The organism is Embleya sp. NPDC050493 (assembly GCF_044458105.1).
GTDB lineage: Bacteria > Actinomycetota > Actinomycetes > Streptomycetales > Streptomycetaceae > Embleya.
Map to the genome: position 1 here is coordinate 238,867 of NZ_JBITHP010000005.1, position 57,177 is coordinate 296,043.

At 71.4% G+C, this 57,177-nt stretch carries 52 protein-coding genes, 3 tRNA genes and 1 pseudogene (1 of these 56 only partly in view); 39 read left to right on the forward strand and 17 right to left on the reverse strand.

The genetic code is table 11. From position 1 onward, the window contains the following. Positions 1–83: 83 nt before the first annotated feature. The 9 genes from ACIBM5_RS13105 to cimA all read left to right on the forward strand — a co-directional run bounded on the left by ACIBM5_RS13105 (position 84) and on the right by cimA (position 11,394). On the forward strand, positions 84–599 hold the full coding sequence (locus ACIBM5_RS13105) for a SigE family RNA polymerase sigma factor (protein ID WP_391581342.1): 516 nt from the start codon (positions 84–86) through the stop codon (positions 597–599). Between the two features lie 175 nt (positions 600–774). Then, the gene (locus tag ACIBM5_RS13110) at positions 775–2,454 is read left to right on the forward strand and encodes a PP2C family protein-serine/threonine phosphatase (protein ID WP_396006928.1); all 1,680 of its coding nucleotides are present in this window, start codon (positions 775–777) and stop codon (positions 2,452–2,454) included. A gap of 55 nt (positions 2,455–2,509) precedes the next feature. Continuing rightward, positions 2,510–3,340, forward strand: a complete 831-nt coding sequence (locus ACIBM5_RS13115) for a hypothetical protein (RefSeq protein WP_020553308.1) — start codon at positions 2,510–2,512, stop codon at positions 3,338–3,340. Between the two features lie 31 nt (positions 3,341–3,371). After that, on the forward strand, positions 3,372–4,193 hold the full coding sequence (locus ACIBM5_RS13120; RefSeq protein WP_396006929.1) for a hypothetical protein: 822 nt from the start codon (positions 3,372–3,374) through the stop codon (positions 4,191–4,193). Between the two features lie 85 nt (positions 4,194–4,278). Beyond that, the gene (locus ACIBM5_RS13125) at positions 4,279–4,671 is read left to right on the forward strand and encodes a hypothetical protein (RefSeq protein WP_396006930.1); all 393 of its coding nucleotides are present in this window, start codon (positions 4,279–4,281) and stop codon (positions 4,669–4,671) included. A gap of 249 nt (positions 4,672–4,920) precedes the next feature. Then, positions 4,921–6,510, forward strand: a complete 1,590-nt coding sequence (gene serA, locus ACIBM5_RS13130) for a phosphoglycerate dehydrogenase (RefSeq protein WP_391581346.1) — start codon at positions 4,921–4,923, stop codon at positions 6,508–6,510. A 499-nt stretch (positions 6,511–7,009) separates the two neighbouring features. After that, entirely contained in the window at positions 7,010–8,053 is a 1,044-nt protein-coding gene (locus ACIBM5_RS13135) for a 3-isopropylmalate dehydrogenase (protein ID WP_396006931.1), read from the forward strand. Positions 8,054–8,300: 247 nt separating this feature from the next. After that, positions 8,301–9,431: a branched-chain amino acid aminotransferase gene (locus ACIBM5_RS13140; protein ID WP_391581348.1), complete on the forward strand. Its 1,131-nt coding sequence runs from the start codon at positions 8,301–8,303 to the stop codon at positions 9,429–9,431. 334 nt (positions 9,432–9,765) lie between these two features. Further along, complete coding sequence (gene cimA, locus ACIBM5_RS13145; protein WP_391581349.1) at positions 9,766–11,394, forward strand: citramalate synthase; 1,629 nt, start codon at positions 9,766–9,768, stop codon at positions 11,392–11,394. Positions 11,395–11,412: 18 nt separating this feature from the next. On the opposite strand, the gene ACIBM5_RS13150 is transcribed toward cimA, so the two are convergent. The 5 genes from ACIBM5_RS13150 to ACIBM5_RS13170 all read right to left on the reverse strand — a co-directional run bounded on the left by ACIBM5_RS13150 (position 11,413) and on the right by ACIBM5_RS13170 (position 17,652). Then, complete coding sequence (locus tag ACIBM5_RS13150) at positions 11,413–11,877, reverse strand: hypothetical protein (protein WP_391581350.1); 465 nt, start codon at positions 11,875–11,877, stop codon at positions 11,413–11,415. 310 nt (positions 11,878–12,187) lie between these two features. Continuing rightward, complete coding sequence (locus ACIBM5_RS13155; protein WP_161364843.1) at positions 12,188–12,778, reverse strand: ATP/GTP-binding protein; 591 nt, start codon at positions 12,776–12,778, stop codon at positions 12,188–12,190. Then, a complete protein-coding gene (locus tag ACIBM5_RS13160; protein WP_391581351.1) occupies positions 12,759–13,238 on the reverse strand; it encodes a DUF742 domain-containing protein in 480 nt (159 codons plus the stop codon). The genes ACIBM5_RS13155 and ACIBM5_RS13160 overlap by 20 nt, the downstream gene beginning before the upstream one ends. Continuing rightward, a complete protein-coding gene (locus ACIBM5_RS13165) occupies positions 13,130–13,558 on the reverse strand; it encodes a roadblock/LC7 domain-containing protein (protein WP_020553297.1) in 429 nt (142 codons plus the stop codon). The genes ACIBM5_RS13160 and ACIBM5_RS13165 overlap by 109 nt, the downstream gene beginning before the upstream one ends. Next, entirely contained in the window at positions 13,555–17,652 is a 4,098-nt protein-coding gene (locus ACIBM5_RS13170; RefSeq protein ID WP_396006933.1) for a nitrate- and nitrite sensing domain-containing protein, read from the reverse strand. The genes ACIBM5_RS13165 and ACIBM5_RS13170 overlap by 4 nt, the downstream gene beginning before the upstream one ends. A gap of 534 nt (positions 17,653–18,186) precedes the next feature. On the opposite strand from ACIBM5_RS13170, the gene ACIBM5_RS13175 reads away from it, so the two are divergent. The 5 genes from ACIBM5_RS13175 to ACIBM5_RS13195 all read left to right on the forward strand — a co-directional run bounded on the left by ACIBM5_RS13175 (position 18,187) and on the right by ACIBM5_RS13195 (position 19,766). Then, a complete protein-coding gene (locus tag ACIBM5_RS13175) occupies positions 18,187–18,372 on the forward strand; it encodes a hypothetical protein (RefSeq protein WP_396006934.1) in 186 nt (61 codons plus the stop codon). A gap of 86 nt (positions 18,373–18,458) precedes the next feature. Next, positions 18,459–19,259 carry a fumarylacetoacetate hydrolase family protein gene (locus ACIBM5_RS13180; RefSeq protein ID WP_396006935.1) on the forward strand — a complete coding sequence of 267 codons (801 nt, stop codon included), beginning with the start codon at positions 18,459–18,461 and terminating at the stop codon, positions 19,257–19,259. A 185-nt stretch (positions 19,260–19,444) separates the two neighbouring features. Beyond that, a tRNA-Gln gene (locus tag ACIBM5_RS13185) sits at positions 19,445–19,516 on the forward strand. A gap of 51 nt (positions 19,517–19,567) precedes the next feature. After that, positions 19,568–19,643: transfer RNA gene (locus ACIBM5_RS13190), tRNA-Glu, on the forward strand. Positions 19,644–19,693: 50 nt separating this feature from the next. After that, positions 19,694–19,766, forward strand: a tRNA-Glu gene (locus ACIBM5_RS13195). Between the two features lie 183 nt (positions 19,767–19,949). On the opposite strand, the gene ACIBM5_RS13200 is transcribed toward ACIBM5_RS13195, so the two are convergent. Beyond that, positions 19,950–20,675 (reverse strand): IclR family transcriptional regulator, encoded by a 726-nt coding sequence (locus tag ACIBM5_RS13200; RefSeq protein ID WP_026218813.1) that lies wholly within the window; start codon positions 20,673–20,675, stop codon positions 19,950–19,952. A gap of 219 nt (positions 20,676–20,894) precedes the next feature. Between ACIBM5_RS13200 and leuC the strand changes: the two genes are divergently transcribed. The 4 genes from leuC (at position 20,895) to ACIBM5_RS13220 (ending at position 24,234) form a co-directional block, all read left to right on the forward strand. Continuing rightward, entirely contained in the window at positions 20,895–22,307 is a 1,413-nt protein-coding gene (leuC, locus tag ACIBM5_RS13205; RefSeq protein ID WP_396006936.1) for a 3-isopropylmalate dehydratase large subunit, read from the forward strand. Positions 22,308–22,310: 3 nt separating this feature from the next. Continuing rightward, positions 22,311–22,907, forward strand: a complete 597-nt coding sequence (gene leuD / locus ACIBM5_RS13210; protein ID WP_396006937.1) for a 3-isopropylmalate dehydratase small subunit — start codon at positions 22,311–22,313, stop codon at positions 22,905–22,907. A gap of 143 nt (positions 22,908–23,050) precedes the next feature. Then, positions 23,051–23,311 (forward strand): hypothetical protein, encoded by a 261-nt coding sequence (locus ACIBM5_RS13215; protein WP_379992908.1) that lies wholly within the window; start codon positions 23,051–23,053, stop codon positions 23,309–23,311. Between the two features lie 116 nt (positions 23,312–23,427). Beyond that, positions 23,428–24,234 carry an HU family DNA-binding protein gene (locus tag ACIBM5_RS13220; RefSeq protein ID WP_391581358.1) on the forward strand — a complete coding sequence of 269 codons (807 nt, stop codon included), beginning with the start codon at positions 23,428–23,430 and terminating at the stop codon, positions 24,232–24,234. Between the two features lie 143 nt (positions 24,235–24,377). On the opposite strand, the gene ACIBM5_RS13225 is transcribed toward ACIBM5_RS13220, so the two are convergent. Next, the gene (locus tag ACIBM5_RS13225; protein WP_360310697.1) at positions 24,378–24,590 is read right to left on the reverse strand and encodes a hypothetical protein; all 213 of its coding nucleotides are present in this window, start codon (positions 24,588–24,590) and stop codon (positions 24,378–24,380) included. Positions 24,591–24,637: 47 nt separating this feature from the next. After that, complete coding sequence (cofC, locus tag ACIBM5_RS13230) at positions 24,638–25,357, reverse strand: 2-phospho-L-lactate guanylyltransferase (RefSeq protein ID WP_396006938.1); 720 nt, start codon at positions 25,355–25,357, stop codon at positions 24,638–24,640. A 253-nt stretch (positions 25,358–25,610) separates the two neighbouring features. Between cofC and ACIBM5_RS13235 the strand changes: the two are divergent. The 3 genes and pseudogenes from ACIBM5_RS13235 to ACIBM5_RS13245 all read left to right on the forward strand — a co-directional run. Beyond that, positions 25,611–26,351: pseudogene (locus tag ACIBM5_RS13235) on the forward strand (lysophospholipid acyltransferase family protein); the annotation flags it as partial. Positions 26,352–26,599: 248 nt separating this feature from the next. After that, on the forward strand, positions 26,600–27,595 hold the full coding sequence (locus tag ACIBM5_RS13240; RefSeq protein ID WP_391581360.1) for an NAD(P)H-dependent glycerol-3-phosphate dehydrogenase: 996 nt from the start codon (positions 26,600–26,602) through the stop codon (positions 27,593–27,595). A gap of 408 nt (positions 27,596–28,003) precedes the next feature. Then, on the forward strand, positions 28,004–29,146 hold the full coding sequence (locus ACIBM5_RS13245) for a D-alanine--D-alanine ligase family protein (RefSeq protein WP_396006939.1): 1,143 nt from the start codon (positions 28,004–28,006) through the stop codon (positions 29,144–29,146). Positions 29,147–29,207: 61 nt separating this feature from the next. Here the strand turns inward: ACIBM5_RS13245 and ACIBM5_RS13250 are convergent, their stop codons facing one another. Both ACIBM5_RS13250 and ACIBM5_RS13255 read right to left on the reverse strand, forming a co-directional pair. Further along, positions 29,208–29,711, reverse strand: a complete 504-nt coding sequence (locus ACIBM5_RS13250; RefSeq protein WP_396006940.1) for a DUF3515 family protein — start codon at positions 29,709–29,711, stop codon at positions 29,208–29,210. Between the two features lie 45 nt (positions 29,712–29,756). Next, positions 29,757–29,993 (reverse strand): Lrp/AsnC family transcriptional regulator, encoded by a 237-nt coding sequence (locus tag ACIBM5_RS13255; protein WP_391581363.1) that lies wholly within the window; start codon positions 29,991–29,993, stop codon positions 29,757–29,759. A 164-nt stretch (positions 29,994–30,157) separates the two neighbouring features. Here ACIBM5_RS13255 and ACIBM5_RS13260 point away from each other — a divergent pair, with 164 nt between their 5' ends. Continuing rightward, positions 30,158–31,108, forward strand: a complete 951-nt coding sequence (locus ACIBM5_RS13260) for a thiamine-phosphate kinase (RefSeq protein ID WP_396006942.1) — start codon at positions 30,158–30,160, stop codon at positions 31,106–31,108. Between the two features lie 46 nt (positions 31,109–31,154). Further along, the gene (thiD, locus tag ACIBM5_RS13265) at positions 31,155–31,955 is read left to right on the forward strand and encodes a bifunctional hydroxymethylpyrimidine kinase/phosphomethylpyrimidine kinase (protein ID WP_396006943.1); all 801 of its coding nucleotides are present in this window, start codon (positions 31,155–31,157) and stop codon (positions 31,953–31,955) included. 129 nt (positions 31,956–32,084) lie between these two features. On the opposite strand, the gene rpmB is transcribed toward thiD, so the two are convergent. Continuing rightward, positions 32,085–32,270: a 50S ribosomal protein L28 gene (gene rpmB, locus ACIBM5_RS13270; protein WP_079026714.1), complete on the reverse strand. Its 186-nt coding sequence runs from the start codon at positions 32,268–32,270 to the stop codon at positions 32,085–32,087. Between the two features lie 245 nt (positions 32,271–32,515). Here rpmB and ACIBM5_RS13275 point away from each other — a divergent pair, with 245 nt between their 5' ends. From ACIBM5_RS13275 to ACIBM5_RS13290, 4 genes are all read left to right on the forward strand, one after another. Next, the gene (locus tag ACIBM5_RS13275) at positions 32,516–34,180 is read left to right on the forward strand and encodes a DAK2 domain-containing protein (protein ID WP_396006944.1); all 1,665 of its coding nucleotides are present in this window, start codon (positions 32,516–32,518) and stop codon (positions 34,178–34,180) included. Positions 34,181–34,239: 59 nt separating this feature from the next. Then, positions 34,240–36,504, forward strand: a complete 2,265-nt coding sequence (recG, locus tag ACIBM5_RS13280) for an ATP-dependent DNA helicase RecG (RefSeq protein WP_396006945.1) — start codon at positions 34,240–34,242, stop codon at positions 36,502–36,504. Between the two features lie 85 nt (positions 36,505–36,589). Next, positions 36,590–37,138: an RNA polymerase sigma factor gene (locus tag ACIBM5_RS13285; RefSeq protein ID WP_391581368.1), complete on the forward strand. Its 549-nt coding sequence runs from the start codon at positions 36,590–36,592 to the stop codon at positions 37,136–37,138. After that, positions 37,135–37,716: a hypothetical protein gene (locus ACIBM5_RS13290; RefSeq protein WP_396006946.1), complete on the forward strand. Its 582-nt coding sequence runs from the start codon at positions 37,135–37,137 to the stop codon at positions 37,714–37,716. The genes ACIBM5_RS13285 and ACIBM5_RS13290 overlap by 4 nt, the downstream gene beginning before the upstream one ends. A gap of 89 nt (positions 37,717–37,805) precedes the next feature. Here the strand turns inward: ACIBM5_RS13290 and ACIBM5_RS13295 are convergent, their stop codons facing one another. Beyond that, a complete protein-coding gene (locus tag ACIBM5_RS13295) occupies positions 37,806–38,180 on the reverse strand; it encodes a hypothetical protein (RefSeq protein ID WP_396006947.1) in 375 nt (124 codons plus the stop codon). A 257-nt stretch (positions 38,181–38,437) separates the two neighbouring features. Here ACIBM5_RS13295 and rsmD point away from each other — a divergent pair, with 257 nt between their 5' ends. The 8 genes from rsmD to ACIBM5_RS13335 all read left to right on the forward strand — a co-directional run bounded on the left by rsmD (position 38,438) and on the right by ACIBM5_RS13335 (position 44,054). Beyond that, complete coding sequence (rsmD, locus tag ACIBM5_RS13300; RefSeq protein ID WP_396006948.1) at positions 38,438–39,007, forward strand: 16S rRNA (guanine(966)-N(2))-methyltransferase RsmD; 570 nt, start codon at positions 38,438–38,440, stop codon at positions 39,005–39,007. Positions 39,008–39,067: 60 nt separating this feature from the next. Beyond that, positions 39,068–39,550: a pantetheine-phosphate adenylyltransferase gene (coaD, locus tag ACIBM5_RS13305; RefSeq protein ID WP_020553272.1), complete on the forward strand. Its 483-nt coding sequence runs from the start codon at positions 39,068–39,070 to the stop codon at positions 39,548–39,550. Between the two features lie 108 nt (positions 39,551–39,658). Next, positions 39,659–40,597 carry a cell division initiation protein gene (locus ACIBM5_RS13310; protein WP_396006949.1) on the forward strand — a complete coding sequence of 313 codons (939 nt, stop codon included), beginning with the start codon at positions 39,659–39,661 and terminating at the stop codon, positions 40,595–40,597. Between the two features lie 316 nt (positions 40,598–40,913). Beyond that, complete coding sequence (locus ACIBM5_RS13315) at positions 40,914–41,429, forward strand: YceD family protein (protein ID WP_391581374.1); 516 nt, start codon at positions 40,914–40,916, stop codon at positions 41,427–41,429. A gap of 2 nt (positions 41,430–41,431) precedes the next feature. After that, positions 41,432–41,605 carry a 50S ribosomal protein L32 gene (rpmF, locus tag ACIBM5_RS13320; RefSeq protein WP_026218805.1) on the forward strand — a complete coding sequence of 58 codons (174 nt, stop codon included), beginning with the start codon at positions 41,432–41,434 and terminating at the stop codon, positions 41,603–41,605. 8 nt (positions 41,606–41,613) lie between these two features. Continuing rightward, entirely contained in the window at positions 41,614–42,354 is a 741-nt protein-coding gene (gene rnc / locus ACIBM5_RS13325) for a ribonuclease III (protein WP_379989192.1), read from the forward strand. Positions 42,355–42,546: 192 nt separating this feature from the next. After that, positions 42,547–43,425 carry a bifunctional DNA-formamidopyrimidine glycosylase/DNA-(apurinic or apyrimidinic site) lyase gene (gene mutM / locus ACIBM5_RS13330; protein ID WP_391581375.1) on the forward strand — a complete coding sequence of 293 codons (879 nt, stop codon included), beginning with the start codon at positions 42,547–42,549 and terminating at the stop codon, positions 43,423–43,425. 26 nt (positions 43,426–43,451) lie between these two features. Beyond that, on the forward strand, positions 43,452–44,054 hold the full coding sequence (locus ACIBM5_RS13335; protein ID WP_391581376.1) for a hypothetical protein: 603 nt from the start codon (positions 43,452–43,454) through the stop codon (positions 44,052–44,054). Between the two features lie 82 nt (positions 44,055–44,136). Here ACIBM5_RS13335 and ACIBM5_RS13340 read toward each other — a convergent pair whose 3' ends face one another. Then, positions 44,137–44,964 carry a CAP domain-containing protein gene (locus ACIBM5_RS13340; protein ID WP_396006951.1) on the reverse strand — a complete coding sequence of 276 codons (828 nt, stop codon included), beginning with the start codon at positions 44,962–44,964 and terminating at the stop codon, positions 44,137–44,139. 353 nt (positions 44,965–45,317) lie between these two features. On the opposite strand from ACIBM5_RS13340, the gene ACIBM5_RS13345 reads away from it, so the two are divergent. After that, positions 45,318–45,524 (forward strand): hypothetical protein, encoded by a 207-nt coding sequence (locus ACIBM5_RS13345; protein ID WP_396006952.1) that lies wholly within the window; start codon positions 45,318–45,320, stop codon positions 45,522–45,524. Positions 45,525–45,953: 429 nt separating this feature from the next. After that, positions 45,954–49,610, forward strand: coding sequence for a chromosome segregation protein SMC (gene smc / locus ACIBM5_RS13350; protein ID WP_396006954.1), 3,657 nt, complete (start codon positions 45,954–45,956; stop codon positions 49,608–49,610). A gap of 101 nt (positions 49,611–49,711) precedes the next feature. Here smc and ACIBM5_RS13355 read toward each other — a convergent pair whose 3' ends face one another. Continuing rightward, positions 49,712–50,707 (reverse strand): LLM class flavin-dependent oxidoreductase, encoded by a 996-nt coding sequence (locus ACIBM5_RS13355; RefSeq protein WP_391581379.1) that lies wholly within the window; start codon positions 50,705–50,707, stop codon positions 49,712–49,714. 201 nt (positions 50,708–50,908) lie between these two features. On the opposite strand from ACIBM5_RS13355, the gene ftsY reads away from it, so the two are divergent. Then, a complete protein-coding gene (gene ftsY, locus ACIBM5_RS13360) occupies positions 50,909–52,093 on the forward strand; it encodes a signal recognition particle-docking protein FtsY (RefSeq protein ID WP_391581381.1) in 1,185 nt (394 codons plus the stop codon). Between the two features lie 72 nt (positions 52,094–52,165). Here the strand turns inward: ftsY and ACIBM5_RS13365 are convergent, their stop codons facing one another. Further along, entirely contained in the window at positions 52,166–52,858 is a 693-nt protein-coding gene (locus ACIBM5_RS13365) for a bifunctional DNA primase/polymerase (protein ID WP_396006956.1), read from the reverse strand. A 286-nt stretch (positions 52,859–53,144) separates the two neighbouring features. Here ACIBM5_RS13365 and ACIBM5_RS13370 point away from each other — a divergent pair, with 286 nt between their 5' ends. Beyond that, the gene (locus ACIBM5_RS13370; protein ID WP_396006958.1) at positions 53,145–54,668 is read left to right on the forward strand and encodes a hypothetical protein; all 1,524 of its coding nucleotides are present in this window, start codon (positions 53,145–53,147) and stop codon (positions 54,666–54,668) included. A 58-nt stretch (positions 54,669–54,726) separates the two neighbouring features. Here ACIBM5_RS13370 and ACIBM5_RS13375 read toward each other — a convergent pair whose 3' ends face one another. Both ACIBM5_RS13375 and ACIBM5_RS13380 read right to left on the reverse strand, forming a co-directional pair. Further along, on the reverse strand, positions 54,727–56,271 hold the full coding sequence (locus ACIBM5_RS13375; RefSeq protein WP_396006959.1) for an ABC transporter substrate-binding protein: 1,545 nt from the start codon (positions 56,269–56,271) through the stop codon (positions 54,727–54,729). 345 nt (positions 56,272–56,616) lie between these two features. Continuing rightward, on the reverse strand, positions 56,617–57,177 hold the 3' portion of the coding sequence (locus ACIBM5_RS13380; protein ID WP_391581385.1) for an ABC transporter substrate-binding protein. 1,026 nt of this gene lie beyond the right edge of the window; 561 of the gene's 1,587 nt are visible here — the last part of the coding sequence; its start codon lies beyond the right edge, outside the window — the gene reads right to left on this strand; the stop codon is at positions 56,617–56,619.

Below are 57,177 nucleotides of genomic sequence, written 5' to 3' on the forward strand. Positions count from 1 at the left end.
CCGACATCGGGTCCGCGTCTCGGGCCGGATAGGGTACCGGGTCACGGCAGGACGAAATCGCCGCGACGGGACGCGGGGGAACGATGGGACGGGACACGGGCGGTCGCGCCGACTTCGACGTGTTCTACGCGGAGAGCCACGGAGCCCTCGTCGCACACCTGTACGCGCTGACCGGCGATCTCGGCGAGGCCCAGGAGGCCGCGCAGGAGACGTACATCCGGGCCTGGAAGGACTGGGACCGGATCAGCGACTACGAGAACCCCGTCGCGTGGATCCGACTCGTGGGCCAACGCATCGCGGTGAGCCGCTGGCGGCGCACCCGTACCGCGCTCAAGAGCTGGATCCGGCACGGCCCCGACGGTGACCTGCCCGCGCCGGGCCCCGAATCCGTTGCCCTGGTCACCGCGTTGCGACAGATTCCCGAGGCCCAGCGGCGCGCGGTGGTGATGCACCACATGGGCGGCCTGTCGGTCGCCGAGATCGCCGCGCACGAGGGCGCGCCCGAGGGGACCATCAAAGCCCGCCTGTCCCGGGGGCGCAGCGCGCTCGCCGGGCTGCTCGCGGACGGTTCGGAGGCGGTCCGGACCGGACGCGGTTAGGCTCCGGCGCAATCGATTCGAGTGTGCTTCGGCGGCCGTGTGCCGAGAAACCCGAAGGAATTGGCCTTCGGGTTCACATGCCAGGGCCGCATCCGAGGCAGCATGCTTGAACGAGGCAGTGCTATCGCCGCACCGGACTTGCCGTTCCGGTCCGACATCGTGGAGCGTGAGACACATGAGGGGCAGAGGGGACTCGGGTCGGGAGACGACCGTGCCGGCTCGCGGTGGCTTCCCGGAACGGACGCTGCGGCAGGACGAATTGCGCGCCGAACGGCCACCGGCGGCGGACGACGACATCTTCGGCGACCTCTATCTCGACTTCGAGGACGCGCCGACCCGCGAGCCGGTGGAGCGGATCGAACCGGCACAGCCGCCCGCGCCGACCACGTTCGACGACGAGTACGCGGCCGAAGCCGAGCCGGAGCCGGAGCCGGAAAGCGCCTACGAGCCCGAGCCGCGACGGGCCCACGAACCCGACCCGCAGCCGGAACGGGCCGACGAACCCGCCGCGGACCGAGTCCACGAGCCGGACCCCGACCACGCCGCCGGCCCGCCGCCCGCGCCGCAGGCCGAGCCGGATCCCGTCCCCGCACCGCAGGCGGCCTCGGCATCCCGGGTCGCGTCGGGATCGCTGTGGGACCAGGCCCCCCGGCCCACCGAGACGTTCGCGAACGAGCCGGAGGCCAACGGTGTGCCCGACCCGGTTCCGCACACGGTGACCCCGCGCGCGGTCCGTCCGGACGCCCGGACTCCGGCACCGCCGCCGCCGGTTCCCGCCCCGCCCACGGTCGCCGGTGGCTCCGCCGACACCACGTTCGCCGCCGGACACGCGGTGCCGCCGCCGCCCACGGTGCCGCCGATGCCCACGTCTCCGCCGCCGGTGCCCGCGCCGCAGACCGAACTGCTGCCGGCCGCCGTGCCGGTGCCCGAGCCGGTCGAGGACGCGGACGAGTTGGACGTGCCGACCACCTCGCGCAGCGACAGCCTGCGCCGGGCCGAGGCGGCCGAGGAGGACCCCCGGGCCCACAGCGGCCCCCCGCTGGGCGTCCAGGCGTCCGCGTGGTCCACCTCCTCGCACCCCGGCCGCCGGCGCGCCGCCCGGCGCGAACGGCGCGGCCTGGGCCCGGAGCTGACCGCCCGGGACAACGACGACCGATATGCCGCGACGGGCGAGGTGTTCATCGTCGCCGACGGCCTCGGCGGCCACCCCGCGGGTTGGTACGCGGCCGACGTGGCGGTGCGCACGCTGGTGGCCGAACTGGCCGCCGCCGACCTGTCCGCGGGCTGGAGCGACCGCCTCAGCGCCGCGATCGCGGTGGCCGACCTCGCGGTGCGCCGGCACGGCGTCGCGCAGTACGAGGGCATGCGTACCACCGTGGTGGCGGCCGTCCTCCAGCACGGCAGGCTGCATCTGGCCGGATGCGGCGACAGCGTGTGCTGGTTGGTGCGCGGCGGGCGGGCGTTCCGGCTGACCGAACAGGGCAATGCCGCCGAGTTCGGCCGACCGTGGCTGCTCACCTCCACCCCGTTGGGCGGCTCGCAGGCGCCCGAACCCGAGCTGCAACGGATCGAATTGCACCCGGGGGACCGTGTGGTCCTCGCCACGGACGGCGTCGGACACCTGCCCGACGAGACGGTGGCCGACCTGGTGCACGGCGATCCCTTCCACGCGGCAACGACCTTGACCAGGACGGCTGTCGAGAGCGGTGACGACGACGCGACGGCGGTCGTGGTCGAATGCGACGCACTGCCCGTACCCGAGGGTCATCGCTCCGGCGCCGACCCTCGGGAACAACCGGAGGATGCGTCGGGTGCCCCCGGGGCCCTACGGTCGGACGACGGAACGGCCTGGTGACGGTTCACCGGGAGAAGATGGGCGATGCCCCAGGGCGGGGCACGAGACCGGACGGATGGCGATGCTCGAACTGATCCTCACCGTGGCGACGTCGGACGACGCCGACCAGCAGGAGTCGGACCTGGCCCGGCCGCGCACGGTGAAGGTGCAAAGCGAGCCCGGCAAGAAGATCGCGATCGGCCGGGACCCGTCGCGATGCGGCCTGGTCACGCCGAAGGACTGGCGCTTCGTGTCGCGTGTGCACCTGGAGTTCGTCTACTCCCTGGAGCGCGGCTGGAGCGTGGAGTGGCTCCAGGGCTCGCACCCGCGCCCGGTCGCGCTGGTGCAGATCGATCGCGAGGGCGTGTCCGAACCGGTGCCCTACGGCGCCACGCTGCCGCTGGGCTCGCTGCGCCCGGGCCGGGTCGTGGTTACCGACCTGGCCCGACGCCGGCGGGTCCTGGTGGAGTGGCGGGTGTCGTTGCCGCAACGCCCGGGCGAGGAGCCCACCGAGCCGGACGTCGGTGTGCCCGAGACCCAGGACGTCGCGCCGTTCGTGTTGCAGAACCGCCTCTCCGAGACGGAGATGGAGGTGCTGGCCGCGCTGTCCTGCGACTGGGTGCACGGCCGACCGGTCAAGCGCGCCAAGTCCACCAAGGAACTGTGCGAGTTGTTGCACCTGTCGGCGGCCACGGTCGAGCGGTACAAGACCAAGCTGCGCCGCGAGTTCTACAGTTCGGGCCTGTGCCCGGAGCTGAACGCCCTGCTCGGTCCGAACTACCTCGACACCGTGCGGCACGTGCACGGCGGCTGGGACCTGATAGCGCAGACCGCGGTCACCCACGGCATAACGGGGCGCGGTCCCTGCCCGTGTGGTGCGGATGCGCCGCACGCGGGTACCAGGTGAGCGGTAGGACCGGGGAGGGGGCGAGGGGATCATGCTCGAACTGAACATGTCGTTCGTCGCGATCGAGGACGGTCGCGAGGCGGAGCGGGACCCGCTGCCGAGCCCCAAGAGCGTGCGTGAGCCCGGCGTGGTCGGCAAGCGGGTGTTCGTGGGCCGCGATCCCGGCGTGTGCCGCCCGCTGCTGACGCCGCACGACTGGCTGTTCGTCTCGCGCAAGCACCTGGTGTTCGAGTACAGCGAGGACCGGGGCTGGACGGTGGAATGGCCGCGCGGACAGCGGGACACCCCGCTGGCGATCGTGCGGATCAAGCGCGGCGAGACCTCGCAGGACATGCCGTACGGGGCGATCCTGCCGCTGCCCGCGCGCACCGGCGGCAACATCCTGATCAGCGACCTGTCCCGGCGGCGCAGCGTGGTGCTCGCGTGGCGGGCGATGCAGCCGATCCGGCCCAGCACGTCCTCCTCGTTGGACGGGAACGCGCCGCCGACCATCGACGTCGGACCGCAGGAACTGCGCGACAAGCTGAACGGGGTCCGGCTGGAGGTGCTCGCGGCGATGTCCTGCGACTGGATCCACGGTCGCGCCACCAAGCGGCCCAGGACCACCGACGAGCTGTGCGAGATGCTCTACATGGCCAAGGCCACGGTCGAGCGGTGCAAGACCGAGCTGCGTCGCGACTTCTACAGCTCGCTGCTTTGCCCGGAATTGAATCTTCTGCTGGGACCCGACTATCTGGACACGACCCCGCACGTGCACGGAGGGTGGGACCTGATCGCCCAGACGGCGGTCACCTGCGGCATTGTGGGACGCGAACCGTGTCCGTGTGCTCGTCGCGGTGGATCGATCGACTGAGACGACACGAAACGGCCGGGCCGCAGGGGCGGCGCGGTCGGGGCGCGGCATTGACTGACGGCCAGGAGCGTGGGGGAGGAAACCGGTGCTCGATCTCAACATGGCGTCGACTTCGGGGGCGGACGACGCGGCGACGGTTGCCATGCTGATGGCAAGTGCGCCGAGTCGGCCGGGGGCGACGTTGGCGGTCGGTCGCGACGCGACCCGCTGTCATCTCGTGACGCCGGCCGACTGGCTGTTCGTCTCCCGGGTGCACCTGGAATTCCAGTGCGGCGACGACACGACGTGGTGGGTGACCTGGCGGCGCGGATCGCAGGACGCGCCGGTGGCCGAGGTCCGGGTCGACGACGGCGAAGCGCGCACGCTGCCCTACGGCGGCACCGCGCCGCTGCCCACTCCCGGCTCCGGCGAGGTGGTCATCCTCGACCTGAACGGGCAGCGTCGGGTCACCATCGGGTGGTTCCTGGCCGCCGACTGATCGCCGAGCGGTAGCCGATCCGCCCTCCGTCGGGCCGGTCCGCTCCATCGTCCGGCCGATCCGCTCGACACCGGGCCGGCCGCTGACCTGACGATGAGTCAGAAGCGTTGCCCCGCGCGTCCGGAGTCCACACATCGGACATCTGTGAAGTCCTTCACAAGGGCGGCGGTAGGATCGGCCACGCGTCAGGCCACCCCGTCGTGCGTCTTCCACGCGGCCACCCGTCATCGCAGCACGCGAAGGAAAACCGTGAGCAAGCCCGTCGTTCTCATCGCCGAAGAGCTGTCCCCGGCCACCGTCGATGCCCTCGGACCCGATTTCGAGATCCGCCACTGCGATGGTGCGAACCGCGGTGAGCTGTTGTCCGCGATCGCCGACGTCGACGCCATCCTGATCCGCAGCGCGACCAAGGTGGACGCCGAGGCCATCGCCGCGGCCGGCCGCCTCAAGGTGGTCGCGCGCGCCGGTGTGGGGCTGGACAACGTCGACGTCCCCGCCGCCACCAAGGCCGGCGTCATGGTCGTCAACGCGCCGACCTCGAACATCGTCACCGCCGCGGAGCTCGCCTGCGGCCTGATCATCTCGGTCGCGCGCAACATCCCGCAGGGCAGCGCCGCACTCAAGAACGGCGAGTGGAAGCGCAGCAAGTACACCGGTGTCGAACTCTCCGAGAAGACCCTCGGCGTGGTCGGCCTGGGCCGGATCGGCGTCCTGGTCGCGCAGCGGATGTCCGCGTTCGGGATGAACATCGTGGCCTACGACCCCTACGTGCAGCCGGCCCGCGCCGCGCAGATGGGCGTGCGCCTGCTCACCCTGGACGAGGTGCTGGAGCAGTCCGACTTCATCACCGTGCACCTGCCGAAGACCCCGGAGACGCTGGGCCTGATCGGCGACGAGGCGCTGCGCAAGGTCAAGCCGACGGTGCGCATCGTCAACGCCGCCCGCGGTGGGATCGTCGACGAGGTCGCGCTCGCGTCCGCGCTCAAGGAGGGCCGGGTCGCCGGCGCCGGCCTGGACGTGTTCTCGAAGGAGCCGTGCACGGACAGCCCGCTGTTCGAGTTCGACAACGTCGTGGCCACGCCGCACCTGGGCGCGAGCACCGACGAGGCGCAGGAGAAGGCCGGCGTCGCGGTGGCCAGGTCGGTGCGGCTCGCCCTCGCCGGCGAACTGGTGCCGGACGCGGTCAACGTGCAGGGCGGCGTGATCGCCGAGGACGTACGTCCGGGCCTGCCGCTGGCCGAGAAGCTGGGTCGGATCTTCACCGCCCTCGCGGGCGGCGTCGCGGTCCGGCTGGACGTCGAGGTGCGTGGCGAGATCACCCAGCACGACGTCAAGGTGCTCGAACTCGCGGCGCTCAAGGGCGTGTTCGCGGACGTCGTGGAGGAGTCGGTCTCCTACGTGAACGCTCCGCTGCTGGCCCAGGAGCGCGGCGTGGAGATCCGGCTGACCACGAGCTCGGAGAGCCCGGACCACCGCAACCTGGTCACCGTGCGGGGCACCCTCGCCGACGGCGGCGAGATCTCGGTCTCCGGCACGCTCGCCGGACCCAAGAACATCGAGAAGATCGTCGAGGTGGACGGCTTCGACGTGGACCTGGTGCTCACCGCGCACATGGTCTTCCTGCGCTACGCGGACAAGCCGGGCGTGGTCGGCGTGATCGGCCGCCACCTCGGCGAGGCGGGCGTCAACATCGCCGGCATGCAGGTGGCCCGCGCCGCCAAGGGTGGTCAGGCGCTGGTCGCGCTCACCGTCGACACCACGGTCGAGCCCGCCACCCTCAACGCCATCGCCGAGGAGATCGGCGCCACGTTCGTGCGCTCGGTGAACCTGGACGACTGACCGCGCTGCGCGCGGCCGGAACTCGGTCCGGTAGCCCACGAGGCCCGGGAACCCCACGGTTCCCGGGCCTTCGGCATGCCCGCCCGCCGGCGCCCGCGCGCTCCGGGCCCGATTACGCCGGTCGGTGGGCCCGCGATCTCAGATAGTAGGAACTCCGAGTAAATTGCAGACAGCGGTGCGATCCGTCGCCTACGGTGAAGGAAGACGGTCCCTTCCGTACCCGGAAATCCCCGTACGGCAGGAAATTTCAGCACGCCCACAAGGCCCCTGCACGTGTCCGTCACACGCCGTGTAGAAACCCCGCCTTGTGAAGGAAGTGCAACCATGGACGAAACCACGCGCCGCAACGCCGCCCGGGCCCTTCAGCGCGCTCTCGACCGTCGGGACAACGGCGGCAGCCCCGCCGACGAGGAACGCTGACAGCCCCGATTCGCACCACTGCGTCCCACCATCCGGACTGCACATGTCAGCCCCTGGGACGGAAGGTATGGTCCCCCGTATGTCTCGCAGCATTCGTCTCGCAGTGGTTCCCGGTGACGGCATCGGCCAGGAAGTGGTCGCAGAGGGCCTGAAGGTCCTCGGCGCCGTACTTCCCCCCGACGTCAAGGTCGAGACCACCGAGTACGACCTCGGTGCCCGTTTGTACCACCGCACCGGAGAGACGCTGCCCGACAGCGTGCTCGACGAGCTGCGCGGCCGGGACGCGATCCTGCTCGGTGCGATCGGCGACCCCAGCGTGCCCTCGGGGGTGCTGGAGCGCGGTCTGCTGCTCAAGCTCCGCTTCGCGTTCGACCACCACGTCAACCTGCGTCCGGCCCGGCTCGCGCCGGGCGTGCTCTCGCCGCTGGGCGCGGACGCGAAGATCGACTTCGTGGTGGTCCGCGAGGGCACCGAAGGCCCGTACACCGGCAACGGCGGCACGCTGCGCACCGGCACCGAGCACGAGGTGGCCACCGAGGTCAGCGTGAACACCGCGTTCGGCATCGAGCGGGTCGTGCGGGACGCGTTCGCCCGGGCCCAGGCCCGGCCGCGCAAGAAGCTGACCCTGGTGCACAAGAACAACGTGCTGGTGTACGCGGGCCACCTGTGGACCCGGGTGTTCAACGCGGTCGCGGCCGAGTTCCCCGACGTCACCACCGACTACCTGCACGTGGACGCGGCGACCATCTTCATGGTTACCCAGCCCGAGCGCTTCGACGTGATCGTCACCGACAACCTGTTCGGCGACATCATCACCGACCTCGCCGCCGCCATCGCGGGCGGCATCGGCCTCGCGGCCAGCGGCAACATCAACCCGTCCCGCGAGTTCCCGTCCATGTTCGAGCCGGTGCACGGCTCCGCGCCGGACATCGCCGGCCAGGGCAAGGCCGACCCCACCGCCACCGTGCTCTCGGTCGCGATGCTCCTGGAGCACCTGGGCCTGACCGACGAGGCCCGCCGCGTCGAGGCCGCGGTCGACGCCGACCTCGCCGAGCGCGGCACCCTCGGCACGCGCAGCACGTCACAGATCGGCGACGCGCTCGCCGCCCGAGTAGCCGGCTGATTCGCCGGCACCACCACGTCCGTCGACCGGGACCGTCGACGCGTGCCCCCTGCCGGACCGGCGAGTCGGTCGTTCGGCGGGTCAGGGGCCGCGCCTGTCGGGATCCCGGTCGACTGCGTTAACGTCTCACCGGGTGGAACGCGGGTGCGGTTCCCGGGAACACTTCCAGTACGTCCAGGTACGGGAAACCGGGTCCCAGCAGCACCCGGGCCCCGCCATACTCCACGGTGAAGGACGAGAACCAGCCATGACGACTGCCGCCCCGCAGGAGCCCGCCCTCCAGGCGTCCCTGACGATCGACCTCAAGCCCTCCGCACACCCGCTGAGCGATGCCGAGCGCGCCACGCGCCTGGAGAACCCGGGCTTCGGCCGCGTGTTCACCGAGCACATGGTCGGCATCAAGTGGAGTGCGGGACGCGGCTGGTACGACGCGCAACTCACGCCCTACGCGTCCCTCGACATCGACCCCGCGAACATGACGCTGCACTACGCGCAGTCGATCTTCGAGGGTCTCAAGGCGTACCGCCGCCCCGACGGAAGCGTGGCCACCTTCCGGCCCTACGCCAACGCGGCGCGCTTCCAGAACTCCGCCCGCCGGCTCGCCATGCCCGAGCTGCCGCAGGACCTGTTCGTGGCCGCGGTGGACGCGCTGATCCGCCAGGACGCCGCGTGGGTGCCCAGCGCGCCCGAGGAGAGCCTGTACATCCGGCCCTTCATGTTCGCCACCGAGGTCGGCCTCGGCGTGCGTCCCGCGAACGAGTTCCTCTTCCTGGTCATCGCGTCGCCGGCCGGTCCCTACTTCGCGGGCGGCGTGCGGCCGGTCTCGGTGTGGCTGTCCCAGGAGTACGTGCGCGCGGTGCCCGGCGGCACCGGCGAGGCCAAGTGCGCCGGCAACTACGCCGCATCGCTGGTCGCCCAGGCCCAGGCCATCGAGCAGGGCTGTGACCAGGTGGTCTGGCTGGACGCGGTCGAGCGTCGCTGGATCGAGGAGATGGGCGGCATGAACCTGTACTTCGTGTACGGGGAGGGCAAGGACGCGCGGATCGTCACGCCGCGCCTGACCGGCTCGCTGCTGCCCGGCATCACCCGCGACTCGCTGCTCCGACTCGCTGCGGATCGTGGTTATGCCACCGAGGAGGCGCTGATCTCGGTCGACGACTGGCGCGAGGGCAACGCGAACGGCACCCTCACCGAGGTCTTCGCATGCGGCACCGCCGCGGTGATCACCCCCGTCGGCTCGGTCAAGTCCAGCACCGCGAACTGGACCGTCGGCTCCGGCGAGGCGGGCCCGATCACGATGGAACTGCGCAAGGCCCTGGTCGACATCCAAACCGGCCGAGCGGAAGACACCCACGGCTGGACGCACACGATCGAATAGTCCGCCGGGGCGTCCGGCCCCGGGGGTACACCGCAGCCCGCCCACCCGTCGAAACGGTGGGCGGGTGGGCGTACAAGACCCCCGCCCGACCACATCGTGAGACCGCACGGCCACGCGCCGAGCGGATGTGCCAGACTCGGCAACATGCAGCAGTGGCTCATTATTAGCCGCAGCGTGCCGGCAACGGGTTGATCCCCCCACAAGGGGTGCTTATCGCCCATCGCCCGCACGCAGACCTCTCGCGACCGCGAGGGGTCTTTTTGTTTGGCCGCGCCACCCCTGCGGCAGCGAGTGTGGGCCCGCCATTTGTTGATCGACGGGAGAACCGAGGCCAATGCACCCCACGACGACCGATCCGAGCGCCTTCCACGTCTTCGACACCACCCTCCGGGACGGTTCGCAGCGCGAGGGCATCAACCTGACGGTGTCCGACAAGCTCACCGTGGCCCGCCACCTGGACGACTTCGGCGTGGGCTTCATCGAGGGCGGCTGGCCCGGTGCCGTACCGCGCGACACCGAGTTCTTCCGCCGCGCCAAGGAGGAGCTGCAGCTTGCCCACGCGGTCCTGGTCGCGTTCGGCTCGACCCGCAAGGCGGGTACCACGGCCGCCGCGGATCCGCAGGTGCAGGCGCTGCTCGACGCCGAGGCGCCGGTCGTGTGTCTGGTGGCCAAGTCGCACGACAAGCACGTCTCGCTGGCGCTGCGCACCACGCTGGACGAGAACCTGGAGATGGTCCGGGACACCGTCGCCCACCTGCGGGCGCAGGGCCGCCGGGTGTTCGTCGACTGCGAGCACTTCTTCGACGGCTACCGGGCCAACCCGCAGTACGCGCTGAGCGTGGTCGCCGCCGCACACGACGCGGGCGCCGAGGTGGTCGTGCTGTGCGACACCAACGGCGGGATGTTGCCCAGCGGGGTCCGCGAGATCGTCACCGCCGTGCACGCGGGCACCGGAGCCCGCCTGGGCATCCACGCACAGGACGACACCGGCTGCGCGGTGGCCAACACCATCGCGGCCGTCGAGGGCGGCGCCACACACGTCCAGTGCACCGCCAACGGCTACGGCGAACGGGTGGGCAACGCCAACCTGTTCCAGGTGGTGGGCAACCTCGAACTCAAGCAGGGCATGCGGGTGCTGCCCGAGGGCAAGCTGCGCGAGATGACCCGGATCTCGCACGCGATCGCCGAGGTGGTCAACCTCGCCCCCTCCACCCACCTGCCCTACGTGGGCGTGTCCGCGTTCGCGCACAAGGCCGGGCTGCACGCGTCCGCGATCAAGGTCGACCCGGACCTGTACCAGCACATCGACCCCGCGCTGGTCGGCAACGACATGCGGATGCTGATCTCGGACATGGCCGGGCGCGCCTCGATCGAGCTCAAGGGCAAGGAACTGGGCTACGACCTCTCGAACGACAAGGACCTGGTCGGCCGGGTGGTCAACCAGGTCAAGGAGCGCGAGGCCGCCGGCTACACGTACGAGGCCGCGGACGCGTCCTTCGAACTGCTGCTGCGGGACGAGAGCCTGGGCCGCGCGCGGTTCTTCACGCTGGAGTCGTGGCGTGCGATCAGCGAACAGCGCGGCGACGGCGTACCGGTGAACGAGGCCACCGTGAAGCTGCACGCCAAGGGGGAGCGGATCGTCGCGACCGGCGAGGGCAACGGCCCGGTCAACGCGCTCGACCGCGCGCTGCGGCTGGCCCTGGAGCGGATCTACCCGCAACTCGCGGCGTTCGAGCTGATGGACTACAAGGTGCGGCTGTTGGAGGGCCGACACGGGACCGACGCGATCACGCGCGTGCTGGTGGAGACCACCGACGGCAAGCAGGAGTGGAGCACCGTCGGGGTCGCGGAGAACGTGATCGCGGCGTCGTGGCAGGCCCTGGAGGACGCGTACACCTACGGCCTGCTCAAGGCGGGCCTGACCCCCGGCGCCCAGGACACCGAGGGTTCGGACCGCGCGTAGACCGAAGGTGATGAACCGTCAGGGGCGGCCGGGGCGGAACGACCGCCACCCGTCGCCCCACGGTTCGTCCCAGCCCGCCGGCAGCGGTGACAGGGACCCCGGCGGCGGCGACGGCAGCGCGGGTTGCACGGGCGCCGCGGCCCTCGGTTGCAGCGGCGCCGGTGAGGGTGCGGGCGCCGGAGCGGGCGGACGGACGGGTGCGGAGGCCAGCGGGCTGGCCGCGGTCATCGGGTTGGGCGGCAGCAGCGGTTCGCTCTCTTCGAGACGTGCCAACTCGCGTCCGACGGCGAAACGTTCGAGCCGCCCTCGGACCTCTTCCGGTTCCCGCGACACGGGTAGCTCCCGGTCGAGGCCGAACTCCTCGGCCGCCGCGCCCGGCAGCAGATTCGCCTGCGGGGGCCTTCGCGGCAGCCCCGACTCGGTCGTGCCGTCGACCATCGGAAGGCGGGCCGCTTGCGCTGCGCGCCTGCTGTTGTCGTCCACCGAACCCCACCTCGGTTCGTTGTTGGGCCTGCGCCTCAAAACGTTCTGATATCAATTGGGCAACAGATGACTATGGGAGGACCTTAGCAATGTGCGGGTCGAGGCGGGCACTCGGCCGGGCATGTCGCCGAGTCCTGTCACACATTTGTCGAATTTCTCGAACGCCCTTGGGAATCCCGCCACTCGGGCTTCGCGACCACAACACCTCAGGCGAACCCCGCAATGGGATTCGCCTGAGGTGGAGTGGTGCGCAATACGAAAAAAACAGGTTCGAGCAGTTACCGAAGGCCGGCGCGAGCGAGCCCGACGGTCAGCGCAGGCGGGCCATCAGTGCGTGCTCCACCAGCGTGATCAGGGTCGACTTGGCCGATTCGCGACGCCGTGCGTCACAACTCACGATCGGGGTGTCGGGCCCTATCTGCAATGCCTCGCGGACATCCTCCGCGTGGTGGGTCTGCAATCCGTCGAAGCAGTTCAACGCCACGATGAACGGCAGCCCGCTGTTCTCGAAGTAGTCGATCGCGGGGAAGCAATCGGCGAGTCGGCGCGTGTCCACCAGGACCACGGCGCCGATCGCGCCGCGGACCAGGTCGTCCCACATGAACCAGAATCGGTGCTGACCCGGCGTACCGAAGAGGTACAGGATCAGATCCTCGTCCAGCGTGATGCGACCGAAGTCCATCGCGACCGTCGTCGTCTGCTTGTCCGGCGTCGCCGACAGGTCGTCGACTCCGGCGCTGGCGGACGTCATGACCGCTTCGGTACGCAGCGGAGCGATCTCCGAGACGGCACCGACGAGCGTGGTCTTGCCCACGCCGAATCCGCCGGCGACGACGATTTTCGCCGACGTGGTGGAGGACCTGGCGGGAGCCGGGCCCGGGCTAGAGCTTGCGAAGTCCACTGAGCACCCTTTCGAGCAGCGTGACGTCCGGCTGCCCCTGGTCGTTCCCGGGCTGGTGGATGACCACCAGCCCGGCTTCGGCGAGGTCCGCGACGAGTACGCGGGCGACGCCGAGCGGGATGGTGAGCAGAGCCGAGATCTCGGCTACCGACTTGACCTCCCGACACAGCGCACAGATGCGCTGGTGCTCGGGCAACAGGCCGGGTGGGTTGGCCACCTGAGGTGTCGTGGTGACCAGGGCCTCCAGCGCGAGCTGATAGCGAGGCCGGGTGCGACCACCGGTCATGGCGTACGGGCGGACCAGGGTCTCGTGAAACTCCTGGTCCCCGTGATCGGACATATCCGGAGGTGTCATCGCGGCAGTGCACCTTGGAGTTCGGCGCGCAAGGCCGGCGTGAGCACGGCGCCCGCGCGGTCGACGAGCAGGGCCATCTCGTAGCCGATCAGGCCGATGTCGCACTCCGGCGACGCCAGCACGGCCAGCGAGGAGCCGTCCGAAATCGACATGATAAAGAGGAAACCCCGTTCCATTTCCACGACCGTCTGGGTCACGTGCCCGCCCTCGAAGATACGGGACGCACCCTGGGTCAGGCTGGTCAAACCCGATGCGACGGCGGCGAGCTGATCCGCCCGGTCGCGAGGGAAGCCCTCGGACAGGGCGAGCAGCAGGCCGTCCGCGGAGACCACGACCGTGTGCGACACCCCGGGGGTGTTGTCCACGAAGTTCGTGATCAGCCAGTTCAGGTTCTGCGCGGCCTGGCTCAACGACTTCTCAGTCATGCCTGCTCCTGGTTGTTCTCGTCACGAGGCCGAGGGGCGGATCCCCCGGACCCGGCGGTGCGACCCTGCTGGATGCCCCGGCGGAAGTTGGTCAGTCGCCCGCGAACCTCGTCGGGCGACCGGGACAGGCCCGGAGCGCCCGGCGTGGGCCGGCCCGACTGCTCCTGACGGGTGCCGGGTGCGGCAGGACCCGCACCCGGGTGGCCCGGGGCCTGAGCCCCGCCGGACTGCTCGACGCCGCCCGGCACCAGGTTGGCGCGGGGCACACGGCGAGGCAGGCCCGCTCCGGTAGTGCCACCCGAGGACGGCTCGCGAGCGGCCTCCGCCGCGCGCCAACCGTCGTCACCGGCCGAGTACCAGCCGGACTGCTGACCCTGAGGGCCGACGGCGGGTGCGACCGCGGGGGACTGCTCGACAAGCTCGTCCGGTTCCGTCGGCGTCCCGAACATGTCGGTGACGGGCTGCTGACGCCCACCACCGAAGGCCGGGGCCTGCTCGACCGGTGCCGTTGCCTGCGGCGGGTTGGTCGCCATCGGCACCCGACGGTCGAGGTTGCCGAGCGGACTCGCCTCGGCTGCCTCCTGCTCGCGCTCCGGCGCGGCCTGCTCCCCGCCTCGCGGCGTGGAACGGACCTGCGCTGCTCGCATCCGGCCGCCACGGTTGCCCTGGCGGTGGAACCAGTCGGATTCGAGCGTGTCGAAGATCGGCAGCCTACCGTCGTCGCCGGTGCTCGGCGGCGCGCTCATGTCCAACTCGGACGGAGCGGGCAGCTGTTCGGCGTTTTCCGGCGTACCGACCGGCGCGAAGGGCGAGCCCTCCGAGCGGCCGGATCCCACCGGTGCGAACGGCGAGGCCGCCGGCCGCACATCGCCCTGCGGGCCGCGTACCTGCTCGGCCCGGGTGTGCTCGTCCTGCTCCTGCCGCGCGGGCTCGGGGCGAGCCTGCGGGGCGAGACCGCGCAGCACCGGCAGCGAGTCCCCGGTGGGGGGCTGCTCGCCGTCGCGAGGAGCGCGACCGCGTTGCGGCAGGTCCTCCCGACGGGTCAGTTCCTCGCGGCGCGGCGTGTCGTAGCCGGTCGGCACTTCGGCCGGCGGCGCGACGGGCTCGACCGGCAGCGGTGCCACCGGCGTGAGTTCGTCGTAATCGGTGCCCCACGGAGCGGGCGCGCGCTCGTCCTGCCGGGGCGCGAGCTCCGCACCCGGGCGGCCGAACGGCTGCGCGGGCTGCTCGTAGCCGCCCCGGTCGATCTCGGCCCCCGGCCGCGGTTCGTCCGCGTACGGCGAACCGAACGGCGACGCGAACTGCGAGGTGTCACCCCCGCGTCCGGACCCGTCCGCGGGCTGCGGCGCGGTCGGGAACGAGCCGGTGTCCTGCCCGTACTGCGGCTGCAGCGACTCGGCCTCGCGGCCGTCGTCGTTGCCGAACATCGGCGCCGAGGGTGCGGCCGGGAAGGCCCCGGTACGCGGGTCGTCCGCGTGCGGCTGGTGCTGCGGCGGCTGCGGCAGCACCGGCGCGAACGGGTTGTCGTCCCGACCCGGCGTGGCCGGCGGCGGCGAACTCGGCGCGCGGTGCGCACCCGTGCTGGTGACGCCGGGCTCGCTCGCGAACGGGTTCACCGTGCCCGGGTAGGGCGTGTCCGTCCCGACCGAGCCGTCCTGGAAGGACGGGGCCGCGAAGGACTGCGTGCTGCCGTACGACGGCTCCTGCTGAACCGGCGGCTGTGCGGGCCGGTTGGTCGGGATCCGAGTCGGCTGCGGGGCCTGGTTGACCGGCTGGGCCGGTGCCTCGGTGCTCCGCTGCGGCAGTTCGCGTCGCCGGTTGCGCTCCTCGGCCCGGCTGCCCACCCGGGGTCCGGGCAGGGCCTGGGCGGCAGGTGCGGCCGCGGGCAGTTCCTCGGTCCAGCCGGAGACGGCCGCCGCGGTCTTGTCGCCGCCCTTGCTCCACCCGTCGCCGCCACCGGGGCGGTCGCCCTGGATGAGTTCGATCGGGAGCATGACCAGCGCGGTGGTACCGCCGCCCTCGCCCGGCCGGAGCTGGACGCGGATGCCGTGTCGGGTGGCCAGTCGGCCGACCACGAACAGACCCATGCGGCGCGAGATGGACACGTCCACCACCGGCGGGCGAGCCAGCCGCTGGTTGGCGTCGGCGAGGTCGTCGCCGGTGAGCCCGATGCCGTTGTCGTGGATCTCGATCAGCGCGCGACCGTCCGGCAGGATGTGGCCGGTGACGCGCACCTTGGTGTGCGGGCTGGAGAACGTGGTCGAGTTCTCCAGCAACTCGGCGAGCAGGTGCACGAGGTCGTTGACCGCGCGGCCGGCGATGTCGGTGGTGGGCAGTGCGCCCAACTCGACCCGCTCGTACTGCTCCACCTCGGAGGCCGCGGCGCGCAGCACGTCGACCAGCGGAACCGGTCGGGTCCAGCGGCGGCCGGGCTCCTCACCCGCGAGCACCAGGAGGTTCTCACCGTTGCGGCGCATACGCGTCGCGAGGTGGTCGAGCTTGAACAGGTTGGCCAGCTGGTCCGGGTCCGCCTCGCGGTTCTCCAGGTCGGAGATGAGCGCGAGCTGACGCTGGATCAGGCTCTGGCTGCGCCGCGAGAGGTTGACGAACATCGCGTTGACGTTGCCTCGCAGCAGGGCCTGTTCGGCGGCGAGTCGCACGGCCTCGGCGTGCACCGCGTCGAACGCGCGGGCCACCTGGCCGATCTCGTCCCGGGACAACACGCCGATCGGCTCGATCGCCAGATCCACGTCGCCGGGATCGGACTCGGAGAGCCGGCGCACCGTCTCGGGCAGTCGCTCCTCGGCGACCTCCAGCGCGGAGCGCCGCAGCGTGTTCAGCGAACGCACCAGCGACCGCGCCACGATCACACCGAGCAGGATGGTGATCAACAGCGCGCCGACGACGAGGATCGTGTTGATCAAAGCGTCGGTACGAGCCTCGTCCCGCAGCTCCTTCGCGGTGGCGGTGAGCTTGAGGCCGAGTTGGGCCTCGACCTGGCCGAGCGCGCTGATCTTGTCGGTGGACAGCGTCCACCACTCCGCCGTGGTGAAGTCGTTCGCGTTCTCCAGCCGGGCCGCGCCGTTCGGCTTGTTGTTGGAGGCCAGCGCGGCGGTGACCATGCCCTTGAAGAGCTGGAACCGCTCCTCGACCGCGGTGATCTTGTCCCGACTGACGCCGGCCTTGTAGACCGTGTTCCAGTCGGCGGGCGCGACACTGGTGAATCCGCGAATCGCGTTCTGCTCGGACTCGTTCAGGCGGGCGAGGGTCTCGCTCGCCTCCAGCGGGATCTCGTTCGGCTTGAGGCCGTACGCGATCACCGCGGCGCGCTGCGAGGACGCGTACGCCTTCGACTCACCGAACGAACCCAGGGCGCGGGCGCCCTGGATCAGGTCGGGGTCGCGGGTGACCTCGGGCGCCTCCTGGTTGATCTGCAGCAGCTGCAGAATCATCTTGTTGTAGGCGTCGACCGTGCTGCGGGTGCTGGTGCGGAAGGCGTCCTGACGGGTGCGGTTGAGCTCCGTCAGCGAGTGGCCGATGTCCTTGAGCGTGGCACCGAGCACCGGCATCGAGTCGGTGTTCATCTTCGCGACGGTCGCGTTGTAGACGGTGACCTGGTCGTCGGTGGTCTTCTTGGCCTTGTTGACCTCGGCCGTCAGATCCGACGAGGGAGCCACACTCGCCTGCGCGAGCAGGTCGCGTTCCTGCTCCAGCCACGTGGCCAGCGTCGACGCCTGGTCGATGATGGCCGCGGCTTTTTGCACCGTGTCCATCTCTTGCGTCTTGTCGATCGACGACTGGATGCGCAGGCCACCGAGCAACGCGGCGACCACGACCGGGAGCAGGAGCAGCGCGGTGATCCGGGTACGGATGCGCCAGTTCCTGATCGAGAACAGCAACTTGAACCGGGACGGTGCCGCCCCGGTGGGCCGGGCCGCCCCGGCGCCGGCTATGGAGTCCCCGACGGAGTCGGAGGGCTCGTTGGCGTCCTGGGGTCCGCTGGCTTGCTGCGGGGCTCGCACCTCCGGCGTGGAGGGACCGGCCGTGGCCGGGGCCCCTGCGGAGTCGTGCTGCTTCTTCCGACGTCCCTGCACTAGCGTCGCAACCTCTTGTGACCAGTCGTTAGACCCGCCGGTAAGGCGAGGCTCGTGTGCGTAAATCCCTGGATTCGCGTTCTTCCCAGGGCACCTCGGCTGCGTTCGCGCGCCGAGGTGAAGGAACTCCGCTTGTTGGGAACCACCCCCGTGGTCGCAGGCATTTCAGCACAGCCACGGGGCCGCAACAAGATAGCGGGGTCCGGACATAGAGCCATTGCAACCGGTCTTGGCGATTAACCCGCTTCGAGGGGTTAACAACCGGTATTAAGGGACGATAGAGGGCAAAATGCCACACGTTTGTCGAGGTTCCGGGGAGGTGAAAATCACATATTGATGTCCCGGTTCGAACACCTGGTGTAAACCGTGATGTGCATTCGGTGACCAGTCCATCGGGGTGACCCGTGACCACCCCTGACGTAACCACGGGTAATCTTGAAGAACAAGGCTGCACCCTGCATGCAGTTGTGACCGCGCTCCGCATGCGGCGCGAAACAATGCGGCACGATCAAGGAAGAGCGAGAACCGGGAACCGTGGACAACATCAGTACGCACCGCCCCAGCACGGCCAACCCCAGGCGCACCCGGGTGGACGTGGTCCTGCCCCACCAGCGCGTGGCCGAGGCGGCAGTCGGGCAGTCGGTCATCGCCGAGGTGCGGACCGCGAACCCCAGGCGCACCAACCTGATGGACATCCCGCCGGTGGACACGCACGCCTGACCCGCGACACCACCCGCCGAGGCGCTTCGCGCCCGCGTAGCCTTGGGCACGTCTCGTTCGTGTCTCTTCGGCAAGGGTGACCCATCTTGCGCATCGCCAGGTTCTCCATCGACGACTCCGTCTCCTTCGGAGTGGTGACCGGCGACACCGACCGGCCCGAGTCGCTGGTGGTGCACGCCCTCGCCGGCCACCCGTTCGGCGAACTGCAGCCCACCGGCGCCCAGTACCCGCTGTCCTCGGTCCGCCTGCTCGCGCCCGTGTTGCCGAGCAAGGTCGTCGCGATCGGCAAGAACTACGCCGCGCACGCCGCCGAGATGGGCTCGGCCGTCCCCGACGTGCCGATCACCTTCCTCAAGCCGTCCACGTCGGTGATCGGGCACGGCGACGGCATCGCGTACCCGCAGATCTCCGACGACGTGCACCACGAGGCCGAACTGGCCGTGGTGATCGGCCGGATGTGCCGGGACGTGCCGGCCGAGCGGGCGGCCGAGGTGATCTTCGGCTTCACCTGCGCCAACGACGTGACCGCGCGCGACCTGCAGCGGACCGAGGGCCAGTGGGGTCGGGCCAAGGGCATGGACACCTTCTGCCCGCTGGGCCCGTGGGTGGAGACCGACATCACGCTCGCCCAGGTCGACGAGGGCGAGGGGCTGACCGTGGCGTGCACCGTCAACGGCGAGGTGCGCCAGGCGGGCGGCACGGGGCAGATGATCCGCACCGTCGCCGAGTTGATCGTGCACGTCACCCAGGCGATGACGCTGCTGCCCGGCGACGTGCTGCTGACCGGCACTCCGGCGGGCGTCGGCCCGTTGCACGTGGGCGACCGCGTCTCGGTCACCGTCGGTGGTGTCGGCACCCTGACCAATACCGTGATCAAGCGCGGCTGATCCGGCGCGCGGCGGACAATCTTGGGCGGGACAGCCGGACTTGTGACGGTTCGAACGAGGGTCCGGTAACCCGTTTTGGTCACGCGCGCCTCATCGGGTAAAGTTCTTCTCGTGCCGCCCCGCAAGGGAGCGGCACGGAGCGAAGTCCTCGCAAAAGCCCCCGGGTACCGCGAAGGACGGAGCATTGGGGTATGGGGTAATTGGCAGCCCGACGGTTTCTGGTTCCGTTAGTCTAGGTTCGAGTCCTGGTACCCCAGCTGCATCGTCTTCGGGCGATGTCGCTGGAAGAAGTTCATGATTGATGATCTGGCCCCGTTGTGTAGTGGCCTAGCACGTCGCCCTCTCAAGGCGGTAGCGCGGGTTCGAATCCCGTCGGGGCTACCAGATCAGCCGTTCACGGCTTCCACGGCAGCGAGCACCACCCAGCAGTACGAGGCCCCGTTGTGTAGTGGCCTAGCACGCCGCCCTCTCAAGGCGGTAGCGCGGGTTCGAATCCCGTCGGGGCTACCTCGAAGAAGAAGACCTCCCGCAGTCGCGGGAGGTCTTCTTCGTTTCCGGAGCGGACACCGGTGTCGCCGGCTGTGTGTCGCGGCTGCCTGCCCGCCTGCGTGGGATGCCGGTGTGCCGGTGGCCAACCGCCGTACGCGGCACGGCTCCCCGGACGCCGCCCGGCGCCCGGGGACCGGGCGGTCAGACCTCCACCTGCGCCCGGCGCAGCGCGTCGGACAGTTTGGCGGCGGCCTCCATCACGGCCTGCGCATGCAGCCGGCCCGGGTGCCGGGTCAGCCGCTCGATCGGACCGGAGACGGATACGGCGGCCACCACGCGGTTGCTGGGGCCGCGCACGGCCGCCGAGACGGAGGCGACGCCCGGTTCGCGCTCGCCGATGCTCTGCGCCCAGCCGCGGCGGCGCACGCCGGAGAGCGTGGTCGCGGTGAACCGCGCGCCCTGCAGGCCCCGGTGCAGGCGCTCGGGCTCCTCCCAGGCGAGCAGGCACTGGGCGGCCGAACCGGCCTTCATCGGCAGCGTGCTGCCCACCGGGACGGTGTCGCGCAGACCGGAGAGCCGCTCGGCCGCGGCGACGCACACGCGCATGTCGCCCTGGCGCCGGTACAGCTGCGCACTCTCACCGGTGATGTCGCGCATGTGCGCGAGCACCGGGTGCGCGGCGGCCAGCAGGCGGTCCTCGCCGGCCGCGGCGGCCAGCTCGGCCAGGCGCGGACCGAGCACGAAGCGCCCCTGCATGTCGCGCGCGACCAGGCGGTGGTGTTCCAGGGCCACCGCGAGTCGATGCGCGGTGGGCCGGGCAAGACCGGTTATGGCGACGAGTCCCGCCAGCGTGGCAGGACCGGCTTCGAGCGCGGCCAGCACGACAGCGGCCTTGTCGAGAACGCCGACTCCGCTAGAATTGTCCATGCCTTGATATTGCCGTCTCGGATTACGAGACGCAAGTCCGCGACCGAGGCCGGTGCCGGCACAGTGGCGCAACGCGCCGAGCCGAGCACCGGAACACCACCGGGAAGCGTCGGGACGTGGGCACGCGTCAGGGGCGTCGACCGCGGATGCGGAATCAGCCGCACCCGCGCGACATGAGGACACACAGCGCCGGCAATGGCGCCGGCCGGAGGGACAGCGATGGGACGGACACTCGCGGAGAAGGTCTGGGACGCACATGTGGTGCGTCGTGCGGAGGGCGAGCCGGACCTGCTCTACATCGACCTGCACCTGCTGCACGAGGTGACCAGTCCGCAGGCGTTCGACGGTCTGCGTCAGGCCGGTCGGCGGGTTCGCCGGACCGATCTGACGATCGCGACCGAGGACCACAACACGCCGACGCTCGACGTCGACAAACCCATCGCGGATCCGGTTTCGCGCGCCCAGATCGAGACGCTCCGCAAGAACGCCGCCGAATTCGGGGTCCGGATCCACTCGCTGGGCGACGTCGAGCAGGGCATCGTGCACGTGGTCGGTCCGCAGCTGGGCCTGACCCAGCCCGGCATGACGGTGGTCTGCGGCGACAGCCACACCGCCACCCACGGTGCCTTCGGCGCGCTGGCGTTCGGGATCGGCACCAGCCAGGTCGAACACGTGCTGGCCACCCAGACGCTGCCGATGGCGCCGTTCAAGACGATGGCGGTCACCGTCGAGGGCGACCTGCCCGAGGGCGTGGGCGCCAAGGACCTGATCCTCGCGGTGATCGCGCGGATCGGCACCGGCGGCGGTCAGGGCTACGTCATCGAGTATCGCGGCCAGGCGATCCGGAACCTCTCGATGGAGGGCCGGATGACCGTGTGCAACATGTCGATCGAGGCCGGCGCCCGGGCGGGCATGATCGCGCCCGACGAGACCACGTTCGCGTACCTGAACGGCCGTCCGCACGCGCCGCAGGGCGCGGACTGGGACGCGGCCGTGGCGTACTGGAAGGGCCTGGCCACCGAGGCGGACGCGGTGTTCGACAAGGAGGTCGTCATCGACGCGGCCGAACTGTCACCGTTCGTCACGTGGGGTACCAACCCCGGCCAGGGCGCGCCGCTGGGCGAATCCGTGCCGGACCCGGTCGCGATCGAGGACCCGGTCGAGCGCGCGGCAGCCGAGAAGGCGATCGCGTACATGGGCCTGACGGCCGGCCAGAAGCTGCGCGACATCGCGGTGGACACGGTCTTCGTCGGCTCGTGCACCAACGGTCGGATCGAGGACCTGCGCGAGGTGGCCGGCATCATCAAGGGCCGCAAGGTCGCCGACGGCGTGCGCATGTTGGTCGTTCCCGGTTCGGTGCGGGTCTCGCTGCAGGCCGTGTCCGAGGGCCTGGACAAGGTGTTCACCGACTTCGGTGCCGAATGGCGCTACGCGGGCTGCTCGATGTGCCTGGGCATGAACCCCGACCAACTCGCCCCCGGCGAGCGCAGCGCGTCCACCTCCAACCGCAACTTCGAGGGGCGGCAGGGCAAGGGCGGCCGCACCCACCTGGTCTCGCCGCAGGTCGCGGCCGCGACCGCCGTGCTGGGCCACCTGGCCGCACCCGCCGACCTGAGCACCGCAGGAGTCTGAGCGATGGAAGCCTTCACCACCCACACCGGAACGGCCGTCCCGCTGCGCGAGAGCAACGTGGACACCGACCAGATCATCCCCGCGCACTGGCTCAAGAAGGTCACACGCGACGGCTTCGAGGACGGACTGTTCGAAGCCTGGCGCAAGAACCCGGAGTTCGTGCTGAACCAGCCGGAGCGCGCGGGCGCCACCGTCCTGGTGGCCGGCCCCGACTTCGGCACCGGGTCCTCGCGTGAGCACGCGGTGTGGGCCCTGCAGAACTACGGGTTCAAGACCGTCATCTCGGCCCGCTTCGCGGACATCTTCCGGGGCAACTCGCAAAAGGGCGGTCTGCTGACCGTCGTGCTGCCGCAGGAGACGGTCGAACGCCTGTGGGCACTGACCGAAGCCGACCCGACCGCGCCAATCACCGTGGATCTGGTGGATCGTCAGGTCCGCGCCGGCGAGCTCGTCGCCGACTTCGAGATCGACGACTACACGCGTTGGCGGCTGCTCGAAGGGCTGGACGACATCGGTCTGACCCTGCGTCACGAGGAGGACATCACCTCCTTCGAGACGACCCGGCCGAGTTGGCTGCCGCGTACCCAACCGGTGGGCTGATCACCAACTCCCTTACAGGGCAGGGAAATCTGCCAGGATCGAACGGCGGGGCGCGGATGCGTCCCGCCGTTCGCATGTTCGGTGTCCGCCCCCAATGGCCGCCCCGTTGTGCCCATAGCCGGATGAGCTGTCACAATTGCGGTGTGGAGCACCAAGGCCGACACGTGAACGAGTTCGAAGAAGTGGAACTCTTCGCCGAACTGGCCACCCGGTTGAAGGTCGCCCACGCCCGGGTGCGTAGGCTCCGACTACCGAACGAGGCTAAAGTGGCGCTAATACGCCGCTTGTTGGTCATCACCGACGCGGCAAAACATGATTTGGCGGACGCCTCGCGGCGACTGACCAAGCTCATGGACGAGTTGGACGCGGGACCCGCGAGTTCGCGGGACACCGCCGAAGCCTGAATCCGTTGCGACACAAGGGTGATTCGCCCGTTCGGTAATTGCTTCGGCACTTTTGGATGCTTAGCGTGCCCAATGCCGGCTGAACTGTCCCGGCATCGGTTTCCGAAGGGGAAGACGTGAACAAGGCGCAGCTCGTCGAGGCGGTCGCTGACCGACTGGGTGGCCGCAAGGCCGCCGCAGAGGCAGTCGATGCCGTCCTCGACACCATCGTTCGTGCGGTCACGGCGGGAGACCGGGTGTCCATCACGGGCTTCGGCTCGTTCGAGAAGGTGGACCGCCCGGCTCGATACGCCCGCAACCCGCAGACCGGTGAGCGGGTGCGCGTCAAGAAGACCTCGGTGCCGCGCTTCCGCGCGGGCCAGGGCTTCAAGGACTACACCAGCGGGACGAAGAAGCTCCCGAAGCCCAACGTGAAGAGCGCGGCCGCCAAGAGCAGCCCGACTCCGCGCGTGGTCGCGACGGACGCCACGGCGCCCGCCGCGAAGGCGACGACCCGCAAGGCAACCGCGGCGAAGAAGGCGCCGGCGAAGCCGGCCACTTCGCGCGCCGCGGCGGTCAAGACCCCGGCCGCCACGACGCGCAAGACCGCGGCCGCGGCCAAGACGACGGCGGTCGCCAAGCCCGCCGCCAAGAAGGCGACCAAGGCACCCGCGACCAAGGCACCCGCGACGAAGGCCGCGAGCAAGCCGGCCGCGGCGAAGAAGGTCACGGCCAAGGCCGCGACCAGCACGGTCAAGGCCACCACCACCAAGGCCGTCAAGAGCACGCCGGCGGCGGCGAAGGCTCCGGCGACCAAGGCGAAGGCGACCAAGGCCGCGCCGAAGACCGCGACCGCCAAGCCGGCCGCGGCCAAGCCCGCCGCTGCCGCCAAGGCGCCGGCGGCGAAGAAGCCCGCTACCAAGCGCGCGGCCAAGAAGGCCTGACGCAGCGGATTTCCCGGGCCGGCGACATGCCGGACGGTGGCGACGGGCCGGAACCCACACGCGTGGGTTCCGGCCCGTCGCCGTTTCCCGACCGCCGTTTCCCGACCGACGCGTGCGGGTCGCCGGCCCGGCCGACGTGCGACTCAGCGCAGCGGATCCGGCAACGTGTACAGCGTCACCAGCACCACCCGATCACCCGTCGCGTCCATGGTCATCCGTACGCGTTGACCGGGCCGCAGGAAGCGCATTCCGCCGGCGTCGAACGCCGCCGCGTCGAAGGGCACGGGAGAGCCGTCGTCGAGCAGCACGACGCCCTCTCGCGAGTCGGTCTCGAAGGTGTACACGGTGCCCTGCATGCCCCCATTGTGACCGCTGTCGCGACCACCACGGATCCGACGCGACGTCAGGAAGCGGCGGCACGCGGCAGAAACGGCACGGACGGGAGCACCGCGGCGGTGGCCGCGCCGACCCCGAGCCCGATCGCGGCCCGCAGATCCTCCCCGGTGTCCACGTCCCGGCGCACCGAATCCACGTCGTGGGGCGTGAGTTCGATCGCCCCCGAGGCCAGGTGCCGAGCCCGGGAACGGCCCTCGAAGCCGGGTGCCAACGGCACGCCCGCCGCGGCGGTGAGCAACGTGGTGCCCACCCCCGCCGCATCCGCCAGGAACGCCCGTCGGGCGAACGTCGCGGCGGCGAGCACCCGATCCAACTCCTCGGCGCGCAGCGCCGGAAGATCGGCGGACAGCGCGGCCACCCCGGTCCGCGGCCGCTCGGCGCCGGCCGACCGGGCCCCGTGTGCGAGCGCGGCGTTCAGGCCGCCGCCGACGTCGGCCACCACGTCCGCACCGAGCGCCCGGATCTCCCGCGCGACCCGGACGTCGTCGGTGACCACGAGCACCCCGTGCACGCGCACGCAGGTCAGCGCCGCGCGCACGGTGTCGAGTGCGAAGGCGAGGGCGAGTTCGGGGCGATGGCCGGGGCCGATCGTGCCCGCGAGCCGGCTCTTGGCGATCGACAACGGCTTCACCGGCACCACGAGTCGCCATGCGCGCGTGCCGGAGGGTGCGGTGCGACCGTTGCCGGCGGGCCGGCGCCGGCCGGCGGAATCCGTGGCGGGGGACATCGGCAAGATCCTCGCATCCGTACCGTAAGCCCATATCCTCGTCGGTCGACGAGGACGTTTCTCGACAATGCGGAAGGCCCAGGGGAAACTGTGGGGTCCGCGTGTACAGAATCGATGTTCCGCCAGAATCGATGCTTCGTGCTTCTCGCGGGGAGCGTCGATTGTGTGAGGAGCGACACGGCAGCGGAACACCGCAGCGGGACTTCCGCGCCGACACGCACAGATCCGAAACACATGAACGGGAGGAACGCCGGTGGCCCGCCGAAGGATCGGTTTCTGGTACCGCCTGGCGGTCGTGGTGATCAAGCCCCTGTTGTTGCTGTTCACCAAACGTGACTGGCGGGGCACCGAGAACATCCCGACGTCGGGCGGGTTCGTCACGGCGGTGAACCACATCTCCTATGTCGACCCGCTGACCTACGCGCACTATCAGTACGACAGCGGCCGGGTGCCGCGCTTCCTGGCCAAATCCGGCCTGTTCAAAATTCCCTTCGTCGGTCGGGTGCTGGCCGGCGCCGGCCAGATCCCGGTCTATCGGGACTCCGCCGATGCCGCGCTGGCGTTCCGCGCCGCGGTGGAGGCCGTGGAGAAGGGCGAGTGCGTCGCGGTCTACCCGGAGGGCACCATCACCCGGGACAAGGACCTGTGGCCGATGCCGGGCAAGACCGGCGCGGCCCGGATCGCGCTCACCACCGGTGCCCCGGTGATCCCGGTCGCCCAGTGGGGCGCGCACGAGTTGTTGCCGCCGTACGGGAAGCGGCCGCGCCTGCTGCCGCGCAAGACGATGCACGTACTGGCCGGACCGCCGGTGGACCTGGACGAGTTCCGCGGCCGCGAACTGACCGCGGACGTGTTGCGCGGGGCGACCGACCGGATCATGGAGTCGGTGACCGAATTGCTGGCCGAACTGCGCGAAGAGGCCGCCCCGCCGGATGCCGGCCGCCGGGTGCCCGGCCGCCGGGCCGAGGCCGAGATCGAGGCGAGCGGACCGGAGCCGGTCGAGAAGATCCCGATGGAGAAGGTCCCGGCCGAGAAGGAGCCGGTGGAGAAGGAGCGGGCCGGACGTGATCCGGCCGCGAAGACCCAGGCGGAGCAGGTCGCACCGGAGCAGGTCGCAGCGCCGGAGCGGACCTCCGCCGAGCCGATCCACACCGCGCCCGCGCGCGACAACGCCGCGAAGGCCGAGACCGAGCACCCGGTGGCCGAGCCCGCCGGGACCGAGCACACCGAGGATGGCCGCGCATGACGCGCTGCGCGGTATTCGGCATGGGTTCCTGGGGCACCGCCTTCTCGATCGTGCTCGCCGAGGCGGGTTGCGACGTGGTGATGTGGGGCCGGCGTCCGGAGATGGCCGACGCGATCAACGCCCGGCACGAGAACCCCGAGTACCTGCCCGGGATCGCTCTGCCGACCGGGATCCAGGCCACCACCGACGCGGCGAAGGCGGCCGAGGGCGCGGAGTTCGTGGTGCTCTCGGTGCCGTCGCAGACACTGCGCGGCAATCTCACCGCGTGGGCGCCGCTGCTCTCCGACGACGCGATCCTGGTCAGCCTGATGAAGGGCGTCGAACTGGGCACCGCGAACCGGATGAGCGAGGTGATCCGCGAGGTCACCGGCGTGTCCGAGGGCCGGATCGCGGTGGTCAGCGGGCCCAACCTGGCCCCCGAGATCGCCCAGCGTCAGCCCGCCGCGAGCGTGGTGGCGTGCGTCGACGAAGAGGTCGCCCGGCGGCTCCAGGCGGCCTGCCACACGTCCTACTTCCGCCCGTACACCAACACCGACGTGGTCGGCGCCGAACTCGGCGGCGCGGTCAAGAACGTGATCGCGCTCGCCGTCGGGATGGCCGACGGCATGGGCATGGGCGACAACACCAAGGCCACGCTGATCACCCGAGGGCTGGCCGAGACCGCCCGGCTGGGTGCGGCGATGGGCGCCGACGCCCACACCTTCGCGGGTCTGGCCGGCCTCGGCGACCTGGTGGCCACGTGCACCTCGCCGCTGTCGCGCAACCGTACGTTCGGCGAGAAGATCGGCCGCGGCATGCCGATCGAGGAGGCCGTACGGGACAGCCGGCAGATCGCCGAGGGCTTCAAGTCCTGCGAATCCGTGCAGCTGCTCGCCCGGCGGTACGGCGTCGAGATGCCGATCACCGACGTCGTCGTCTCGATCATGCACGACGGCAAGCCCCCGTCGGTGGGCATGGCCCTGCTCTCGCGCTCGGCCAAGCCGGAGCGGTAGGAAGCCGCGCTGCGCGCGGCCCCTCTTGTCGCCGCGCTGCGCGCGACGGCGGCTGCGCCGCCGGGCGGCCTCCGGCCGCTCTCCTCGCAAGCTCGTCGATCACTGGTCGACGATCAAGTCGTGGGCGCTGACGCGCCGAAGAGGGCGGCCGGATGGCGTCGCGGTGGCCGGCCCGCCCACCGTCCGAACTCGTGCGCCGGCCCGACTCGCGCCCCGGGGGCACCCGCGCCGGCCGGGCCCGCGCGGGTGGGACTCGCGTGCCGGTGAGGCCCGTGTGCCGGCCGGACGCGTACCCGGCCGGACCCGCGTGTCGGTCCGGCCCGCGCTCGCGGTCGGCGGCGACGCAACACCGCGCGCCCGGCGGGCAATACCGCGTTCGAACAACGATGGGGATAGGGTCGTCCGACCATGAACGACGTTTCCGGCACCCCCCACTCCACCTCGCGCCCCCGCGTCGCGGTCGTCTTCGGCGGCCGCAGCTCCGAGCACGCGATTTCCTGCGTCACCGCAGGGAGCGTGCTGGCCGCGATCGACCGCTCCAAGTACGACGTGCTGCCGATCGGCATCGGCACCGACGGGCGCTGGTTGCTCGTCGGCGACGACCCGGAACGCCTGGCGATCCGCGGTGACCGGCTGCCCGCGGTGTCCGACATCGCGGAGTCCTCCGCGGCCGTCGTGCTCGCCGCCGACCCCACGTCACGCGAGATCACCGTGCTCGAACCCGGCGCGCTGCCCAAGCTGCTCGGCGAGATCGACGTGGTCTTCCCGCTCCTGCACGGCCCCTACGGCGAGGACGGCACGTTCCAGGGCTTCCTGGAACTGGCCCAGGTCCCCTACGTCGGGTCCGGCGTGCTCGCCAGTGCGGCGAGCATGGACAAGGAGTACATGAAGGCCCTGTTCGCTGGCTTCGGCCTGCCGTCGGGCCCGTACGCCACGGTGCGCCCGCGCGAATGGGAGCGCGACCCGGCCGCCGTGCGCGAAGCGGTGTCCTCGCTCGGCTTCCCGGTGTTCGTCAAGCCGGCCCGGGCCGGATCCAGCATGGGCATCACCAAGGTGCACCGGATCGAGGATCTGGACGCGGCGATCGAGGAAGCCCGCCGGCACGACCCCAAGGTGATCGTCGAAGGCATGCTGATCGGTCGTGAGATCGAGTGCGGCGTCCTGGAGTTCGAGGACGGACCGCGGGCGAGCCTGCCGGCCGAGGTACGGGTCGGCGGCGAGCACGAGTTCTACGACTTCGCCGCGAAGTACCTGCCGGACAACGGCACCGAGCTGGACGTGCCGGCGTCGCTGACCAAGGAGCAGACCGCCGAGGTGCAGCGGCTCGCGGTGACCGCCTTCGAGGCGCTGTCCTGCGAGGGCCTGGCCCGAGTGGACTTCTTCCTGCTGGAGAACGGCCACTTCGTGATCAACGAGGTCAACACCATGCCGGGCTTCACCCCGGTGTCGATGTTCCCGAGCATGTGGCAGGCGACCGGGGTGGACTACGCCGACCTGGTCGACCGGCTGATCCAGGCCGCCCTGCGCCGGCCCAACACGCTGCTGCGCTAGGCATCCGCCGGGCCGTGCCCGGGAGGTGCGAACCAGGGGCGGGCGACGCGTCGCCCGCCCCTCACGCGTTGCTCAGGTCCAGTGTGGCCGGCACCGTGCGGGCGACCGCGTCGGCGACGTCGACGAGCGGCGCGGCCGGCTCGGTGAACTTCTTCGGCACGGTCATCTCGACGTTGGCCCGGCGATAGACCGTGGTGAACCGCACGCCGCCGGCGTACTTCGCGAAGCTCCAGGTCACGCCGTTGACCTCGACCGAGTCGACCGGTTCGGAACCGGCCTTGGTCGGGTCCACCACCCGCAACGACGCGGGCAGCCCCACGCCGCAGCGCAGCACGATCGCCGGATCGCCCCACGCCGCGGTCAGCGTCGACTTGGGCGAGGTCTCGCGCACCCCGGCGTCCATCACCTTCGCCGGGAGCGCGTCGTGCAACGCGCGGCAGGCCTCGGCCGCGGCGCCCGCCGGCGGAGTCGGCGCCGCAACCTCGACGTGGTCCGAACCGCCGCACCCCGTCGCGGTGAGCACGGTGACCGGAAGCAGCCAGGCGAGAAGTCGAGTCGGGCGCACGGCCCCGATCCTAGACGCGCGACGCTCCGGGGCACTCCCGCGGGGTCACCCCAGGTTGACCACCGGACACGTCAGGGTGCGGGTGATGCCGTCGATGCGTTGCACCTCGGCGACCACCATGCGACCCAACTGGTCGACGTCGGCGGCCTCGGCTCGCACGATCACGTCGTAGGGACCCGTGACGTCGTCCGCCCGGGTCACCCCGGGCAGCTCGGCGATGGCTCGGGCCACCGAAGCCGAACGGCCGACCTCGGTCTGGATCAGGATGTATGCCTGTACCACCACGGCCTCCCGGCGCGCAGGATGATGGGATCTTGACGTGACCCCCGCTGCTGCGACCATTGTCGGCCCGGCGGGCCTCGGCGACCACAGCGGGAGCCGATGGATCACAGTGAACACGGTGAACGAGGCGGATCAGGGCTGATGGGCATGGCAGGAGAGCGGCGATGAGCGGGACGCTGGGCGATCTCGGCGAGTTCGGCCTGATCGGGGCACTGGTCGCCCGCGTGCCGACGGGGCCGCACGTGTCCCTGGGCCCGGGCGACGATGCCGCCGTGGTCGCCGCCGCCGACGGGCGGGTGGTGGCCACCATGGATCTGCTCGTCGAGGGGCGGCACTTCCGACGGGACTGGTCCACCGCGTACGACGTCGGCCGCAAGGCCGCCGCGCAGAACCTGGCCGACGTCGCGGCGATGGGCGCCGTGCCCACCGCGCTGCTGATCGGCCTGTGCGGCCCGCAGGACCTGCCCACGGGGTGGGCGCTGGAGCTGTACGACGGCCTGCGCGATGAATGCGCGGTGGTCGGCGCGGGCGTCGCGGGCGGCGACGTGGTCGGCAGCGACACCGTCACCGTCGCGGTGACCGCACTGGGCGACCTCCAGGGCCGGGCCCCGGTGGTCCGCTCCGGCGCCCGACCCGGCGACGTGCTCGCGGTCGCGGGTTGGCTGGGCTGGTCCGCCGCGGGGCTGGCGATCCTGGGCCACGGGCACCGCGCACCGCGCGCTTTCGTGGAGGCGCACCGCAGGCCCGAGCCGCCCTACGACGCCGGCCCCGGCGCGGCGATCCTCGGTGCGACCTCGATGATCGACGTCAGCGACGGCCTGCTTGCCGACATGGGCCACGTCTCGCGCGCCTCCGACGTGCGGATCGACATCCTCTCCGCCCGGCTGGACGTGCCCGCCCAGATGCGCGACGTGGCCCGCGCGCTGGGCGCCGACCCGCTCAACTGGGTGCTCACCGGCGGCGAGGACCACGCCCTGGTCGCCACCTTCCCGGCGGGAACCGCGCTGCCCGCGCGTTGGCGCGTGATCGGCCGCGTGCATCCGGGCGCCGGCGTCACCGTGGACGGGCGGGACCCGGGCCTGGCGGGCGGGTGGGATCACTTCGGCCGCGGCTGAGGGGCGCACACGTCGGGCGCACGGTCGGCGTGGATAGGCTGCCGGCATGGTGCAGACTCCTCCGCGCGTGCTCACGGTGGCCGGCTCCGACTCCGGCGGCGGCGCCGGGATCCAGGCCGACCTCAAGACGATGCTGGCCCACGGCGTACACGGGATGAGCGTGATCGCCGCGGTGACCGCGCAGAACTCGCTCGGCGTGCAGGGCTATTGGGAATTGCCCGCGGAAGCCGTGCGGGCGCAGTTCCGCAGTGTGGTGGACGACATCGGCGTGCAGGCGATCAAGACCGGGATGCTCGCGTCGCCGAACCTGGTGGCGGTGGTCGCCGCGCTGCTGGCCGAGGTGTCCGTACCGGTGGTGGTCGACCCGGTGGCCTCCTCCAAGCACGGCGACACCCTCCTGGCCAACGAGGCGCTGGAGACGCTGCGCACCCGACTGCTCCCGGTGGCCACCGTCGTCACCCCGAACCTGTACGAGGTCGAACTGCTCACCGGCCACAAGGTGCGCGAGCGGGCCGACATGCGCGGCGCGGCCGAGGCGGTGCTCGCTTTCGGTCCGCGCTGGGCGCTGGTCAAGGGTGGTCATCTCGAAGGCGAGGCCGCCGACCTGCTCTTCGACGGCACCCGCGAGTACTGGTTCGGCAGTCCGCGCTACGACAACCGGCACACCCACGGCACCGGCTGCACGCTGGCGAGCGCGATCGCCTCGCGGCTGGCCGTCGGCGACACCGTGCCGGACGCGGTCGCCGCGGCCAAGGAGTACGTCACCGGCGCGATCCGGGCCGGCTTCCCGCTGGGCGAGGGGATCGGGCCGGTCGACCACGCGTGGCGGTGGCGGGACGGGTTCTGAACCCGAGTGGGCCGGGCCTCGCGCCCACGGCGGTGTACGTCCCGGCCCGCTCGGCACGGACCCCGGACAAGCGGAAGGGCCGGTCCACCCTGGGGTGAACCGGCCCTTCGAAGTCGTGCGGTCGAGCAACTAGCGGGAAACCTTGCCCGCCTTGATGCAAGAGGTGCAGACATTGAGGCGCTTCGGCGTGGCACCAACCATCGCGCGCACCGTCTGGATGTTGGGGTTCCAGCGACGGGGCGTCCGGCGGTGAGAGTGCGAAATGCTGTTGCCGAAGCCCGGCCCCTTGCCGCAGACGTCGCAGTTGGCAGCCACGGGAACACTCCAAAGACGAATGGGAATTGCGTACGAACACGTGCCGGCCGAATGCCGGACAACCGCAGAAGAGTAACCGACGAACCATGCGCTGCGCGAACCCGGGATGATCCGGGCATACGCAATCAGCTGATCTCGTCATGCTTCCCGCCAAGCCTAACCCATCCGGGTCGGCCGCTTCACCGCTCCCCGTCTCGATAACGTGGCCGGCGGACGGGACGCGCAGAGACGGATTCGTACAGGAGGTGGGCGTGCAGGGCCTGCTGGGAGAGCTGGACGGTCCGGCGGTACGCCGCTGGGGTCGCGTCGCCTTGGAACTGATGGGGCGAGCGCGCGAGGAAATCGACGCCCTCAACGTGTATCCCGTGCCCGACGGCGACACCGGCACGAACCTGTTCCTGACCCTGGAGTCGGGAACCGCCGAGGTCGACGCCCTGTTCGGCGGGGACCTGCCCGAACCCGACCTGCCGACCGCCTTCCGGGCCCTGGCGCACGGCGCGTTGATGGGCGCGCGCGGCAACTCCGGGGTGATCCTCAGCCAGCTCCTGCGCGGCATGGCCGAGCGCCTGGAGGTCGAACAGGCCGCCGCGATCGAGACCGGCCGCGAGGTGCCCTCCGGCCTCGCCCTCGCGCACGCGCTGCGCACCGCCGCCGACGCCGCGTACGCCGCGGTGGCCCGGCCCGTCGAGGGGACCATGCTCACCGTGGCCCGGGCCGCCGCCGACGCCGCGGCCGGCGCGGGCGTGGAGCTGCGGCCGGTGGTGCGAGCGGCCGCGACCGCGGCGCGCGGGGCCCTGGCCCGCACCCCCGAGCAACTGGACGTACTGCGCCGGGCGGGCGTGGTGGACGCGGGCGGCCGCGGCCTGACCGTGCTGCTGGACGCGCTGCTCGCGGTGGTCACCGGCGAGCGCTCGGCGTACCGGATCCACCCGCATCAGGTGCACACCCCGGTCCCGGTCCCGTTCGCCGGACCGGTCGGGCCGGACGCCTCGCCCGAGGGGCCCGGGTTCGAGGTGATCTACCTGCTGGACGCGCCCGCCGACGCGCTGCCCGCGCTGCGCGAGCGGCTCGGCGCGCTCGGCGACTCGCTCGTGGTGGTCGGCGGCGAGGGGTTGTGGAACGTGCACGTGCACGTGGACGACGCGGGTGCGGCCGTCGAGGCGGGCATCGAGGCCGGCCGGCCGCACCGGATCCGGATCACCCACCTGGAGCGCCCCCTCGCCGGCCTCGCCGCGCCCGAGCCCGCCCCCACGCGCGGGATCGTCGCGGTCGCCCAGGGCGGCGGCCTGGCCACGCTGTTCGCCGAGAACGGCGCGCACGTCGTGCAGGCCGGTCCCGGCCGGCGGCCCTCCACCGGGGTGCTCGTCGACGCGATCCGGCGCACCGAGGCGCGCGAGGTGGTGCTGCTGCCCAACGACGCCGACTGCCACGCGGTGGCCGGGGTGGCCGCGCAGCAGGCCCAGGCGCACGGCATCCGGGTCCAGGTGATCCCGACCAAGGCGGCCGTACAGGGCCTGGCCGCGCTCGCCGTGCACGAGCCCGGCCGGCGCTTCGACCAGGACATCGTCGGGATGACCTCGGCCGCCGGCGCCACCCGCTACGGCGCGCTCACCGTCGCCGTCCGCGAGTCGTGGACGATGGCCGGCGTCTGCCAGGCGGGCGACGTGCTCGGCGTGATCGAGGGCGACATCGCGGTGATCGGCCACGACCAGCGCGAGACCGGCACCGTGGTGGTGGACCGCATGCTCGCCGGTGGCGGCGAACTGGTCACCCTGGTCACCGGCAGCGCCTGCCCGCCGGGCCTGGCCGCCGCGATCGAGCGCCACCTGCGGGCCACCCGGCTCGGCGTGGACGTGATGGTCTACGAGGGCGGCCAGGAGGTGTACCCGCTGCTCATCGGGGTCGAGTAGGACCCGACCCGGCGGTTGCGCCGACCCGATGACACCCTCGACCAGTACCGTTGGGCGGCATGTCGCGCCTTGACGAACCGCTGAAGAAACTCGTCGGCGACCGCACGGCGACGGTGCTGGCCAAATCCCTCAAGCTGGACACCGTCGGAGATCTGCTGCGCCACTACCCCCGGCGCTACGCGGAGCGCGGGCGCCTGACCGACCTCTCCCGCCTGGAGCCCGAGGAACACGTCACCGTGATGGCGGAGATCGCCAAGGTGAGCAAGCGGCAGTTCCGCAATCGGCGCGGCAACCTGCTGGAGGTCGAGGTCACCGACGGGCGCGGCAAACTCACCCTGATCTTCTTCAACCAGGCCTGGCGCGAGGAGGAACTGCGCCCGGGACGGCGCGGCCTGTTCGCGGGCAAGGTGGGTCGGTTCAACAACGTGATCCAGCTCAGCCAGCCCGACTACCAACTGATCGGCGAGGACGATCAGGACGGCGTGGCGGACGTGTTCGCGGGCGCGCTGATCCCGGTCTACCCGGCCGCCGCCAACATGCCGTCCTGGAAGATCGCCCAGTGCGTCGGCATGGCGTTGGACACGCTGGGCGAGGTCGGCGACCCGCTGCCCGCCGAGATGCGCGAGCGACGCGGTATGCCGGGACTGGCCGAGGCGCTCCTGCGGGTGCACCGGCCGACCTCGTGGGACGACGTCACCGCGGCCAAGGACCGGCTCAAGTGGGACGAGGCGTTCGTCCTGCAGATCGCGCTGGCCCGCCGCCGCCGGGACGCCCGGGCCCTGTCCGCGGTGGCCCGCCCGCGCCGTTCGAACGGCATCCTGGACGCCTTCGACGCCCGCCTCCCGTTCGAACTCACCGACGGCCAGAAGGAGGTCTGCGCCGAGATCGAGGCCGACCTGGCCACCGAGCACCCGATGCACCGCCTCCTCCAGGGCGAGGTCGGTGCCGGAAAGACCTTGGTCGCGCTGCGCGGGATGTTGACCGTGGTCGACGCCGGAGGGCAGACGGCGTTGTTGGCGCCGACGGAGGTGCTCGCGCAGCAGCACTATCGGTCGATCGTGGAGATGCTCGGGCCGCTGGCCGAGGGCGCCGGGATGCTCGGCGGGTCGGAGATCGGCACCAAGGTGACCCTGCTCACCGGCTCGATGGGGGTGCCCGCGCGCCGCGCCGCACTGCTGGACCTGGTCACCGGCGAGGCCGGGATCGCGATCGGCACGCACGCGCTGATCGAGGACAAGGTGGAGTTCCACGACCTGGGTCTGGTCGTGGTCGACGAGCAGCACCGGTTCGGCGTCGAACAGCGCGACGCGCTGCGCGGCAAGGGCAAACGCCCGCCGCACCTGCTGGTGATGACCGCGACGCCGATCCCGCGCACGGTGGCGATGACCGTGTTCGGCGACCTGGAGACCTCGATCCTGGCCCAGCTCCCGTCCGGCCGATCGCCGATCGCCACGCACGTGGTCCCGGCCAAGGAGAAGCCGCACTTCCTCGACCGCGCCTGGCAGCGGGTGCGCGAGGAGGTGGAGAACGGCCACCAGGCGTACGTGGTGTGCCCGCGGATCGGCGACGAGGAGGACGACCCGAAGGCCAAGAAGAAGGCCAAGTCGAAGGCCAAGGCCGCCGCGCGGGACGAGGACCTGCCCGCCGAGGCGTACCTGGACGACCCCGAGGACATCGGCGCGGACGCCGCTGGCGGAGCCGAGGAGCGCCGCCCGCCGCTGGCCGTGCTCGACGTCGCCGCGGCGCTGACCGCCGGTCCGCTGGCCGGCCTGCGGATCGCGGTGTTGCACGGCCGGATGGCGCCGGACGACAAGGACGACGTGATGCGCCGCTTCACCGCCGGCGAACTGGACGTGCTGGTGGCGACCACGGTGATCGAGGTCGGCGTCAACGTGCCCAACGCGACCGCCATGGTGATCATGGACGCCGACCGGTTCGGCGTCTCGCAACTGCACCAGCTGCGCGGCCGGGTCGGCCGGGGCAGCGCCCCGGGGTTGACCCTGCTGGTCAGCGAGATGCCCGGCGGCACCTCCGCGCGCGAACGCCTGGACGCGGTGGCCGCGACCCTGGACGGCTTCGAGCTGTCCCGGATCGACCTCGAACAACGCCGCGAGGGCGACGTGCTCGGCGACGCGCAGTCCGGCTCGCGCTCGTCGCTGCGCATGCTGGAGGTGGTCCGGGACGAGGAACTGATCGTGGCGGCCCGCGAGGAGGCGAGCACGATCGTGGCGGAGGACCCGGACCTGGTCGAGCACCACGACCTGCGCAGCGCGCTGGCCAGCATCCTGGACGACGAGCGCGCGGAGTACCTCGACAAGGGCTGACCGCCCTCGCTCCGCTCCCGCGCGCCCCCACGGCTCACCCGTTCGGAGCACGCGGAACAGCCCGTCGGTTGGCTACCAATGGGCCATGGACGCATGTACGGGGGACGAGGGCTTCGACGCGCTCTTCTGCGGGTTGCTCCCTCGGCTGTATCGACGCGCCGTGCTGCTCGCCGGCGAGGGCAGCGCCGAGGACGCGGTGCACGAGACGTATCTCAAGCTGGCCCGCAGACCCGACCGCCTGCTCGGCCATCCCGAGCCCTACGCCTACGCCTTCCGGGCCCTGGTCAGCGTCACCCGCGACATGTGGCGCGCCCGCAGCCGGCAGGTCCTGCTGCCCGAACCCCCCGAACCGGGGGAGCGGGCCCAGTCCGCCGCCGGCGATGCGATCGCCCGGCGCGAGGCCGAGTGGGAGGCGGTGCGCATGCTCGGCTCGCTGCCCGCCAAGCAGGCCGCCGCGGTGCTCCTGGTCGACCTGGACGGATACACGATCGATCAGGCCGCCGAGATCCTCGGTGTGCACCGGGGCACGGTGTCCCGCTCGCGCGAGCGCGCCCTGGCCCGGCTGCGGGCCGGCCTGGGCGGCCCCGCCGGCCGGTTCCGCCGCCGGGACCGACACGAAGGAGTCACCCGGTGAACCCGCCGCCCCCCGATCTCGACGCCCCCGACGACGCGGTCCACGAGCTGCGCTCTCGGCTGCGCGCCGCGGACGCCGCCTGTGTCGAACCACCCGGCCTGGCGCTGCGGGTCATGCGCCGGCCGGCCCCGCGCCCGGTGTGGCGCGGCGCGTTCGCGATGGCGCTGGCCGCGGTGCTGGTGGTCGCCGTGGTCGGCCTGGGTGCCTTCCTGGTCGGCCGGCACGACCCGACCGAGCAGCCGGCGCCCAGGCCGCCCGCCGCGCGTGCGGTCAGCGTGCAGAGCGAGGTCTACAACTCCGAGGTACCGTGCCGCGGGCTGCGCACGCTCGAATGCTCGCTCGGCGTCTTCAAGGAAGCGCGGTTGTCGTCGCGGACGGCCGATCTGGCGGACCGGGTCTGGCACGGCGACCGACTGCTCCTGGTCTGCCTGCTCGCGGACGGCCCGCGCGTGACCGACGAGACCGGCGTCGCCTCCAAGCACTGGTATCGGGTGGTGGTGCTGGGCACCGGCGCCGAGGGCTGGCTGCCCGGCGTCCGCACCCGCAACGAGGCCGAGGTGCCGGACTGCGCGTTCTGAGCGGACGGGTGGGCGCACCCCACTCGGGCACGCGGCCGGCGGACGGGACGATCTCCGTCCGCCGGCCGCGTGGGTCGGTCGGCGGTCGGTCAGCAGTGGTACATGCCCGGCATCGGGTCCTGCGGCGTGAACACGCGCTGCGCGGGCAGGAAGCCGTGCCCGCCGTCGTCGCCGTCGGTGTAATACCAGATGTCGTTGCCGCCCGAGTGCGGGTCGCCCTCGGTCCAGCAGCTGAAGTAGCTGTAGGTGCTGTCCAGTCGGCTGACCACCGGGGCCCGGAAGTACGGCTGGGAGCGCAGGTGGCTCGCGCCGTTGGCGCAGTGCAGGGTGCCGTTGCTGTCGACGTAGCAGTTCGCCGCGGTCGTCGGCGGCGTGTCGGGCGTCTCGGCGACGGCAGGGGTTGTGCCGGTCGCGGCCAGCGCGGCGCCCGTGACGACGGTGGCGAGGAAGGTGCGGAGCTGCATCGGGCTCTCCCGGGATCGGGTGTGGGATCGATGTCTCGACGGCGATCGTTGTCGCCCGTGCCCGGCGATGGCGCCCTCGCCGTGCATACCCCTCATACGATCCGGTGGCCCTGTGTGTATGACGGGTCGCACATCGTGTTTCGGCCCGGATTTCGTCGGCCGGGACCAGTCGATAGCGTTGACCTCATGCAGGACACGTATGCCCGGCCCGCCCGTGGCGCCGACCGCCGGCCCGCCCTCCGTCCACGAGCCCACGCATGACCCGGGTGATCGCCGGGGCGGCGGGCGGCCGACGGCTGAGCACGCCGCCGGGCGAGGGCACCCGGCCGACCTCGGACCGGGCCCGTGAGGGACTGTTCTCCACCCTCCAGTCGCTGCGCGGCAACCTGCACGGCGCACGGGTGCTCGACCTGTTCGCGGGTTCCGGCGCGGTCGGCCTGGAAGCGCTGTCCCGAGGCGCGGCGCGAGTGCTGCTGGTCGAGTCCGACCCGCGTGCGGCGAACACGATTCGGACCAACATCCGCCTCGTCGCCCTGCCCGGCGCGGAGCTGCGGCCGGCCCGCGCGGAGAAGACCGCCGCGGTGCCCTGCCCCGACGAGCCGTACGACGTGGTTTTCCTCGATCCGCCGTACGCGGTCACCGACGGTGAGGTCGGCACGCTGCTCGGCACACTGGCCGAGCACGGCTGGCTGGCGCCCGGGGCGCTGATCGTGGTCGAACGTGCAACGCGTGGGGGGCCATTCGCGTGGCCTGCGGATTTCGTCGAGATCAGATCCCGTCGCTACGGCGAGGGAACGCTCTGGTACGGTCGCGCCGCGCAAGCCTGACCAGGCGGGCGGACCATCGGGTCCGGACCCGTCGGCACCCGATTTCGAGGGGAACCTCCGTTGCGTCGAGTCGTCTGCCCCGGTTCGTTCGACCCGGTCACCAACGGTCATCTGGACATCATCGGACGGGCCGCGAGCCTGTACGACGAGGTCTACGTGGCGATCGGCTTCAATCGCGCCAAGCGCTCGGGTCTGTTCACCATCGAGGAGCGCATCGAGATGCTCCACGAGGTGGTCGAGCAGTACAAGAACGTCAAGGTCGAGGCCTTCGAGGGGTTGCTGGTCAACTTCTGCAAGGAGCGCGGGATTCCGGCCATCATCAAGGGCCTGCGCGCGGTCACCGACTTCGACTACGAGTTGCAGATGGCGCAGATGAACTACGGTCTTACCGAGGTGGAGACGTTGTTCGTCGCGACGAACCCCCTCTACAGCTTTCTGTCGTCGAGTCTCATCAAAGAGGTCGCGACGTACGGAGGCGACGTGTCCGGCCTGGTGCCGGAGACGGTGCTACGTCGGCTCACCGAGCGGCTCGCGCAGGGCTGACGCGGCACGTGCCTCGTCGCCGGGCCGACCGCCCGCGGCGAGTCGGTCCGTCACGCGATGCCGGCGAACACGACGGCTACCGTCGGTTTGAGGAGAGAGAGCAAGCCCGTGGACGTGCAGCCCAAGCTCGATGAACTGATCGCACTGGTCGAGAACGCGCGCTCGATGCCGATGTCGGCGTCGTGCGTGGTCAACCGCGCGGACGTGGTGGCCCGGCTCGAGGAACTCAAGAACCTGCTGCCGGCGGAGTTCGACCACGCGCGCCGGGTGCTCGGCGACCGCGAGTCGGTGATCGAGGAGGGGCGCCGCGAGGCCGAGCGCGTGTTGGCCAAGGCGCGCGAGGAGCGCGGCTCGCTGGTCGCCGACACCGAGGTGGCGCGGGAGGCGTACGGCGAGGCCGACCGGATTTTGTCCGAGGCCCGCCGCGAGGCCCAGCGCATCCGCGAGGAGGCCGACGACTACGTCGACCAGAAGCTGGCCAACTTCGAGGTCGTGCTGACCAAGACGCTCGGTGCGATCGGCCGGGGTCGGGACAAGATGCGCGGGCGCCGTCCCTCCGACGAGCTCGGCGAGTACATGCAGGCGCAGGAGTTGGCCGACGCCCAGGCCAAGGGCCGCCCGGGCAGCCTGCAGGCCCAGCTCGACGGCCACGAGGAGACGTTCGCCGCGCCCGCCCAACCCGACTACCCGGCCGCGCCGCCCGCCGCGCCGACCGTGCCCGCGCAGGCCGGCCCCTACGGCGGTCAGCACGGCTACGGCCAGGACGCCTACGGGCAGCCCGCCTACGCACAGGGCGCCGGACCGGACACCGGCTACTCCGGCGGCTACGAGGGCCAGTACGACATGCCGCAGTACGACCAGCACGGGCAGCAGCAGGCGTACCCGGCGCAGCACGATCCGGCGCAGCACGACCCGGCGAACAGCACGGGGCAGCAGCCCGCCTACGACCCGCAGGCCCAGTACGCGCAGTCGCTGGACGAGACCAGCTTCTTCGACACGAGCCTGATCGACGTGCGGCAGTTCCAGCAGGACGGCGGCCGCCAGTAACCGTCGGCCGGAGCCGGGGCCCGGCAGCCGCGCCGCCCGCTCGTCGGGCGCCGCGTGCCGGGCACCCTTCGCCGGGCGTCGCGCGGACCCGCTCGAATGGCCCCGTTTGGGGCCTGGCGCGCGGGCTGCGATACTCTTACGGACCGACCCTGCCCGAGGCGTGCTTTTCGCGTGCCCCGAGGGTTGGCACCCTGACCATTCGAGCCCCCCGCGACCCGGGGGGTGGCACTGCATGAGGTAGGACGTCCTGGACCGCTTGGATCACCGCAAACCACTCGTCGTCGACACACGCGAGCTGGGACGTCGGCCTGGATCCATGCTGAAGGTGTCCCGCTCCGTGCCGGCCCCGAAGGACATGGGTGTGGCAGATGTGATCGGCGCGCCCGAAGGTGCCCCCATCCAGCTGGGTATCCGGCTGGAAGCGGTCATGGAGGGTGTGCTGGTCACCGGCGTCGCACAGATGCCGCTGACCGGTGAGTGCGTCCGGTGCCTGGAACCGCTCGAGCGTGAGCTCACGGTGCGTTTCCAGGAGCTGTACGTCTACCCGGACGCGGAAGCCGACGAGGACGCCTTCCGGCTCACGGACGACCTGTTCGACCTGGAGCCGGTGCTGCGGGACGCGACGGTGCTCGCACTGCCGCTCTCGCCGCTGTGCCGGGAGGACTGCCCGGGCCTGTGTTCCGAATGCGGAGCACTGCTCGCGGAGGACCCCGACCACAGTCACGAGCTCGCCGACCCCCGGTGGGCGAAGTTGACCAACATCTTCGACGGACCTTCCGCCGAAGCCGACGTTGACGGCGCGTCCAGCGCCGACGAGAACCAGGAGAAGTAGCCGTGGCTGTTCCGAAGCGGAAGATGTCGCGCAGCAACACCCGGCACCGCCGGAGCCAGTGGAAGGCCACTGCCGCCAACCTGGTGACCTGCGAGCGCTGCCGTGAGCCGAAGCTGTCGCACATCGCGTGCCCGAGCTGCGGCACCTACAACCGCCGCCAGGTCCTCGACGTCTGATCAGGCCGGTGGTCGTTCCGGTGACGGAATCACTCGCGCAATACGCGGATCTGGAAGGGCGGCTGGGCTGGTCGCTCGATGCCGCCCTTCTGGAACGCGCCCTCACCCATCGCTCGTACGCGTACGAGCACGGCGGGCTCCCGACCAACGAGCGCCTGGAGTTCCTGGGCGACTCGGTGCTCGGTCTCGTCGTCACCGACACGCTGTACCGCAGGCACCCCGACCTGCCCGAGGGCCAGCTCGCGAAACTGCGGGCCGCCGTCGTCAACTCGCGCGCCCTCGCGGGCGTCAGTCGGCGACTGGACCTGGGCGCCTTCATCCGGCTCGGCCGAGGTGAAGTGGGCACGGGTGGGCGAGACAAGTCCTCGATCCTCGCGGACACGCTCGAAGCCATCCTCGGTGCGGTGTACCTGGACCAGGGCCTCGACGCGGCGACCGAGCTGATCCACCGGTTGTTCGATCCGCTGATCGAGCAGTCGGCGAATCTCGGCGCGGGCCTGGACTGGAAGACCAGTCTCCAGGAGCAGACCGCCGCGGCGGGTATCGGAGTCCCCGAGTACGTGGTCTCCGAGACCGGTCCCGACCACGAGAAGACCTTCACCGCGCTCGCCCGGGTCGCGGGTGTCGATTACGGCACCGGTGTCGGGCGGAGCAAGAAGGAGGCGGAGCAGCAGGCCGCCGAAAGCGCTTGGCACTCGATCCGCGCCAAGTACGGAGACGGTTCCGGCACGCAGCCGGCCACCGCGTAGTCTCCGAGCCAATGCCTGCCGATAGGTAAGTTCGAACCGGTCACCGACCTCGCGGTCGCCCGGCACGATCTCACCTACCGGCAGGCATTTTCGCATTCCCGACGGCGGCCCCGCCGCCGGTCGCAGTGTCGCCCGTCGTGGTGTCTCCCGTCGTGTCGTCTCCGGTTGTGCCGTCCCCAGGGGGAGTGCAAGGTGCCCGAACTGCCCGAGGTCGAGGTCGTCCGTCGCGGACTGGAGAAGTGGGTGGTGGGTCGCACCATCGCGCACGTCGAGGTCACCCACGAACGCGCCGTGCGGCGCCATCTCGCGGGCCTCGTGGACTTCGCCGACGCGCTCGTCGGCGCCCGGGTGCACGCCGCCCGACGACGCGGGAAGTATCTGTGGTTGCCGTTGGTGGCGCCGGGCGCGGAGGCTCCGGAGGACGCGCTGCTCGCGCACCTGGGCATGAGTGGGCAACTCCTGGTGCAACCGCCCGAGGCGCCCCGGGAGAAGCACCTGCACGTGCGGTTCACCTTCACCGACGGCGGGCTCGAGTTGCGCTTCGTCGACCAGCGCACGTTCGGCGGGCTCGCGGTCGAGCGCGGCGGTGCCGAACTGCCGCCCTCGATCGCGCACATCGCGCGCGACCCGTTGGATCCGCTGTTCGACGACGCGCTCTTCCACGCGGCGCTGCGCCGGCGCAACACCGAGATCAAGCGTGCGCTCCTGGACCAGACCCTGGTCAGCGGGATCGGCAACATCTACGCCGACGAGGCGCTGTGGCGGGCCCGGCTGCACGGTGCCCGGCAGACCGGAAAGCTCACGCTCGCCCAGACCACGCTGCTGCTCGCGTCCGCGCGGGACGTGATGACCGACGCACTGGCGGCGGGCGGCACCTCCTTCGACAGCCTGTACGTCAACGTGAACGGGGAGAGCGGCTACTTCTCCCGGGGCCTGGACGCCTACGGGCGCGAGGGCGAGCCGTGCAACCGGTGTGCCACGCCGATCCGGCGGATCTCGTTCATGAACCGCAGCAGTTACTTCTGCCCGGCCTGTCAGCGCGCGCCACGCAAGGCGACGGCCGGGGCGTAGGCACCGGAATCCAGGGAGCGCGTGTCATGGGATTCAACGGGGACATCGTCGTCGTGCGCGAGGCGCGGCCGTTGTCCGAATTCGCGCCGCACGTGGACACGGCGGCGCACCCGGCCCGGACGATGTGGGAGTCGCCGGACGGTTGGACCGCGACGCACGTGCGGCACGAGGACGATCCGTACGCGTTCGAGCGGCCGTGGCTGGAGGCACTGGCGGCGAAGGCGGACTCGCCGGTGTTGGTGTGCTGGGTCTTCGAGACGCACGTGGCGCACGTCCAGGGAGTGAGCGCGGCGGGCGCCTGGGAGGCGTGGCTGAATCCGGGCGAGGCGGCGGCGCACCTGGCGATGGGCCGGCTCGAACTGGAGGCCGCCCGCGCCGGTGCGGACGTCTTCGACGGGGGCGGCGAGTTGCGTCGGCCGGAGCGCTACGCCCAACTGCGCGACGAGGTGGGCGAGGTGCTGGACCGGGCCCGACCGAAGGTGGTCGACGCGGCGGTGCGCTGGGCGCGGGCGGCGGGTCGCGCGGCGGCGGCGGAGGCGGTCGACCTCGTGCTCGCCCGCAACCAGGGCGAATCGGGGCTGTACGTGTTCGGTCTGCTGGCGGATCGGCTCGGGGTGGGGCCGCGCTGAGCGGGCGGTTTGCGGGCCGGGCCGCGGATCCCGCGGGGATGCGCCACCGGGTGCGCCGGCCCGGCCCGGCCGATCCGCCCGATCAGCGGCCGAACTCCTGGGTCCACCAAGGGCCGTTGGCGCCCTCCCGGATGCCGACGCCGAGCTTGGTCAGGCCGCAGTCGAGGATGTTGCGGCGGTGGCCGGGGCTGTTCATCCAGGCCCGCATCACCGCGTCGGCGGTCTTCTGGCCGCGCGCTATGTTCTCCGCGCCCAGGTAGCTCACGCCGGCCTTCTCGGCGCGGTCCCACGGGGTCAGGCCCTCGGGCGTGTTGTGGTCGAAGTAGTCGCGGTCGGCCATGTCCGCGCTGTGCGCGCGGGCCAGCGCGACCAGTTTGGCATCGCTCTTGACCGGGCCGCAGCCCGCGGTCGCGCGCTCCTGATTGACCACCGCGAGCACCTTGTCCTCGGGGCCGCTCGGCGGGTTCGCCGCACTCGTGGTCGGGGTGCCTGCGGGCTTGCTCGGCGTCGCGCTCGCGCTCGGGGTCGTGGCCGCGCTCGTGGTCGGCGCGCCGGTCGTGGTGCTCGCCGTGGGCCCGGGGCTCGTCGCGGGCAGCGCGGTTCGGCCGGTGGTCGACGCGCCCGGGAGCAGGCTGCGGGACGCCTCGTCGCCGGTCCGGTCGGCCCCGACGGCGCCGGGCGGGGCGGAGCCGTCGAGGGCATGCCCGGGCAGCGGCCCGTCGGCGCCCGCGACGCGGTTGGCGGAGGACTCGCCCGCCCGGTCCGAGACGACCATGCCGGCCACGGTGCCGCCCACCGCGAGCAGGGCCAGCAGGGCGAGCAGGGGGGCGACGCGCCGGCGACGCGACTTCGCGCGTCGTCGATGCGGGCGGGCGGGGGCCGAGGCCGAGGTACGACTGTGCCGAGCCATGGAGGGTTGAGTCACCTTCCGGCAGGGGATATCAATTCACCCGAACGGGTGGTGGTGCCGGAGTGACTCTAGGGCACGGCCGTCCGGAGTTGGCGGACAACCGGAATCTTCTTGACTGGGGAGGTCGAAAGATGATCTCGTACACCCAGCACGACAGCCGTCACCCCAGTCCGCGGTCGAACCGCGTTTGATCGGGTGAAGGTCTCGTTATCGTGCCGTTATGATATTGACCTCCTGCGTTTTTGGTGCGACGCTGGAAGCCCGCGCACCCTATCAGGAGCCTTGCGGCCGGGTGCCACATTTAGACCCGCGAACTTGCGTGGTCATTCATTTTCAGCGTGGAGGACCCTCTCATGGCGAAGGCGCTTCTCGGTTACGTCGGTGGCCCCGATCCCCGACTGCTCGCCGAGAATCGACGGCTCCAGCAGCGTGTTCGTGACCTGGAAACGGAACTTGTCCGTGCCCAGGAGCGTAACGACGCGCTCAACGCCGCCGCTTCGGACGAGCTGCTTGCCGGCTTCGACGTCTCCGCGACGGAACCGGCGCTTTCGCGAGCGTAGGTTCGCGCAAGCGATAATCAGGGACGCCTTCAGGCGTCCCTTTGTCGTTTCCGGAGCCGGCCCGGGCACGCCTTGACATGCCGTGAGCGTTAGCGGGCCGTTACCTACAACGTGTCTCTGCTTGGTGTCTCTGCGTGGTTCTCGTCCGTGACTCGCGGTGCCGTGACTCTCGCGGGGCCCTGCCTCCGCGCGGCCCTGCCTCGCGCTCATGGGTGCGATCGCGGGTCCCGATCCCCGCGCGACCCCTGTGGCGCGCCCCGTGATCCGCGCGCCCGGTACTTCGATTTCTCTGCTGCCGTCCCCGCCGTGCCCCCTCGCGCCCACCCGCTCGCTTCCAGCGGTTGATACCCCCATCCGAGGCGCTCGACACGCCCTCGGACGGACCGAGCGGGCGAATCGTCCGGGTCGTGCCGACTACTCTTTCGTCGCGTGCACCTGAAGAGTCTGACCCTGCGTGGCTTCAAGTCCTTCGCGTCGGCGACGACGCTGCGCTTCGAGCCGGGGATCACCTGCGTGGTCGGGCCCAACGGCTCCGGCAAGTCGAACGTGGTCGACGCACTGTCGTGGGTGATGGGCGAGCAGGGCGCCAAGACGCTGCGCGGCGGCAAGATGGAGGACGTCATCTTCGCCGGCACCACCGGCCGACCGCCGCTCGGGCGTGCCGAGGTGAGCCTGACCATCGACAACGCCGACGGCGCGCTGCCCATCGACTACTCCGAAGTCACGATCACCCGGCGGATGTTCCGCAACGGCGGCTCCGAGTACGAGATCAACGGCAGCACGTGTCGGCTGCTGGACATCCAGGAGCTGCTCTCCGACTCCGGCATCGGCCGGGAGATGCACGTGATCGTCGGTCAGGGGCGGCTCGACTCGGTGCTTCAGGCCGACCCCGCCGGCCGGCGGGCGTTCATCGAGGAGGCGGCGGGGGTCCTCAAGCACCGCAAGCGCAAGGAGAAGGCGCTGCGCAAGCTGGACGCGATGCAGGCCAACCTGACCCGGGTGCAGGACCTGACCAACGAACTGCGCAGGCAGCTCAAGCCGCTCGGGCGCCAGGCCCAGGTGGCCCGCCGGGCCGCGGCGATCCAGGCCGACCTGCGGGACGCGCGGCTGCGGTTGCTCGCCGACGACCTGGTACGGCTCAAGAACGCGCTGGCCGAGGAGGTCGCGGACGAGGCCGCGCTGCGCGAGCGGCGCACCGCCGTGGAGCGCGAACTCGCACTGGTGCAGGCGCGCGAGGCACGACTGGAGACCGAGGTGCGGGCGATGGCGCCGCGGCTGGCCCGGGCGCAGGAGACCTGGTACGCGCTGTCCGCGCAGGCCGAACGGGTGCGCGGAACGGCCGGGCTGGCCCGGCAGCGGGTCCGCCATGCGACGTCGGCGCCCGCCGAGGAGCGGCGCGGGCGCGACCCGCAGGAGATGGAGCGCGAGGCCGAGCGGATCCGCGAGCAGGAGGCGGAGCTGGCCGCCGCGCTGGAATCGGCGCAGGTCGAGCTGGCCGAGACGGTGGAGCGGCGCGGCGAGCTGGAACGCGCCCTGGTCGAGGAGGAGCGCCGGCTCAAGGAGGTCGCCCGGGCGCTGGCGGACCGTCGCGAGGGTCTGGCCCGGCTGGTCGGCCGGGTCGGCGCCGCGCGCAGTCGGGTGGCCGCGGCGGAGGCCGAGATCGGTCGGTTGGTGGGCGCCCGGGACGAGGCACGCGAGCGTGCGGTCGCGGCGCAGGAGGAGTACGAGCAGCTCCGGCTCGGCGTCGAGGGCGCCCCGCAGGACGACGGCGGCGGGGGACTCGCCGCGATCGAGGCCCGGTTGGCCGCGGCCCGCGAGGTGCTGGCCGAGGCCGAGGAGGCGCTCGTGCTCACCCGCGACGCGGAGAAGGAGGCCGAGCGGGAGCGGTCGGCGGTCGTCGCGCGCAAGGAGGCGCTGGAGCCGGCGCTCAGGCGCAAGGACGGTACCGGCGCGCTGCTCGCCGCGGGGGACCGGTTGTCCGGCGTGCTGGGTACGGTGGCCGCGCTGATCACCGTCGAGCACGGCGCCGAACAGGCGATCGCGGCGGCCCTGGGCGCGGCCTCGGACGCGGTCGCGGTCACGGGTGTGCAGCCGGCCGTGGACGCGTTGCGGCTGCTGCGCAAGGACGACGCGGGCCGGGCCGCGCTGCTGCTGGGCGGGGGCGCGGCGCAAGGGGCGACGGGCGGTGGGCCGGCGGAGTGGCCGGAGCTGCCGGCGGGGGTGGTCTACGCGACGCGCCTGGTGTCCGTACCGGAGGAGTTGCGCGGCGCGGTCCACCCGCTGCTCGACCGGGTCGCGGTGGTCGAGGATCTGACCGCCGCCGCCGAGCTGGTCCGGGCGCTGCCCGGGGTGCGCGCGGTCACCCGGGAGGGCGACCTGGTCGGCGCGGGCTTCGCGCACGGCGGGTCGGCGAGCGCGCCGAGCCTGCTGGAGGTGCAGGCGGCGGTGGACGAGGCGGCCGAGCGGGCGGCGGTGTTGACCGAGCGGTGTGCCGGGCTGGCCGCGGCGCTGGCCGGTGCGGTGGCGACCCGCCGGGAGGCGGCGGCCGAGGTCGAGCGGATCACCGCGCAGCGCCGCGAGGCGGAGCGCAAGGCCGCCGCGGCGGCGCAGCAGTTGGGCCGGCTCGGCGGGCAGGCCCGGGCGGCGGCGGGCGAGGCCGAGCGGTTGGCGGGTGCGGTGGCCGAGGCCGAGGCGGCGCGCGCGCAGGAGGAGCTCAAGGTCGAGGAGCTCGCGGCACGGCTGGAGGCGGCGCAGGAGTACAACGCGGCCGAGGGCGACGAGGAACCGGACACCGCCGAGCGGGACCGGCTCGCGGGCGCCGCGAGCGCCGCGCGGCAGGCCGAGATGGAGGCCCGCCTCGCGGTGCGCACGCACGAGGAGCGGGTGCGGTCGCTGGCCGGCCGGGCCGACGCGCTCGACCGGGGCGCGCGGGCCGAGCGCGAGGCGCGGGCGAGCGCGGCCCGGCGCCGGGAGCGGCTGGCGGTGGAGGCGCGGATCGCGGGCGCGGTGGTCGCGGGCACCGAGGTGCTGCTGCGGCATGTCGAGGCGTCGTTGGCCCGGGCCGGGGCCGAGCGCGACGCGGCGGAGGGCGCCCGGGCCGCGCACGAGGCGGAGCTGGCCCGCGAGCGCGGCCGGTCCCGCAGCTTCGCGGCCGAGTTGGAGAAGTTGACCGACTCGGTGCACCGGGACGAGATGTTGCGCGCGGAGAAGCGGCTGCGGGTCGAGCAGTTGGAGGCCAAGTCCCTGGAGGAGCACGGGATCGAGGCCGAGGGTCTGCTGGCCGAGTACGGCCCGGACCAGCCGGTGCCGCCGTCGCCGCCGGCCGAGGGCGAGGAGCGCGACCCGGACTCGCCCGAGGCGCAGCTGCGCCCGTACGTCCGGGCCGAGCAGGAGAAGCGGCTGCGCGCGGCGGAGAAGGCGCATGTGCAACTGGGCAAGGTGAACCCGCTCGCGTTGGAGGAGTTCGCCGCGCTGGAGGAGCGACACAACTTCCTCACCGAGCAGTTGGAGGACCTGAAGAACACCCGCCGGGACCTGATGACCGTGGTCAAGGAGGTGGACGAGCGGGTCGAGCAGGTCTTCACGGCGGCGTACCACGACACCGCGCGCGAGTTCGTGGGCGTGTTCGCGCGGTTGTTCCCGGGCGGCGAGGGTCGGCTGATCCTGACCGACCCGGACGACATGCTGACCACCGGCATCGAGGTGGAGGCCCGGCCGCCGGGCAAGAAGGTCAAGCGGTTGTCGCTGCTCTCCGGCGGCGAGCGCTCGCTGACCGCGGTGGCCCTGCTGGTGGCCATCTTCAAGGCCCGGCCCAGTCCGTTCTACGTGATGGACGAGGTCGAGGCGGCGCTGGACGACATGAACCTGCAGCGGCTGATCGGGATCTTCGCGGAGCTGCGGGAAAGTTCGCAGCTGATCGTGATCACCCACCAGAAGCGCACGATGGAGGTGGCCGACGCGCTGTACGGCGTCTCGATGCGCGGCGACGGGGTCACCACGGTGATCAGTCAGCGACTGCGTCAGGAGGACCGGCGGCCGGCGTCCGAGCACGCGGAGCCGATGAGCGGGGTCTCCGCGGGCGGGTGAAGCCGAGCGGCGGCCACACCCCGGTCGAGTCGAGGGTGTGACCGCCGTCGGTCGCGGGTCGGCCGGGTCACCGGGCCTGCGGGTTCACCGGGCCTGTGGGATCACTCGGCCGGCACGTTGCGCGGCATGACCTTGTCGTTGAACAGCTGCAGGCTCGCCCAGCCCGCGTCGATCGGCAGGCCGCCGACCAGCGGGTGCAGGATCAGCGCGTCGGTCAGGCCGCCGGACCGGCCGATCTCGACGCACTCGTCGGGGGTGAGGCAGCAGTAGATGCCCTCCTCGCGCAGCGCGGCGACCGTGGTGGCCGAGGACTCGACCACGGAGGCTATGTCGGGGGTCTGCCAGCCGGCGTACGTGGTGGCCTCGTGCAGGAAGTACTCGCCGTACTCGGCCCACGCCTTGTCCGGGTCCTCGGTGCAGAAGATCATCCGGGTCTTGACCGGCGGCAGGATCGCGAAGCCGCCCTCGAAGCCTTCCTCGGCCGCGAGCTCGTAGTAGTACTGCTCCAGCTCCGGGATCGGCGCCGCGGCGTAGAACGGCAGCCGCAGCCGGACCGCGCGGCGTACGGACGCCTTGGCGGTGCCGCCGACCATGACCATCGGGTGCGGGTCGGTGAACGGCTTGGGGGTGACCCGGACGGTGGCGCCGCGGTACTCGAACGGCTCGCCGGTCCACGCCTTGAGCAGCGTCTCCAGCACCTCGTCCTGGATCTTCCCGCGCCGCTTCCAGTCCTTGCCGAGCGCCGCGTACTCCTCGGGCCGGTAGCCCAGGCCCGCGACGAGCGAGAGTCGGCCGCCGCTGATGTTGTCCAGGACGGCGATGTCCTCGGCGAGCCGGATCGGGTCGTACAGCGGGGCGAGCAGTGCGCAGACGATCACGCCTATCCGCTCCGTGGCGCCGAAGATCGCGCCTGCGGTGCTCAGCGGGGAGGGGCTCCACGCGTTGTCCGCGCCGTGGTGCTCCTCCAGGCTGATCATGTCGAACCCGTTCTTGTCCGCGAAGGCCGCCATCTCGACGGTGGCCCGGTAGCGCGCGGACATCTCCTGCCGGTCGAGACCGGGGAGGACCTGGTTGAACCGCAGATTCGTGACAGCCATGGAGCGTGAACACCTTCCGGGTCGAGCCGAAGCCGTCTCGGACACGTGTCATCTGCCGGACGGTGCTTGGCATGGGCAAGCTATCTGACGCAGTGTCAGGATTCAACGGTCTCCGGGTCACGGACGGGCGGTCGGGCACGGACCCGCCGGGAGCGGCCGGTCGCGGTTCGGCGCCGGACCGTCTGGGAGACTGGAGGTCCTATGGAGACTGTGATCCTGATCGTCGTCATTGCCCTCGTCGCCCTCGTCGCCGCCGGCTGGTTCGTGGTCGGCTCGCGCCGCAAGGGCGTGCCGCCGGCGCCCCCGCGCACACCGGTCGAGCCGGGTGTCGGCGACGAGGCCGCCCCGCCCGTCGAAGCGCCCCGGCGCACCATCGACACGGTCGATCTGCCGGAAACGTCGGTCGTCGTGCCGACCGAGCCGGAAGTCGTCCCGCTGGAGGTTCCGGAGCCCACGGCCGGGCGGCTGGTTCGGCTGCGCGCCCGGCTGGCCCGCTCGCAGACCACGTTCGGCAAGGGCCTGTTGGCGCTGCTCGCGCGCGAGCACCTGGACGAGGACACCTGGGAGGAGATCGAGGACACCCTGCTGACCGCCGACGTCGGTGTCGCGCCCACGCAGGAGCTGGTCGACCGCCTCCGGACCCGGGTCAAGGTGCTGGGCACCCGTACTCCCGCCGAATTGCGCTCACTGCTGCACGAAGAACTGCTCACCCTGCTCGGTCCCGACCTGGACCGCACGCTCAAGACCGCCCGGCACACCGGCGGCGAGGGCGGCGACCGGCCGGCCGTGGTGCTGGTGGTCGGCGTCAACGGCACCGGCAAGACCACCACGACCGGCAAGCTCGCGCGAGTGCTGGTCGCCGACGGCCGCAGTGTCGTGCTGGGCGCCGCGGACACCTTCCGCGCCGCCGCCGCCGATCAGTTGCAGACGTGGGGCGAGCGGGTCGGTGCTCGTACGGTGCGCGGCCCCGAGGCGGGCGATCCGGCCAGCGTCGCGTTCGACGCGGTCAAGGAGGGCATCGCCGAGGGCGTGGACACGGTGCTCGTGGACACCGCCGGCCGACTGCACACCAAGACCGGCCTGATGGACGAGCTGGGCAAGGTCAAGCGGGTGGTGGAGAAGCACGGTCCGGTGGACGAGGTGCTGCTCGTGCTCGACGCCACCACCGGTCAGAACGGCCTGGTCCAGGCCCGGGTGTTCGCCGAGGTGGTGGACATCACCGGCATCGTGCTGACCAAGCTCGACGGCACCGCCAAGGGCGGCATCGTGGTCTCGGTGCAGCGCGAGCTGGGCGTGCCGGTCAAGCTGATCGGCCTCGGCGAGGGTCCGGACGACCTGGCGCCGTTCGAGCCGTCCGCGTTCGTGGACGCGCTGATCGGGGACTGACGGGCCGATCACGAACGCCGGACGGGTCGACACGGCCCGTCCGGCGTTTTTTCCGCGCTCGGCGCGGCCCGCTCAGGAGGCCAGCCACAGACCTCGGCCGGTCGAGGAGGCGTCCTTGCGGTGGCACGCGTAGGCCAGGGTGCCCAGGAGCAGGCGGGCCTCCGGGAGCGCGGGGTCGCCGCTCTCGGGCGGGCGGATCCACTCCACCGGGCCGAGCATGCCCATCGGCGACGGCGGCGCGAACACGTAGTCGCCCTCGCCGTGGCAGCGCAGGTCCAGGACGGCGTCGTCCCAGCCCATCTGGTACAGCAGATGGGGCAGTTCGGCCGCCGCGCCCGGGGCCACCAGGAACGCGACCCGCCCGGTCGGCGTGGCCAGGACCGGGCCCAGCGGGGTGCCCATCCGCTCCAGGCGCACCAGGGCCCGGGTGCCCTCCCGGCGCGGCACGCTGATCGCGTCGAAGACCCGACCGGTGGGCACCACGACGGTGCTGTCCGGCCACTGCGACCACAGGTAGCGCACCGCGGCCGGTGATGCGGTGGCCCGCTCCGCCCAGCGCGGGTCCGCCGGATGCATGCCCGGCGCGGCACACGTGACGCGGCCGCACGAGCAGTGGGTGCCGCGTCCGTCGCGTACCAGGTGCGCACCCTGGGCCACCGGCCAGCCGCGTTCCTCCGCGAACTCGGCCACCGCCTGCCACAGTGCGGCCCGCGTACGCCGGCGCGATCCGAGCATGATGTCCATGTCCTCCCCAACGGCACTCATTACTTTTGGTTACGCTCTGACCGCAACGAGTCATCTCGACGGCCGCGGGGTTCGCACGATATGAACGGGACCGGCAGCCGTCGTCGGCCTGTGTCGCCGATCAGTCAAACGCGGTCTCCCCCCTGGCGCGTCCCGGGCGCGTGGGGTGGCGAAGCCTGGCGTTTGGCGCATCGACCGACGCCTGCGGGCGAGTCGGAATACGTTCGGCAAACGGGCCTGCGCGTACGGTTCCCATCGGGGCCCGACGCCTGACCGGCCGGACCGCTGAGGGCATGGGGGCGATGCGGTGGCGACGACGCGAGCGCGGGACGGCGGGTCCGCGGACGAGCACGAACCGGACGGCGGGCGGCAGCCCAACGACCGGCTCTCCGCGTGGTTCGCCCGCAGCGGATGGTCGAAGGGCGAGTTGGCCCGTCAGGTGAACCGGCACGCGCGGGCGATGTCGGCCCCGCACGTGAGCACCGACACCTCCCGGGTACGCCGCTGGCTGGACGGTGAGCAGCCGCGCGAACCGATACCGCAGATCCTGGCCGAGTTGTTCACCCGACGGTTCGGTCGTGTGGTCAGCATCGACGAACTGGGCCTGCGCGAGCCGGACGAGCCGCATGGCGACTTCGGCGTGGACCTGCCCTGGACGTTCGAGACGGTGGTCGAGATCCTCGGCGAGTACACCCGGGGCGATCTGCTGCTCGGTCGGCAGGAGTTCGTCGGTCCGTCGTTGCGTCTGGCGGCGGGCCGCGATCTGGTCGAGCCGCTCCAGCGCTGGTCCGCGCCGCTGCCCGCGGCGCCGGCTCCGCTGCCCGCGCCGATCGTGCCCGGTGCCGGTGTGGGTGCCGGTGCCGGTGTGGGGCGCGGCGGGCGACGGCCGCGGTTGCCGGCGTCCGCGACCGAGCATCTGCACGAGTCGGTCCGGCTGTTCCGGCGCTGGGACATGCAGGGCGGCGGCGGGCTGCGGCGCAAGGCGGTGATCGGCCAACTCAACGCGCTCACCGATCTGTTGCGCGACGAGCACCCACCCGCCGTGCGCGCTCGGCTGCTCGGGCTGACCGCCGAACTCGCGCTGCTCGCCGGGTGGATGTCCTACGACACCGGCCTGCAACCGGGCGCGCAGAAGTACATGGTGCTCGCCCTGCACGCGGCGAAGGAGTGCGACGACGCGCCGTTCGGGGCGAACGTGCTCGGGGTGATGTCCCGGCAGATGATCCACTACGAATTGGCCGAGGACGCGCTGGAGTTGATCCACCTGGCCCAGTACGGCAGCCGGGACACCGGTGGCGCCGGGTTGCAGGCGATGTTGTACACGCTGGAGGGGCGCGCGTATGCCGCGCTGGGCGACACGGATCGATGTCGGCGCGCACTGGGACTGGCCGAACAGGCGCTGGCGGACAGTCGGCCGCACACCGAGCCGGATTGGATCCGCTATTTCAACCGGGCCGAACTGCTCTGCGAGAGCGGCCACGCCTATCGCGATCTCGCCTACACCCGACCGGCGTTCGTGGCCCCGGCGAAGGAGCGGCTGAGCGAGACCGTACGGCTGTTGCTGGGCACCGGCGAGTTCGTGCGCAGCCTCGCCCTCGCGCATGTGGGGCTGGCCACGGTGTTCCTGATCGAGCACGACCCGGCGGGTGCGGTCGAGCAGGCCACGGCGGCCCTGGAGATCGCCTTCCGGGTGCGCTCGGAGCGGCTGATCGTACGACTGCGGCGCACCGTGGAGGCGCTGGCCGGGCGCTTCCCGGCGGATCCGGCGGTGTGCGAACTGGCCGCCCGGGTGGCCCGGGAGTTGCCCGAGGCGCCGTTCCCGACCGCGTGACGCGCGTCGGCCCCCGCCCGCGCGTGGCGGACGGGGGCCGAACGGCTTCGGGGGCGGGCTACTTCATGCCGATCCGGTCCATGAAGAAGACGCCGGTGTTGTACTGCACGACACCGGTGACCTTCTTGTTGAACAGGACGCCGATCGAGGACTCCGCGTACGTCCACACCGGCAGATCGGCGACCATCGCCTTTTGCAGGTCCGAATAGGCCTTCTTGCGGGCCGCAGGGTCGGTCGAGCTACGGCCGGCCACCAGCGCGCCGTCCACCGCCGGGTTGTTCCAGCCGATGAAGTTGGTCGGGCTCTTGGAGAACCAGTTGTTGAAGGTCAACGGTTCCGGGTCGACCAGCCACTGCTGGAAGAGCATCGCCTGGAAGTCCTTGCGCAGCGCGTACTTCTCGATGTACGCGCCGATCTCCAGCGACTCCAGCTTCATCGAGACGTTCTTGTACTCGGCCAGCTGGGTCTGCATCCACTCGGCGACCTTGACCGAGGACGGGTTCTGTGGCAGCAGGTAGCTGAACTCGACCTTCTTGCCCTCGCGCTCCAGCTCGTCGAAGAGCTGCTTGGCCTTGGCCTTGTCGGGGTTCGCCTGCACGTTCGCCGGGTCGAAGAACGGCGACTTCTGGGCGAAGTAGCCCTTCGCGGGCACGTAGCCGTTGGACAGCGTCTTGGGGATCCCGGCCGGGTCGAGGGCGAGAGTGATCGCCTGCCGCGCCCGCAGGTCGTCGAACGGCGGCTTGGTCATGTTGAACTGGATCATCTGGCCGCCGTCGACCGAGCGCTGGACGACGCCGATCTCCTTCTCCGCCTGCGCGATGGTGGCGTTGTCGGAGCTGATGAAGACGTCCGCGCCACCGCCGTTGATGGTGTTGTACTGCTGCTTGATGTCCGGCACGTTCTTGATCGTCAGCTTGTCCAGCTTGGGCAGGCCCTTGTCCTTCTGCCAGTAGTTCTCGTTCTTGACGTAGACCTGCTGGCTGCCGCGGGTCCAGCTCTCCAGCTTGAACGGTCCCGCGCCCACCGGCTTGTTGCGGTACTCGTCCGGCCCCTTGGCCAGCGAGGCGGGCGAGGCGATGTAGGTCAGGTCGATGGCGATGGCCCGGTCCAGCTGGGCGTTCGGCATGCCCAGCGGGGTGACCTCCAGCGTGGTCGGGTCGATCACCTTGCTGGTCAGTCCCGCGGCTATCTGGCGGTGCTGGGACTGGGTCTCCGCCTTGGCGTGCATGTCCCAGTTGAACTTGACCGCGGCCGCGTCGAGCGGCGTGCCGTCGGAGAACTTGACCCCCGGCCGGACCTTGAGCTGCCAGGTCTTGCCGTTGTCCGCGGTGGTCAGGCTCTCACCCAGGTGCGCCTTGACCGAGTTGTCCGCGGCGTCGATGTAGAACAGCGGGTCGTACAGGGCCGCCAGCCGCGGCTCGTCGGCCACCGCGACGGACGCGGACTTGAACGGGTCGAGCGAGGCGGAGTCCTGTACGGCCAGCATGGTCATGCTGCCGCCGGACTTGGCCTCGCCCTGGACGGTCGACTGTTTGCCGCCCGTGGATCCGGAGTCGTCCGAACCGCCACACGCGGTGGCCGTGATGCCGAGAACCACCATCATCGTAACGAGAGTCGTGCGACGTGCGGTCGTGCGTCGTGCAGACAACGTTCTTGCCACCTCCGCCGGGGAACAACACAAGTGGTGCCGGGAGCCATGAGCGTGGAGCGGGAACAGCCGAATCGGTACTGCGTGCGGCACACCGTAGGACCACCGGGCGCAACTTGCACGACCTGTAAGCCGATCTGTTACATCGTTACAGACGGTTGTCGAATCGTGTCGGAAAACCTGCCCCCGGTTGCCGCGGACCGGCCGGGAAGCTCGTCCGCACCTGGCGAACGAGCCTCCCGAACACGGATGGTGACGGTGCGTCGGATCAGCCGGGGATGATCCGGGCCCGGGGTCGGACTACTTCAGGCCGACCCGGTCCATCAGCATGCCGCCGTCCTGGACGCCGACGACACCCACGGCCCGCGGGCCGGAGATGATGTTGGTGACCGCCTCCTGGTAGGCGAGCATCGGCAGATCCTTGACGAGCACCTTCTGCAGGTCCGCGTACGCGGCCTTGCGCGCCGCCTCGTCGGTGGTGGAGCGACCCTTGATCAGCGCCGCGTCCGCCTCCGGGCTCTTGTAGCCGGTGAAGTTCAACGGGGTCTGCGAGAACAGGCTGTTGAACAGCACCGGTTCCGGGTCGCTGGACCAGATCTGGTACAGCGCCGCGGTGAAGTTCTTCTGCACCGTCAGCCGCAGGTAGTAGCTGGCGACCTCGGCCTTGTCGAGCTTGACCTCGACGTTCTTGAACGCGTTGAGCGCGGTCATGGTGTACTCGGAGGTCGCGTTGGAGGTCGGGTTCTCCGGGACCAGGTAGTTGAACTTGACCGGCTTGCCCTCGGCCGCCAGCTCGTCGAAGAGCTTCTGCGCCTCGACCTTGTTGGGGCTCGGCTGCGCGGCGGTGGGGTCGGTGAAGGT

Coding starts and splice junctions, on each gene's coding strand:
- ACIBM5_RS13105 (WP_391581342.1), top strand. CDS start 84: ATGGGACGGGACACGGGCGGTCGCGCCGACTTCGACGTGTTCTACGCG.
- ACIBM5_RS13110 (WP_396006928.1), top strand. CDS start 775: ATGAGGGGCAGAGGGGACTCGGGTCGGGAGACGACCGTGCCGGCTCGC.
- ACIBM5_RS13115 (WP_020553308.1), top strand. CDS start 2,510: ATGGCGATGCTCGAACTGATCCTCACCGTGGCGACGTCGGACGACGCC.
- ACIBM5_RS13120 (WP_396006929.1), top strand. CDS start 3,372: ATGCTCGAACTGAACATGTCGTTCGTCGCGATCGAGGACGGTCGCGAG.
- ACIBM5_RS13135 (WP_396006931.1), top strand. CDS start 7,010: ATGTCTCGCAGCATTCGTCTCGCAGTGGTTCCCGGTGACGGCATCGGC.
- ACIBM5_RS13140 (WP_391581348.1), top strand. CDS start 8,301: ATGACGACTGCCGCCCCGCAGGAGCCCGCCCTCCAGGCGTCCCTGACG.
- cimA (WP_391581349.1), top strand. CDS start 9,766: ATGCACCCCACGACGACCGATCCGAGCGCCTTCCACGTCTTCGACACC.
- ACIBM5_RS13165 (WP_020553297.1), bottom strand. CDS start 13,558: ATGACTGAGAAGTCGTTGAGCCAGGCCGCGCAGAACCTGAACTGGCTG.
- ACIBM5_RS13200 (WP_026218813.1), bottom strand. CDS start 20,675: ATGGACAATTCTAGCGGAGTCGGCGTTCTCGACAAGGCCGCTGTCGTG.
- leuC (WP_396006936.1), top strand. CDS start 20,895: ATGGGACGGACACTCGCGGAGAAGGTCTGGGACGCACATGTGGTGCGT.
- leuD (WP_396006937.1), top strand. CDS start 22,311: ATGGAAGCCTTCACCACCCACACCGGAACGGCCGTCCCGCTGCGCGAG.
- ACIBM5_RS13225 (WP_360310697.1), bottom strand. CDS start 24,590: ATGCAGGGCACCGTGTACACCTTCGAGACCGACTCGCGAGAGGGCGTC.
- cofC (WP_396006938.1), bottom strand. CDS start 25,357: ATGTCCCCCGCCACGGATTCCGCCGGCCGGCGCCGGCCCGCCGGCAAC.
- ACIBM5_RS13240 (WP_391581360.1), top strand. CDS start 26,600: ATGACGCGCTGCGCGGTATTCGGCATGGGTTCCTGGGGCACCGCCTTC.
- ACIBM5_RS13245 (WP_396006939.1), top strand. CDS start 28,004: ATGAACGACGTTTCCGGCACCCCCCACTCCACCTCGCGCCCCCGCGTC.
- ACIBM5_RS13260 (WP_396006942.1), top strand. CDS start 30,158: ATGAGCGGGACGCTGGGCGATCTCGGCGAGTTCGGCCTGATCGGGGCA.
- thiD (WP_396006943.1), top strand. CDS start 31,155: ATGGTGCAGACTCCTCCGCGCGTGCTCACGGTGGCCGGCTCCGACTCC.
- recG (WP_396006945.1), top strand. CDS start 34,240: ATGTCGCGCCTTGACGAACCGCTGAAGAAACTCGTCGGCGACCGCACG.
- ACIBM5_RS13285 (WP_391581368.1), top strand. CDS start 36,590: ATGGACGCATGTACGGGGGACGAGGGCTTCGACGCGCTCTTCTGCGGG.
- ACIBM5_RS13295 (WP_396006947.1), bottom strand. CDS start 38,180: ATGCAGCTCCGCACCTTCCTCGCCACCGTCGTCACGGGCGCCGCGCTG.
- rsmD (WP_396006948.1), top strand. CDS start 38,438: ATGACCCGGGTGATCGCCGGGGCGGCGGGCGGCCGACGGCTGAGCACG.
- ACIBM5_RS13315 (WP_391581374.1), top strand. CDS start 40,914: ATGCTGAAGGTGTCCCGCTCCGTGCCGGCCCCGAAGGACATGGGTGTG.
- ACIBM5_RS13335 (WP_391581376.1), top strand. CDS start 43,452: ATGGGATTCAACGGGGACATCGTCGTCGTGCGCGAGGCGCGGCCGTTG.
- ACIBM5_RS13340 (WP_396006951.1), bottom strand. CDS start 44,964: ATGGCTCGGCACAGTCGTACCTCGGCCTCGGCCCCCGCCCGCCCGCAT.
- ACIBM5_RS13345 (WP_396006952.1), top strand. CDS start 45,318: ATGGCGAAGGCGCTTCTCGGTTACGTCGGTGGCCCCGATCCCCGACTG.
- ACIBM5_RS13355 (WP_391581379.1), bottom strand. CDS start 50,707: ATGGCTGTCACGAATCTGCGGTTCAACCAGGTCCTCCCCGGTCTCGAC.
- ftsY (WP_391581381.1), top strand. CDS start 50,909: ATGGAGACTGTGATCCTGATCGTCGTCATTGCCCTCGTCGCCCTCGTC.
- ACIBM5_RS13365 (WP_396006956.1), bottom strand. CDS start 52,858: ATGAGTGCCGTTGGGGAGGACATGGACATCATGCTCGGATCGCGCCGG.
- ACIBM5_RS13375 (WP_396006959.1), bottom strand. CDS start 56,271: ATGATGGTGGTTCTCGGCATCACGGCCACCGCGTGTGGCGGTTCGGAC.